57 protein-coding genes and 1 pseudogene (2 of these 58 running past the window's edge) are annotated in these 55,128 nt (G+C 65.3%); 42 read left to right on the forward strand and 16 right to left on the reverse strand.

Features of this window, described 5'->3' with window-relative positions; translation table 11 throughout:
* The 4 genes from speA to FFS60_RS03540 form a co-directional block, all read right to left on the reverse strand.
* On the reverse strand, positions 1 to 896 hold the beginning of the coding sequence (gene speA / locus FFS60_RS03525; protein ID WP_028630739.1) for an arginine decarboxylase. 1,018 nt of this gene lie to the left of the window's left edge; the window shows 896 of its 1,914 coding nt (coding positions 1–896); its start codon is at positions 894 to 896; its stop codon lies off the left edge, out of view.
* Positions 897 to 1,028: 132 nt separating this feature from the next.
* Positions 1,029 to 1,400, reverse strand: coding sequence for a translation initiation factor Sui1 (locus FFS60_RS03530; protein WP_137821163.1), 372 nt, complete (start codon positions 1,398 to 1,400; stop codon positions 1,029 to 1,031).
* A gap of 375 nt (positions 1,401 to 1,775) precedes the next feature.
* Positions 1,776 to 2,300, reverse strand: a complete 525-nt coding sequence (locus tag FFS60_RS03535) for an NUDIX hydrolase (RefSeq protein WP_137821164.1) — start codon at positions 2,298 to 2,300, stop codon at positions 1,776 to 1,778.
* A complete protein-coding gene (locus tag FFS60_RS03540; protein ID WP_137821165.1) occupies positions 2,300 to 3,370 on the reverse strand; it encodes a DUF2333 family protein in 1,071 nt (356 codons plus the stop codon). The genes FFS60_RS03535 and FFS60_RS03540 overlap by 1 nt, the downstream gene beginning before the upstream one ends.
* Positions 3,371 to 3,652: 282 nt before the next feature.
* Here FFS60_RS03540 and FFS60_RS03545 point away from each other — a divergent pair, with 282 nt between their 5' ends.
* The 13 genes from FFS60_RS03545 to FFS60_RS03605 all read left to right on the forward strand — a co-directional run bounded on the left by FFS60_RS03545 (position 3,653) and on the right by FFS60_RS03605 (position 21,668).
* Positions 3,653 to 5,269: a PleD family two-component system response regulator gene (locus FFS60_RS03545; RefSeq protein WP_137821166.1), complete on the forward strand. Its 1,617-nt coding sequence runs from the start codon at positions 3,653 to 3,655 to the stop codon at positions 5,267 to 5,269.
* A 996-nt stretch (positions 5,270 to 6,265) separates the two neighbouring features.
* Positions 6,266 to 7,309: a methyl-accepting chemotaxis protein gene (locus FFS60_RS29365; protein WP_371926361.1), complete on the forward strand. Its 1,044-nt coding sequence runs from the start codon at positions 6,266 to 6,268 to the stop codon at positions 7,307 to 7,309.
* A gap of 153 nt (positions 7,310 to 7,462) precedes the next feature.
* Positions 7,463 to 9,241 (forward strand): protein-disulfide reductase DsbD, encoded by a 1,779-nt coding sequence (locus FFS60_RS03555; protein ID WP_256658033.1) that lies wholly within the window; start codon positions 7,463 to 7,465, stop codon positions 9,239 to 9,241.
* Positions 9,242 to 9,364: 123 nt separating this feature from the next.
* Positions 9,365 to 9,808 carry a type II 3-dehydroquinate dehydratase gene (gene aroQ, locus FFS60_RS03560; RefSeq protein ID WP_028630732.1) on the forward strand — a complete coding sequence of 148 codons (444 nt, stop codon included), beginning with the start codon at positions 9,365 to 9,367 and terminating at the stop codon, positions 9,806 to 9,808.
* A 25-nt stretch (positions 9,809 to 9,833) separates the two neighbouring features.
* Complete coding sequence (gene accB, locus FFS60_RS03565; protein WP_028630731.1) at positions 9,834 to 10,295, forward strand: acetyl-CoA carboxylase biotin carboxyl carrier protein; 462 nt, start codon at positions 9,834 to 9,836, stop codon at positions 10,293 to 10,295.
* Positions 10,296 to 10,312: 17 nt separating this feature from the next.
* Positions 10,313 to 11,662, forward strand: a complete 1,350-nt coding sequence (accC, locus tag FFS60_RS03570; RefSeq protein WP_028630730.1) for an acetyl-CoA carboxylase biotin carboxylase subunit — start codon at positions 10,313 to 10,315, stop codon at positions 11,660 to 11,662.
* 127 nt (positions 11,663 to 11,789) lie between these two features.
* Positions 11,790 to 12,668: a 50S ribosomal protein L11 methyltransferase gene (prmA, locus tag FFS60_RS03575; protein ID WP_137821169.1), complete on the forward strand. Its 879-nt coding sequence runs from the start codon at positions 11,790 to 11,792 to the stop codon at positions 12,666 to 12,668.
* Between the two features lie 58 nt (positions 12,669 to 12,726).
* Positions 12,727 to 14,076, forward strand: coding sequence for a DUF3426 domain-containing protein (locus FFS60_RS03580; RefSeq protein WP_137821170.1), 1,350 nt, complete (start codon positions 12,727 to 12,729; stop codon positions 14,074 to 14,076).
* Between the two features lie 178 nt (positions 14,077 to 14,254).
* Positions 14,255 to 15,250: a tRNA dihydrouridine synthase DusB gene (dusB, locus tag FFS60_RS03585; RefSeq protein ID WP_028630727.1), complete on the forward strand. Its 996-nt coding sequence runs from the start codon at positions 14,255 to 14,257 to the stop codon at positions 15,248 to 15,250.
* Positions 15,247 to 15,567 carry a DNA-binding transcriptional regulator Fis gene (gene fis / locus FFS60_RS03590; RefSeq protein WP_028630726.1) on the forward strand — a complete coding sequence of 107 codons (321 nt, stop codon included), beginning with the start codon at positions 15,247 to 15,249 and terminating at the stop codon, positions 15,565 to 15,567. Before dusB ends, fis begins: the two co-directional genes overlap by 4 nt.
* A gap of 120 nt (positions 15,568 to 15,687) precedes the next feature.
* Positions 15,688 to 17,295 carry a bifunctional phosphoribosylaminoimidazolecarboxamide formyltransferase/IMP cyclohydrolase gene (purH, locus tag FFS60_RS03595; RefSeq protein ID WP_028630725.1) on the forward strand — a complete coding sequence of 536 codons (1,608 nt, stop codon included), beginning with the start codon at positions 15,688 to 15,690 and terminating at the stop codon, positions 17,293 to 17,295.
* A 196-nt stretch (positions 17,296 to 17,491) separates the two neighbouring features.
* On the forward strand, positions 17,492 to 18,781 hold the full coding sequence (gene purD / locus FFS60_RS03600) for a phosphoribosylamine--glycine ligase (RefSeq protein WP_137821171.1): 1,290 nt from the start codon (positions 17,492 to 17,494) through the stop codon (positions 18,779 to 18,781).
* A 136-nt stretch (positions 18,782 to 18,917) separates the two neighbouring features.
* Positions 18,918 to 21,668 carry a response regulator gene (locus tag FFS60_RS03605; protein WP_371926362.1) on the forward strand — a complete coding sequence of 917 codons (2,751 nt, stop codon included), beginning with the start codon at positions 18,918 to 18,920 and terminating at the stop codon, positions 21,666 to 21,668.
* A 64-nt stretch (positions 21,669 to 21,732) separates the two neighbouring features.
* Here the strand turns inward: FFS60_RS03605 and FFS60_RS03610 are convergent, their stop codons facing one another.
* Complete coding sequence (locus FFS60_RS03610; protein ID WP_137821173.1) at positions 21,733 to 22,812, reverse strand: exo-alpha-sialidase; 1,080 nt, start codon at positions 22,810 to 22,812, stop codon at positions 21,733 to 21,735.
* Positions 22,813 to 22,833: 21 nt separating this feature from the next.
* Positions 22,834 to 23,103, reverse strand: a complete 270-nt coding sequence (locus FFS60_RS03615) for a MoaD/ThiS family protein (protein ID WP_028630721.1) — start codon at positions 23,101 to 23,103, stop codon at positions 22,834 to 22,836.
* 139 nt (positions 23,104 to 23,242) lie between these two features.
* Between FFS60_RS03615 and FFS60_RS03620 the strand changes: the two genes are divergently transcribed.
* From FFS60_RS03620 to FFS60_RS03690, 15 genes are all read left to right on the forward strand, one after another.
* A complete protein-coding gene (locus FFS60_RS03620; RefSeq protein ID WP_028630720.1) occupies positions 23,243 to 23,839 on the forward strand; it encodes a MarC family protein in 597 nt (198 codons plus the stop codon).
* A gap of 216 nt (positions 23,840 to 24,055) precedes the next feature.
* Positions 24,056 to 25,849, forward strand: a complete 1,794-nt coding sequence (gene atzF, locus FFS60_RS03625) for an allophanate hydrolase (RefSeq protein WP_256658034.1) — start codon at positions 24,056 to 24,058, stop codon at positions 25,847 to 25,849.
* A gap of 2 nt (positions 25,850 to 25,851) precedes the next feature.
* Positions 25,852 to 26,568, forward strand: coding sequence for a GntR family transcriptional regulator (locus tag FFS60_RS03630; protein WP_028630718.1), 717 nt, complete (start codon positions 25,852 to 25,854; stop codon positions 26,566 to 26,568).
* A gap of 85 nt (positions 26,569 to 26,653) precedes the next feature.
* On the forward strand, positions 26,654 to 27,919 hold the full coding sequence (gene urtA / locus FFS60_RS03635) for an urea ABC transporter substrate-binding protein (protein WP_137821175.1): 1,266 nt from the start codon (positions 26,654 to 26,656) through the stop codon (positions 27,917 to 27,919).
* Positions 27,920 to 28,059: 140 nt separating this feature from the next.
* Positions 28,060 to 29,628 (forward strand): urea ABC transporter permease subunit UrtB, encoded by a 1,569-nt coding sequence (gene urtB, locus FFS60_RS03640; RefSeq protein WP_137821176.1) that lies wholly within the window; start codon positions 28,060 to 28,062, stop codon positions 29,626 to 29,628.
* Positions 29,628 to 30,716: an urea ABC transporter permease subunit UrtC gene (urtC, locus tag FFS60_RS03645; protein WP_137821177.1), complete on the forward strand. Its 1,089-nt coding sequence runs from the start codon at positions 29,628 to 29,630 to the stop codon at positions 30,714 to 30,716. Before urtB ends, urtC begins: the two co-directional genes overlap by 1 nt.
* A complete protein-coding gene (urtD, locus tag FFS60_RS03650; RefSeq protein ID WP_028630714.1) occupies positions 30,717 to 31,577 on the forward strand; it encodes an urea ABC transporter ATP-binding protein UrtD in 861 nt (286 codons plus the stop codon). It begins immediately after the preceding gene.
* A 180-nt stretch (positions 31,578 to 31,757) separates the two neighbouring features.
* Positions 31,758 to 32,456 (forward strand): urea ABC transporter ATP-binding subunit UrtE, encoded by a 699-nt coding sequence (gene urtE / locus FFS60_RS03655; protein WP_028630713.1) that lies wholly within the window; start codon positions 31,758 to 31,760, stop codon positions 32,454 to 32,456.
* A 68-nt stretch (positions 32,457 to 32,524) separates the two neighbouring features.
* Positions 32,525 to 33,364 carry an urease accessory protein UreD gene (locus FFS60_RS03660; RefSeq protein ID WP_028630712.1) on the forward strand — a complete coding sequence of 280 codons (840 nt, stop codon included), beginning with the start codon at positions 32,525 to 32,527 and terminating at the stop codon, positions 33,362 to 33,364.
* Positions 33,364 to 33,666, forward strand: a complete 303-nt coding sequence (ureA, locus tag FFS60_RS03665; RefSeq protein ID WP_028630711.1) for an urease subunit gamma — start codon at positions 33,364 to 33,366, stop codon at positions 33,664 to 33,666. Before FFS60_RS03660 ends, ureA begins: the two co-directional genes overlap by 1 nt.
* 8 nt (positions 33,667 to 33,674) lie before the next feature.
* On the forward strand, positions 33,675 to 34,175 hold the full coding sequence (locus FFS60_RS03670) for a GNAT family N-acetyltransferase (protein WP_137821178.1): 501 nt from the start codon (positions 33,675 to 33,677) through the stop codon (positions 34,173 to 34,175).
* A 4-nt stretch (positions 34,176 to 34,179) separates the two neighbouring features.
* The gene (locus FFS60_RS03675; protein WP_003452861.1) at positions 34,180 to 34,485 is read left to right on the forward strand and encodes an urease subunit beta; all 306 of its coding nucleotides are present in this window, start codon (positions 34,180 to 34,182) and stop codon (positions 34,483 to 34,485) included.
* A 124-nt stretch (positions 34,486 to 34,609) separates the two neighbouring features.
* Positions 34,610 to 36,310, forward strand: a complete 1,701-nt coding sequence (ureC, locus tag FFS60_RS03680; protein WP_137821179.1) for an urease subunit alpha — start codon at positions 34,610 to 34,612, stop codon at positions 36,308 to 36,310.
* A 100-nt stretch (positions 36,311 to 36,410) separates the two neighbouring features.
* The gene (locus FFS60_RS03685) at positions 36,411 to 36,656 is read left to right on the forward strand and encodes a type II toxin-antitoxin system Phd/YefM family antitoxin (RefSeq protein WP_028630708.1); all 246 of its coding nucleotides are present in this window, start codon (positions 36,411 to 36,413) and stop codon (positions 36,654 to 36,656) included.
* Positions 36,646 to 36,930, forward strand: a complete 285-nt coding sequence (locus FFS60_RS03690; RefSeq protein WP_028630707.1) for a type II toxin-antitoxin system RelE/ParE family toxin — start codon at positions 36,646 to 36,648, stop codon at positions 36,928 to 36,930. Before FFS60_RS03685 ends, FFS60_RS03690 begins: the two co-directional genes overlap by 11 nt.
* Positions 36,931 to 36,939: 9 nt before the next feature.
* On the opposite strand, the gene FFS60_RS03695 is transcribed toward FFS60_RS03690, so the two are convergent.
* Together FFS60_RS03695 and FFS60_RS03700 are read right to left on the reverse strand one after the other, a co-directional pair.
* Complete coding sequence (locus FFS60_RS03695) at positions 36,940 to 37,206, reverse strand: DksA/TraR family C4-type zinc finger protein (protein WP_028630706.1); 267 nt, start codon at positions 37,204 to 37,206, stop codon at positions 36,940 to 36,942.
* A 97-nt stretch (positions 37,207 to 37,303) separates the two neighbouring features.
* Complete coding sequence (locus FFS60_RS03700; RefSeq protein ID WP_137821180.1) at positions 37,304 to 38,170, reverse strand: oxaloacetate decarboxylase; 867 nt, start codon at positions 38,168 to 38,170, stop codon at positions 37,304 to 37,306.
* 192 nt (positions 38,171 to 38,362) lie between these two features.
* Between FFS60_RS03700 and FFS60_RS03705 the strand changes: the two genes are divergently transcribed.
* The 6 genes from FFS60_RS03705 to osmE (FFS60_RS03730) all read left to right on the forward strand — a co-directional run bounded on the left by FFS60_RS03705 (position 38,363) and on the right by osmE (FFS60_RS03730) (position 42,238).
* Entirely contained in the window at positions 38,363 to 38,800 is a 438-nt protein-coding gene (locus tag FFS60_RS03705; protein ID WP_137821181.1) for a YqaA family protein, read from the forward strand.
* 170 nt (positions 38,801 to 38,970) lie between these two features.
* Positions 38,971 to 39,324 carry a DUF6152 family protein gene (locus FFS60_RS03710; RefSeq protein ID WP_028630703.1) on the forward strand — a complete coding sequence of 118 codons (354 nt, stop codon included), beginning with the start codon at positions 38,971 to 38,973 and terminating at the stop codon, positions 39,322 to 39,324.
* Positions 39,325 to 39,331: 7 nt separating this feature from the next.
* Positions 39,332 to 39,814 carry a DUF6644 family protein gene (locus FFS60_RS03715; RefSeq protein WP_137821182.1) on the forward strand — a complete coding sequence of 161 codons (483 nt, stop codon included), beginning with the start codon at positions 39,332 to 39,334 and terminating at the stop codon, positions 39,812 to 39,814.
* Between the two features lie 98 nt (positions 39,815 to 39,912).
* Entirely contained in the window at positions 39,913 to 41,178 is a 1,266-nt protein-coding gene (locus tag FFS60_RS03720) for an Hsp70 family protein (RefSeq protein WP_028630701.1), read from the forward strand.
* 128 nt (positions 41,179 to 41,306) lie between these two features.
* Positions 41,307 to 41,675 (forward strand): osmotically-inducible lipoprotein OsmE, encoded by a 369-nt coding sequence (gene osmE / locus FFS60_RS03725; protein WP_028630700.1) that lies wholly within the window; start codon positions 41,307 to 41,309, stop codon positions 41,673 to 41,675.
* 224 nt (positions 41,676 to 41,899) lie between these two features.
* A complete protein-coding gene (osmE, locus tag FFS60_RS03730) occupies positions 41,900 to 42,238 on the forward strand; it encodes an osmotically-inducible lipoprotein OsmE (protein WP_028630699.1) in 339 nt (112 codons plus the stop codon).
* Positions 42,239 to 42,268: 30 nt separating this feature from the next.
* Here osmE (FFS60_RS03730) and FFS60_RS03735 read toward each other — a convergent pair.
* Positions 42,269 to 42,493, reverse strand: a pseudogene (locus FFS60_RS03735) (AsmA family protein); the annotation flags it as partial.
* A 138-nt stretch (positions 42,494 to 42,631) separates the two neighbouring features.
* Here FFS60_RS03735 and FFS60_RS03740 point away from each other — a divergent pair.
* Positions 42,632 to 42,964: a hypothetical protein gene (locus FFS60_RS03740; RefSeq protein WP_137821183.1), complete on the forward strand. Its 333-nt coding sequence runs from the start codon at positions 42,632 to 42,634 to the stop codon at positions 42,962 to 42,964.
* Between the two features lie 105 nt (positions 42,965 to 43,069).
* Here the strand turns inward: FFS60_RS03740 and FFS60_RS03745 are convergent, their stop codons facing one another.
* Together FFS60_RS03745 and FFS60_RS03750 are read right to left on the reverse strand one after the other, a co-directional pair.
* Positions 43,070 to 44,131 (reverse strand): fatty acid desaturase, encoded by a 1,062-nt coding sequence (locus FFS60_RS03745; RefSeq protein ID WP_137821184.1) that lies wholly within the window; start codon positions 44,129 to 44,131, stop codon positions 43,070 to 43,072.
* Between the two features lie 8 nt (positions 44,132 to 44,139).
* Positions 44,140 to 45,243: a ferredoxin reductase gene (locus FFS60_RS03750; protein ID WP_137821185.1), complete on the reverse strand. Its 1,104-nt coding sequence runs from the start codon at positions 45,241 to 45,243 to the stop codon at positions 44,140 to 44,142.
* Between the two features lie 139 nt (positions 45,244 to 45,382).
* On the opposite strand from FFS60_RS03750, the gene FFS60_RS03755 reads away from it, so the two are divergent.
* From FFS60_RS03755 to FFS60_RS03780, 6 genes are all read left to right on the forward strand, one after another.
* Positions 45,383 to 46,018 (forward strand): TetR family transcriptional regulator, encoded by a 636-nt coding sequence (locus FFS60_RS03755; protein WP_028630695.1) that lies wholly within the window; start codon positions 45,383 to 45,385, stop codon positions 46,016 to 46,018.
* 170 nt (positions 46,019 to 46,188) lie between these two features.
* Positions 46,189 to 46,689 carry an urease accessory protein UreE gene (gene ureE, locus FFS60_RS03760; protein WP_028630694.1) on the forward strand — a complete coding sequence of 167 codons (501 nt, stop codon included), beginning with the start codon at positions 46,189 to 46,191 and terminating at the stop codon, positions 46,687 to 46,689.
* Positions 46,686 to 47,360 (forward strand): urease accessory protein UreF, encoded by a 675-nt coding sequence (locus FFS60_RS03765; RefSeq protein ID WP_028630693.1) that lies wholly within the window; start codon positions 46,686 to 46,688, stop codon positions 47,358 to 47,360. Before ureE ends, FFS60_RS03765 begins: the two co-directional genes overlap by 4 nt.
* A gap of 14 nt (positions 47,361 to 47,374) precedes the next feature.
* Positions 47,375 to 47,986 (forward strand): urease accessory protein UreG, encoded by a 612-nt coding sequence (gene ureG, locus FFS60_RS03770; protein WP_028630692.1) that lies wholly within the window; start codon positions 47,375 to 47,377, stop codon positions 47,984 to 47,986.
* Positions 47,987 to 48,067: 81 nt separating this feature from the next.
* Positions 48,068 to 48,640, forward strand: coding sequence for a HupE/UreJ family protein (locus tag FFS60_RS03775; RefSeq protein ID WP_028630691.1), 573 nt, complete (start codon positions 48,068 to 48,070; stop codon positions 48,638 to 48,640).
* 163 nt (positions 48,641 to 48,803) lie between these two features.
* A complete protein-coding gene (locus FFS60_RS03780; protein ID WP_137821186.1) occupies positions 48,804 to 49,718 on the forward strand; it encodes a glycerophosphodiester phosphodiesterase in 915 nt (304 codons plus the stop codon).
* Here the strand turns inward: FFS60_RS03780 and FFS60_RS03785 are convergent.
* Positions 49,696 to 50,460 carry an SDR family oxidoreductase gene (locus tag FFS60_RS03785; protein WP_137821187.1) on the reverse strand — a complete coding sequence of 255 codons (765 nt, stop codon included), beginning with the start codon at positions 50,458 to 50,460 and terminating at the stop codon, positions 49,696 to 49,698. The two genes, FFS60_RS03780 and FFS60_RS03785, sit on opposite strands and share 23 nt — an antisense overlap.
* Positions 50,461 to 50,920: 460 nt before the next feature.
* Here FFS60_RS03785 and FFS60_RS03790 point away from each other — a divergent pair, with 460 nt between their 5' ends.
* Positions 50,921 to 51,238, forward strand: a complete 318-nt coding sequence (locus FFS60_RS03790) for a putative quinol monooxygenase (RefSeq protein ID WP_028630688.1) — start codon at positions 50,921 to 50,923, stop codon at positions 51,236 to 51,238.
* A gap of 32 nt (positions 51,239 to 51,270) precedes the next feature.
* Here FFS60_RS03790 and FFS60_RS03795 read toward each other — a convergent pair whose 3' ends face one another.
* The 4 genes from FFS60_RS03795 to livM form a co-directional block, all read right to left on the reverse strand.
* On the reverse strand, positions 51,271 to 52,203 hold the full coding sequence (locus tag FFS60_RS03795; RefSeq protein ID WP_028630687.1) for an ornithine cyclodeaminase family protein: 933 nt from the start codon (positions 52,201 to 52,203) through the stop codon (positions 51,271 to 51,273).
* An 84-nt stretch (positions 52,204 to 52,287) separates the two neighbouring features.
* On the reverse strand, positions 52,288 to 53,004 hold the full coding sequence (locus FFS60_RS03800) for an ABC transporter ATP-binding protein (RefSeq protein WP_028630686.1): 717 nt from the start codon (positions 53,002 to 53,004) through the stop codon (positions 52,288 to 52,290).
* Positions 53,001 to 53,840 (reverse strand): ABC transporter ATP-binding protein, encoded by an 840-nt coding sequence (locus FFS60_RS03805; RefSeq protein WP_171016484.1) that lies wholly within the window; start codon positions 53,838 to 53,840, stop codon positions 53,001 to 53,003. The genes FFS60_RS03800 and FFS60_RS03805 overlap by 4 nt, the downstream gene beginning before the upstream one ends.
* A gap of 32 nt (positions 53,841 to 53,872) precedes the next feature.
* Positions 53,873 to 55,128, reverse strand: the 3' portion of a protein-coding gene (livM, locus tag FFS60_RS03810; protein WP_137821188.1) for a high-affinity branched-chain amino acid ABC transporter permease LivM. Its footprint extends 31 nt past the window's final position; 1,256 of the gene's 1,287 nt are visible here — the last part of the coding sequence; its start codon lies off the right edge, out of view — the gene reads right to left on this strand; it ends in the stop codon at positions 53,873 to 53,875.

Here is a 55,128-nt window from a genome sequence, read left to right on the forward strand (position 1 = left end):
TCGACGCCGAGGCCGCCGCCGACGTCGATGTGGTCGACCGGCAGTCCGAGGTTGCGCAGCTCCGCGTAGTAGCGGATGGCTTCCTTGAAACCGTGCTGGTAGTCGGCCAGGTTGGCGATCTGCGAGCCCATGTGGAAGTGCAGCAGGCGCACGCCCTGGTCCAGGCCAGCCTTGCGGAAGCGCTCGACCACGGAAAGAATCTGCGCGGCGGAAAGGCCGAATTTGGACTTCTCGCCACCGGTGTCGGCCCACTTGGAGGACGCCAGGGACGACAGGCGCACGCGCAGGCCCACCTGGGGTGCGACCTTGAGCTCGGCGGCGATATCGATGACGAACTCCACCTCGGCTTCCTTCTCGATCACGATGAAGACGTTGTGGCCGAGCTTCTGGCCCATCAGTGCCAGGCGGATGAACTCACGGTCCTTGTAGCCGTTGCAGACGATGGTGCCGCCCTTCGGCGCCAGTGCCAGCACAGCCAGCAGCTCGGGCTTGGAACCGGCTTCCAGGCCGATGGAGACGTTCTGGGTGGCGATGATGTTTTCCACCACCGCTTCCTGCTGGTTGACCTTGATCGGGTACAGGGCGGTGTAGCGGCTCTGGTACTCCAGACGCTCGATATTGGCGTCGAAGGCGCCGGTCAGCTGGCGCACGCGCTCTTGCAGGATATCCGGGAAGCGCACCAGCAGCGGCAGGCTGAGGCCTGCCTCGCGCAGGGTGTCGACCTGCTCGAAGAGATCGATCGGCGCACTGCCGGGACCGCGCGGGCGTACTTCGACTCGACCCGATTCGTTAATCGCGAAAAAGCCGGCCCCCCAGTGGCGAATGCCATAGACACTGCGGCTGTCGGCCACGGTCCAGCTGGTGCCATCGTCCTTGCGCGTGCGTCGTGCAGACATCGGTTTCCCCCTATGGGATAGAAAAGGGCCATGCCCGCCGGATCGTGCCGGGCGGGCGCTGACAGGTTAATTCGGTCGTGTGACGTTGGAGTGTTGACCGCTGCTATGACGGTCAGTTTAGAAAGCCGTGGCTCAGCCGCCGGATTTCTTGGCCTTGAAGCCGCGCTTGGCGAGTTCTTCAAGCAACAGGTCCACGTGGTCGCCCTGGATCTCGATCACGCCGTCCTTCAGGGCTCCACCGGTTCCACAACGACGCTTGAGCGCACTGGCCAGATCCTTCAGGGCATCTTCGGCCAGCGGTACGCCGCTGACGGTGGTGACGGTCTTGCCGCCACGGCCCTTGGTTTCACGGCGCACGCGCGCAATGCCATCACCAGCAGGCACGGCGGCTTGCTTGCAGACACAGGCGTCGAGAGGCTGGCGGCATTCCGGGCAGTGCCGGCCGCTGTCGGTGGAGTACACCAGGCCGCCCAGGGCGGCAAAGGACGAAGCTTTCTTGACCACCGGCTTTCCTCGTAGGGGTCAGGATAGCGACTGGTCGGCGGGGAGCCGACCGCGAAGCCCCACTCTGGCAGGGGCAGCGCTGCCTGGCTGGGAGGCCAGGGTTGAAAGGCGGCGAAATTTAGCAGTTATCGCGGCGAATGCTAAGTACGAAAATGCGCCATTGATCGACAGATTGGCGACCTCGTGCAGCATCCCGCACGAAAGGGTCCGGGATTCTGCACAAACCCGCGCCTGGCGCGGGTTTGGCAGAAGTGTGAGCGGCGTTTCATTGTGGGGGCGATTTCAATCGCTGAGGGTTGCGCAGCAACCCCAATGGCCCGCGAGGGCAGCTCTGCGGGCTGCTTAGCGAATGAATTCGCCCCCACGCCACTCCACCTACAGCGTGGCGAGGTAGAGCTTCAGTGCCTTGAGGGAGTCCGGACAGCAAGGCTGCTGGACCAAAGCGTCCTGCACGTCCATGAACCGCGCGTCCATTACCTCCTCCGGCTGCAGCTTGAGCGGCGCGTCGGAAACAGCGGAGAACACGGCACCCCAGAGGCGGTTGCCCGGCTCGTCGAAATAGAAGCGGCCATGTTCGTGCAGCGGCACGCCACCGATGCCGAGTTCCTCTTCCAACTCGCGGGCAGCGGATTCTGCGTACTCCTCGCCTTCCTGCACCATGCCCCCGGCGGCCACATCCCAGTAGCCCGGATAAAGCGCCTTGCTCAGGGTGCGGCGATGCACGCAGAGCTGGCCGGCGGAGTTGAACAGCAGGATGAAGGTACCGCGCGAGATCAGTCCGCGCTCGCGCAACTCGGCGCGAGGCAGACCGCCGAGCGGGCGGTCATCCTCATCGACCCAGGCCACCCGCTCGGCGTCGGAGGCGGCACGATGGGCCGCCTCGCGTTCGTCGATCACCATCAGCCCTGCTCCAGCAACTGGCGCAGGTCGATGACGGCGGCATTGGCGCGGGAGATGTAGTTGGCCATTACCAGCGAGTGGTTCGCCAGGATGCCGTAGCCGCTGCCGTTCAGCACCATGGGGCTCCACAGCGGCTCCTGGGCAGCCTCCAGCTCGCGGATGATCTGCCGCACGCTGATGGTGGCGTTCTTCTTCGCCAGGACGTCGGCGAAGTCGACTTCGATGGCGCGCAGGATGTGCGACAGCGCCCAGGCCTGGCCACGGGCTTCATAGAAGACGTTGTCGATCTGCAGCCAGGGCGTCTCGACGACTTCTTCGCTCACGGCTGGTACCTGGCCACTGACCGCGGCAGCTTCCGGGCTGATATCGGTATTCAGGCGCACTCGGCCGACGCTGGCGGACAGGCGTTGGGACAGCGAACCGAGACGGGTGGCGACGTCGCCCAGCCAGTTGTTCAGGTTGTCGGCACGGGAATAGAACTGCGCGTTGGGCTGCTTGGGGTCGGAGAGGCGGGCCAGGAAGCGATCCAGGGAACGGATACCTTCCTTGTATTCGGCCTCTGCAGCGGGCAACGCCCAGCTCTTGTTATCGAAGTTGAAGCGCGGCTCGGCCTTGGCCAGGTCCGGGTCCTCGGTGGACTGGGACTGGGAGCGGGCGAAGTCCTTGCGCAGGGCGCGGGACAAGTCGCGCACCTGGACCAGCACGCCGTATTCCCAGCTGGGCATGTTGTCCAGCCAGAGGCCAGGCGGGGCCAGGTCGTTGGAGAGGTAGCCGCCGCTCTTGTCGAGCAGGGTCTGAGCCACGGTCTTGAGGGCTTCCACCGTGGTGTAGCCGTTGACCATCTGGCGACCGGCGCGCTCGGCAGCCGCCTGGGCGTCCTGCTGCACGGGGAAGAGGTCGGGCTCGCGGCTCCAGTACCAACCCACCACCACACAGGCGAGCAGGTAGATCACCAGCAGGCTGCCGAGGGCGCGGCTCAGCCAGATCCCGCCGAAATAGCTGCGCACATCCTCAACCGAATCATCGACGCGCTCGCGTGCGTCGCCCATACGCTTCTTCCAGTCCAGCATGGCAGTGTCCTTCGAATTTCGATCAGCACGGAAAAGTTCGACCACGCCCCGCCAAGGGTGTCGTGGGCGAGTCCTGCACTATAAGGGATGCGCGGGCGCGGCGCAGTGGCCGCGAGCCAAACCATCATCCGGTGCGCGCGCCTGTTTCGGCCCTGTGGCCGCCGGTTGACGAAATTTACCCCGCATTTCGTGCAAAACCGGGACAGATAGCACTGGCGTACCGACAACAAAGTGATAGCATGGGGCCATCATCTAGATCGTCTCCAGGCGACACCCCCGGCCATGACCGAGCACGAAGATCCCAGTCGCGACAGACTCAAGAACCACTTCGCCCAGCGGGTGATCAACCAGGCGCGACATGTCCTGGAGATCTGGCAGCGCCTGCAACGCAGCGAGTGGAGCACGGTCTGCATGACCGAGCTGGCCGAGGCCAGCCTCTACCTGCAGCGCTATGCCGAACGCTTCGAGCAGCCCGAGCACACCCGCCTTGCGATGGCCATCGGTAATTGCCTGCGCGGCGTCGAGGAGAATCGCGGCCGCCTGTCGAGTGACCTGATCACTGAACTCAGCCTGCTGATGCAGCGCCTGTCGCGCACCGGCCTGCGTCATGGCGACCAGTTCGAGCAGACCTTCCTGCCGCCCTTGCGCAAACCGGTTTACCTGGCGCTGCAAAGTAAGGAGCGCGCCGAGCGCCTGACCCAGCAACTGGAGTTCTTCGGCCTCAACGCGCAGCTCTGCGAGAGCGCCAACGCCTTCCGTTCGGCCATGGCCGAACGGCATCCGGCAGCCATCGTGCTGGAAGTGGACTTCTCCGGACCGGGCCAGGGCCTGGAGCTGGCACGCGAGGCCCAGCAAGGGCTGGAACAGAAGCTGCCGATCATCTTCTTCAGCCATGACGAGGCCGACGCCCCGACCCGCCTGACTGCCGTGCGCGCCGGCGGCCAGGAGTTCTTCACCGGCGCCCTGGACGCGTCCAGCCTGCTGGAGAAGCTGGAAACCCTGACCCGCACCGCTCACTACGACCCGTTCAAGGTGCTGGTGGTTGACGACTCCCGAGCCCAGGCCACCCATACCGAACTGGTCCTCAACTCGGCCGGCATCGTGACCCGCGTCATCACCGAGCCGGTACAGGCCCTGTTGGCCCTGGCCGATTTCCAGCCAGACCTGATCATCCTCGACATGTACATGCCCGAATGCCTGGGCACCGAACTGGCCAAGGTCATTCGCCAGCACGAGCGTTACGTCAGCGTGCCGATCATTTATCTGTCGGCCGAGGACGACCTGAATAAACAGCTGGACGCCATGAGCGAGGGCGGCGACGACTTCCTCACCAAACCGATCAAGCCGCGCCACCTGATCGCCACGGTGCGCACCCGCGCCAAGCGGGCGCGCAGCCTGAAGGCGCGCATGGTGCGCGACAGCCTCACCGGGCTGTTCAACCACACCCACACCCTGCAGTTACTGGAAGACGCCAGCTCCCGGGCACGCCGGGACGGCAAGCCGCTGTGCTTCGCCATGCTCGATATCGACCACTTCAAGAAGGTCAACGACACCTACGGCCACCCCATGGGCGACCGGGTGATCAAAAGCCTCGCCCTGTTCCTCAAGCAACGCCTGCGCAAGACCGACCACATTGGCCGCTACGGGGGCGAGGAATTCGCCGTGGTACTCCCCGATACCGACCTGGCGGCTGCGCACCGCGTGCTGGAAGAAATCCGCCGCCGCTTCGCCGAGATCCGCTACCCGGCGCAACCCCACGACCTGTCCTGCACCTTCAGTTGCGGTATCGCCCAACTGCAGGACGGCCTCGACATCAACCAGCTCTCCAAGCAGGCCGACGAAGCGCTCTACCGCGCCAAACACGGCGGGCGCAACCGGGTGGAGTTGCACCAGGACTGACCTCCCTGCAGTCACGGGACTGTCACTAAACCGCAATATCATCTGGCCATCCCTCAGAAGCCTGTCGAGGACAAGATGCGCCTGAAACTGCTCACCAACCTCATTACCCTGCTGCTGGTCACTGTGTGCCTCGCATTGGGGGCCACCCTCTGGTGGTCGCAGCAGGCCCTGCAGCGGCCCTACCAGTTGATGGAGCAGTACCTGGAACTGGCCCAACGCTTTCGCGGTGAAGTGGCGGACAACGTCCAGGCCTATCTCAATAGCGGCGACGCCCTGCGTCACAGCGCGGCCAGCCAGGGCATCGACAACCTGGAACAGCGCCTCGGCCAGCTTCCCGAGGAGTTCACCCGCGACCTGCTGCCCAGCTTCGTCGAGTTGCGCGAATTCACTCGCGGCGAACTGCTCGCCGCCGGCAAGTTGGCAGGCGACCCCCAGGGTCTGCTGATCCAGGCCGAGCGGGAAATCGCCGGTTCCCTTGATCAGCTCGCCCGGTACGCCGACTCCGCCAGCACCCCGACCGCCGGCGACTACCGCGCGCCGCTGTTTGCCGCCGCCCAGCACCTCAATCGCCTCAGCCAGGCCCGGGCCAAGCTGGTTGCCAGTGGCCGCGACGAGTTGGCCGCCGATGTCGAGCGCGAGCTGGAAGCCCTGGGCCGCGACAGCGCCCAGCTGGAACAACTGCCCCTGCTCGGCGTAGCCGACAGCAGCGACTCGGCCGCCAACGACTTCGCCGCCATGATGGGCCTGGAAAGCAGTAGCGAAACCAGTCAGGCCGAGGACCGGGGCATCGCCCTCAAACGCGAGCTGGCCGGCCTGCTCAAGCGCTACCCGGGTGAACTGACACGCACTCGCGAACTGATCCAGCGTCGCGCCGAACTGGCCGCCGCCACCGTCCAGCGAGTGGATGCCCTGCAGGCCGCACTGGCTGCGCTGGAGCCGCAAGTGCGCGCCGAGCACGGCCGCATCCAGGGTGAGGTCCGCCTGATGCAGGGTCTGATGATCGGCCTGATCCTGCTCATCGCCCTGTGCATCGACCGCATCCAGCGCCGTCTGACGCAGGTCCTCGGCCGCCTGGTGACCGCCCTGGGTGCCTGGGCCGCCGGCGACTTCAGCCGCCCCATCGCCCTGGGCTCCAACACCCTCGACCTGCGCCGCATCGAAGACTCGCTCAACCGCTTGCGCGATTACCTTGGCGAACTGGTCGGCACCATCCGCCAGCACGCCGAACGGGTGGCCGGCAGCAGCAGTGCCCTGGCCGACCTGAACAACGGCTTGCACGCCGGCGCCGAAGACCAGGCCGGCGGCACCGCACAGATACGCGACGCGCTGGGCGAGCTGGAAAGCACCATCCAGCAGGTGGCCGGTGACGCCAGCCTGGCCGCGGATGCCAGTCGCGACGCCGGGCTTGCCGTGGAGCAAGGCCAGAGCGTGATCGACCAGAGCCTGGCCGGCCTGCACCAACTGGTGGGCGAAGTGCAGAACAACGCGCAGGCCGTGGAGCGCCTGGCCGAAGAGACCGAAACCATTGACAAGGTGCTGACGGTGATCCGCGGCATTGCCGAGCAGACCAACCTGCTGGCCCTCAACGCCGCCATCGAAGCCGCCCGCGCCGGAGAAATGGGCCGTGGCTTCGCTGTCGTTGCCGAGGAAGTACGCTCCCTGTCCCAGCGCACCACCGGCGCCACCACGGAAATCCAGCAACTGATCGCCCGCCTGCAACAGGCGGCGCGGCAGTCGGTGGAAGCCATGCGCATCCAGGTGGAGCACGCAGAAGCCAGCGCCGAGCAGGCCGCGGCCGCCGACGGCGCGCTGGTGGAAGTGGTCAGCGCCATCCGCACCATCGCCAGCATGGCCGAGCGCATCGCCGACGCCACCGCCCAGCAGAGCGGTGCGGTGAGCGACATCCGCGACCACAGCGAGCAGATCCATCAACTGGGCGGCGACAACCTGGCACGCATCAGCGAAAGCCGCAGCCAGGGCGAGCGCCTGCTGCAGCTGGGTGGCGAACTGCATACGGCGGTGCAGGCCTTCCGCGTCTGACGCTATGGCGCGACGGATTGTCGCGCCGGAGCTTTCTCCTACCCTCCACCCCCAGACCTTTCAGCCCGAGGACAAAACCGCTTACAGCCTGGAGCCTGCAGGAAGGCGCCGAGGTTCGCTATGATGCGAGCACTTTCTGCCCAAGAGACTTCCATGCGCCGCCTGCTGAGCCTGATCCTGCTGCTGGTGGCCCTGCCCGCTAGCGCAGGGTTGCTGGACAACCGCCCGAACCCGAACCTGGGTGCCTCCCTCAATAACAGTGGCGATTTCCTGCCGGTGCGCGAGGCCTTCCGCCTCAGCCTGGTGGAAAGCACGCCTACCTCGGTGAAGCTGCGCTTCACCAATGCCGAGGGCTACTACCTCTATCGCCATCGTTTCCAGTTCCGCGCCGAACCCGCCGACAGCGGCCTGGGACAGCCGGTGCTGCCCGCCGGCGAGCACAAGACCGACGAGTACTTCGGTGATGTGGAGGTCTATTACGGCGTGCTGGACGTGGACCTGCCGGTAGACCCGGCCCGCAAGGCACCGACCGAGTTACGCGTGACCTACCAGGGCTGCGCCGACAAGGGCCTGTGCTATCCGCCGGAAACCGAGGTGCTGAAGCTGGCCGCTGGCGCGGCGGGCGGCGACGCGTCTGGAATTGGCGGTACCGCCACGGGCAAAGGCTGGAGCTGGCACGAACTGGCGCTGTTCTTCCTCGCTGGCCTGGGCCTGACCTTCACCCCCTGCGTGCTGCCGATGCTGCCGATCCTCTCCGGCGTAGTACTGCGCGGCCAGGCGGGTGGCAGCCGCGGCCTGGTGCTGTCATTGGCCTACGTGCTGCCGATGGCTGCCTGCTTCGCCCTGCTGGGCGCGCTGATGGGCGTGTTCGGTGCCGAACTCAACCTCCAGGCGCGACTGCAATCCCCCTGGGTACTGGTGCCTTTCGCCGCCTTCTTCACCGCCTTTGCCCTGGCCATGTTCGGCCTCTATGAACTGCGCCTGCCGCGCTTCATCAGCGGCCCGCTGGACACCCTGGCCGGCAGCACCAAGGGCGGTTCGATCTGGAGCGCCGCACTGCTCGGCGTAGTCTCCAGCCTGCTGGTTTCCCCTTGTGTTTCCGCACCGCTGGCCGGAGCGCTGCTTTATATCAGTGCAAGCGGCGATGCCCTGGGTGGCGGCCTGAAACTCTTCGCACTCGGCCTGGGCATGGGCGCTCCCCTGGTGCTGTTCGCCACTGGCGGTGGCGCGCTTCTACCCAAGGCCGGCCAGTGGATGGTCGCCGTACGCAACGCCTTCGGCGTGCTACTGCTGGCGGTGGCGGTGTGGATGCTCGAACGCGTCCTGCCCGGCCCCCTGGCCCTAGGCCTCTGGGGCCTGCTGGCCGGCGGCGTGGCGCTGTTCCTCGGGGCCCTGGAGTTCACTCCCAAGGCGCCCCGCGAGCGCCTGGCGCAGCTCGGCGGCCTGGTCCTGCTGGTGTACGCCGTGGCCGCCTGGGCCGGCGCCCTTCAGGGTGAAACCGACCCGTTGCGCCCACTGGGCCGCACGCACCTGGTTGGTGCGCCGTCTGTCGCGCCAGCCACCGGGCAATGGCAGACCATCAAGACCCCGGCGGAACTCACCGGTGCCCTGGCCGAAGCCAAGGGCTCTGGCCAGCCGCTGCTGCTGGACTGGTATGCCGACTGGTGCATTAGTTGCAAGGTGATCGAGCGTGAAGTCCTTACTGCCACGGAGGTTACCTCGCAGCTGGGCGGCTACCGCCTGATCCGCTTCGACATGACCGAGAGCAACGCGGAACAACGCGCGTTACTCGACCGCTACAAGCTGTTCGGACCGCCGGCCATCCTGTTTTTCAACGGGCAGGGTGACGAACTGGCCGATCTGCGAGTCGTAGGTGAAGTCGATGCCAAGGCCTTTGCCGCTCGTCTGCAACAGGCGAATGCATCGCGCTGATGCATGCAACGTCATATATTTGCCGTAAACACCGGGCATCTTGTCGACTATTGTTGACAACTGGACAGCCTTTCCGGCTATCCGGCATAGTGCCGCCTGGCCTCCAATAAGGAACAAAACAGCATGGCCACCCTGCTTGTCCTGCATGGCCCCAACCTCAACCTGCTGGGGACCCGCGAACCCGACAAATACGGGGCTACCACCCTGGCCGAGATCAACCAGGACCTGGAGCGCCGCGCCCGCGAAGCCGGACACCATCTGATGTACCTGCAGAGCAATGCCGAGTACGAACTGATCGACCGGATTCATGCCGCCCGTGGTGAAGGAGTGGACTTCATCATCATCAATCCTGCGGCTTTCACGCATACAAGTGTCGCCCTACGTGACGCATTGCTCGCAGTGAGCATCCCATTCATCGAAGTGCACCTGTCCAACGTGCACAAGCGAGAACCTTTTCGCCATCACTCCTACTTTTCCGACGTTGCCGTGGGAGTGATCTGCGGTCTGGGTGCCACCGGCTACCGCCTGGCCCTGGACGCGGCGCTAGAACACCTTGAACGCCCCTGACCTCACCCTTGGGAGTTGATGATTAATGGATATCCGTAAAGTCAAGAAACTGATCGAACTGCTGGAAGAGTCCGGTATCGACGAACTGGAGATCCGCGAGGGCGAAGAGTCCGTGCGCATCAGCCGTCACAGCAACAAGGCCTTCGCGGGTCAACCCATTTACGCTGCCGCCCCCGCGCCAGTAGCTGCTCCGGTCGCTGCTGCCCCGGCCGCCGCTGCTGAAGCCGCGGCCCCGGCTGCACCGAAGCTGAATGGCAGTGTCGTGCGCTCGCCGATGGTCGGCACCTTCTACCGCTCGCCGTCCCCGACGACTGCTTCCTTCGTCGAAGTCGGCCAGAGCGTGAAGAAAGGCGACATCCTCTGCATCGTCGAAGCCATGAAGATGATGAACCACATCGAGGCCGAGACCAGCGGCGTGATCGAATCCGTCCTGGTGGAAAACGGTCAGCCGGTTGAGTACGACCAGCCGCTGTTCACCATCGTTTGAACCGCGGAGAGCCTGCGATGTTGGAAAAAGTCCTGATCGCCAACCGTGGCGAGATTGCCCTGCGCATCCTGCGCGCCTGCAAGGAGCTGGGCATCAAGACGGTGGCAGTGCACTCCACGGCCGACCGTGAGCTGATGCACCTGTCCCTGGCCGATGAGACCGTCTGCATCGGCCCGGCTTCGGCAGCCCAGTCCTACCTGAGCATCCCAGCGATCATCAGCGCCGCCGAACTCACCGGCGCTACCGCGATCCACCCGGGCTACGGCTTCCTCGCCGAGAACGCCGATTTCGCCGAACAAGTGGAGAAATCCGGTTTTGCCTTCATCGGCCCGAAAGCCGACACCATTCGCCTGATGGGCGACAAGGTTTCGGCCAAGGACGCCATGAAGCGCTCCGGCGTACCGACCGTACCGGGCTCCGACGGCCCGCTGCCGGAAGACGAGGAAACCGCACTCGCCATCGCGCGCGAAGTGGGTTACCCCGTAATCATCAAGGCAGCCGGTGGCGGCGGTGGTCGCGGCATGCGCGTGGTGCATGACGAAGAAGAACTGATCAAGTCGGCCAAGCTGACCCGTACCGAAGCCGGTGCGGCGTTCGGCAACCCCATGGTCTACCTGGAGAAGTTCCTCACCAACCCGCGCCACGTCGAAGTCCAGGTCCTGTCCGACGGCCAGGGCAACGCCATCCACCTCGGCGACCGCGACTGCTCCTTGCAGCGCCGTCACCAGAAGGTGCTGGAAGAAGCCCCTGCCCCGGGCATCGACGAGAAGGCCCGCGCCGAAGTACTGGACCGTTGTGTCCAGGCCTGTATCGAAATCGGCTACCGCGGCGCCGGCACCTTCGAGTTCCTCTACGAGAACGGTCGCTTCTACTTCATCGAGATGAACACTCGCGTGCAGGTAGAGCACCCGGTTACCGAAATGGTCACCGGCATCGACATCGTCAAGGAAATGCTCAGCATCGCCGCCGGCAACAAGCTGTCGATCAAGCAGGAAGACGTGGTCATCCGTGGCCATGCGCTGGAATGCCGGATCAACGCCGAAGACCCGGACAACTTCATGCCCAGTCCCGGCAAGGTGACCTACTTCCATGCCCCGGGCGGAAACGGCGTTCGCGTCGACTCGCACCTGTACAGTGGCTACGCGGTTCCGCCGAACTACGATTCGCTGATCGGCAAGCTGATCACCTATGGCAAAGATCGCGACGAAGCCATGGCGCGCATGCGCAATGCGCTGGACGAGATCGTCGTCGACGGGATCAAGACCAACATCCCGTTGCACCGCAACCTCACGCGCGACAAGGGTTTCTGCAAGGGTGGTATCAACATCCACTACCTGGAAAAGAAACTCGGTATGGACAAGCACTGATCACCGTCGGTGCCTGATCCACGACACAAGGGCTGCCAACTGGCGGCCCTTGTGTTTTTCCGGCCTGTGCTCAAGTAAGCTTGCGCGCCTGCCGCGTGTGCACGCTGAATATTCAAGAGGTCCCGCCATGCCCTGGTTACAAGTTCGTCTCGCCATCACCCCGGAACAGGCGGAAACCTACGAAGACGCCCTGCTGGAAGTGGGAGCGGTCTCAGTGACCTTCATGGATGCCGAGGACCAGCCGATTTTCGAGCCGGACCTGGGCACCACCCCGCTCTGGACCCACACCCACCTGCTGGCCCTGTTCGAGGCCGACACCGACGAAGCCAGCCTGGTGGCGCACCTTGAGCTGCTGACCGGCGGCACGCTGCCGGAGCACCTGATAGAGCGCATCGAGGACCAGGATTGGGAACGCAGCTGGATGGACAACTTCCAGCCCATGCGCTTCGGCCGCCGCCTGTGGATCGTACCGAGCTGGCATGAAGCGCCCGAACCGGGCGCGGTGAACCTGCTACTGGACCCTGGCCTGGCCTTCGGCACCGGCACCCACCCGACCACCGCCCTGTGCCTGGAATGGCTGGACGACCAGAAGCTCGACGGTTGCGAAGTACTGGATTTCGGCTGCGGTTCGGGCATCCTCGCCATCGCTGCTTTGCTGCTGGGCGCGCGCCAGGCCGTGGGCACCGACATCGACCCCCAGGCCCTGGAAGCCTCTCGCGACAACGCCTCGCGCAACGGCATCGACCCGGCGCACTTTCCGGTCTACCTGCCTGCCGACCTGCCGGCCAAGCCCGCCGAAGTAGTGGTGGCCAACATCCTCGCCGGCCCGCTGGTGTCCCTGGCGCCGCAGATCACCAGCCTGGTGGCACCGCGCGGACGCCTGGCCCTGTCCGGCATCCTCGCCGAGCAGGCCGAGGAAGTACGCGCCGCCTACGCCGACGCATTCGATCTCGACCCCACGGCAGAGAAGGACGGTTGGGTACGCATCAGTGGCGTGCGCCGCTGAAGCGCTGGAAACCCAATGGATCGAGTAAAATAGCCTTTAGTTTCGACCGGATCGCCGCATGACCGACAGTTTCGTCACCCAATGCCCACAATGCCAGACCAGTTTCCGCGTCAGCCGCGCCCAACTGGCCGTGGCCCATGGCGCCGTGCGCTGCGGAGCCTGTCTGCATGTGTTCAATGCGGCGCAACAGCTGTTGGCGGCGAAGGGCCAGGCGGCTCCGACGGCCAGTAAGCCCAAGGCACCAACCCCGGCCCCTGCGCCCAGGACAGAGGCGCCCCAGGTCGCAGTCCCCAGTGTCGCCACCGTGCTCAATCAGCCGGTTGCACCGCAAGCGCCGGCGCCAGCCAAACCGGCCGGCAGCGAAACCCTGTGGATCCACGACGACCTGGACCTCGACAGCCTCGACCTGGATGAGGAGCTGGCCAAGCTGGAACAGGAAGAACAACGCCTGTCCCGTGACTTGCTCGACCCTAACGCACCGGCACGAGCCGAAGCGCAACCAGCACCCCGTCATGATGAAGGCTGGGCCGAAGCCCTGCTGGAAGCCGAAGAGCACAAGGCCCCTTCGGCACCCGCCTCCGAACCGGAGCCGGAGCCGGAGCCCGACTTCGAACGACGTGCCGAGCCCAGTGCCGAACCGGTCGGTCGCAGCCCGGAGGAGCCACCCAAACCGGCCCCGCGCACCGAGCCCAGCCTGTCCATGGACCTGGTGGAAGACGAGCCCGGCCCGGACTTCAGCCTCGGCTCCGCCCGCGACGACGAGCCCGACGACCTGGACAACGACGTCGACGATGACCTCGACGAGCCGCAAACCGCAGCCCCCTCACGCCAGCAGCCCCAGCGCAGCGAGCCCGGCCTGCGCGAAGAAGGCCTGCTTGACCTCAGCGACGAGCCCCTGCAACTCGACTGGCAGGAATCCAGGCGCCCCTGGGGCCGCTGGATCGGCTGGACCCTGCTGAACCTGTTCGGCGCCTTCGCCCTGGCCACTCAGTACGTCTGGTATCACTTCGACGAATTGGCGCGACAGGACCAGTACCGCCCCTGGTTCCAGCAAATCTGCCCGGAGATCGGCTGCCAGTTGCCTTCCAAGGTGGACATCGCGCTGATCAAGAGCAGCAACCTGGTGGTCCGCAGCCACCCCGAGTTCTCAGGCGCCCTGGTGGTCGACGCGATCCTCTACAACCGCGCCGCCTTCGCCCAGCCGTTCCCGCTGCTGGAACTGCGTTTCGCCGACATCAATGGCCAGTTGCTGGCCAGCCGCCGCTTCAAGCCCGGCGAATACCTCTCCGGCGAACTGGCCGGGCAGGCAGAGATGCCGCCGCAGACCCCCATCCACATCAGCCTGGACATCCTCGACCCGGGCACCAAGGCCGTGAACTACAGCCTCAGCTTCCACTCCCCCGAATAAGCCGCAAGCGCCGGATTCCGGCGCCTCCAGGGCATTTCTAACTCCCGGCAATAAGCGCAGGGCTGTTCAGAATTTGTTCAAAACAGCCTTTATCCAGTCATCGAGAGCGGGTATCATGCCCACCCTTTTTCGAACTCCCCCAGCACTCATCTGAGCAGGCCCCAAACAGGGAAGACCTATGTCGGCGGTTAGCATTGGCCCTTATGCCTTGCCCAATCAGGTGATACTCGCCCCCATGGCGGGTGTGACCGACCGGCCGTTCCGTCTGCTTTGCCGCCGCCTCGGCGCCGGCATGGTGGTATCGGAAATGGTCACCAGCGACGTGCGCCTGTGGAACAGCCGCAAGTCGCGACTGCGCCTGCTCCACGAAGGGGACCCGGAGCCCCGCTCCGTCCAGATAGCCGGTGGAGATCCGGACATGCTGGCAGAAGCGGCAAGGGCCAATGTTGAACTCGGTGCGCAGATCATCGACATCAACATGGGCTGCCCGGCGAAGAAGGTCTGCAACAAGGCCGCCGGCTCGGCGCTGATGAAGGACGAAGCCCTGGTGGCCGACATCCTCAACGCCGTGGTCAAGGCCGTCGACGTGCCCGTCACCCTGAAGATCCGGACCGGCTGGGACCGATCGAACAGGAACGGCATCACAGTGGCGAAAATCGCCGAACAGGCTGGTATTCAGGCCCTGGCCGTCCACGGCCGGACCCGCGCCGACCTGTACACCGGTGAAGCGGAGTACGACACCATCGCAGCGATCAAGCAGGCGGTGTCGATTCCGGTCTTTGCCAACGGCGATATCGATTCGCCACAGAAAGCCAGACAGGTCCTCGACGCCACCGGCGCCGATGCCCTGCTGATCGGTCGAGCGGCCCAGGGGCGACCCTGGATCTTCCGCGAGATCGCGCATTACCTGGCGACCGGTGAACTACTGCCGGCGCCGGGCTTGATCGAGGTGGAACGGATACTGCTGGAACACCTGGCCGCACTGCACGCCTTCTATGGCGACGAGATGGGCGTTCGCATCGCCCGCAAGCATGTCGGCTGGTATCTGGCAACCCTGCCGGGCGCCAGGGAGTTTCGCGCCAAGTTCAATCGTTTGGAGTCCACGGACGCGCAGTGCGCCAACGTTCGGGAGTTCTTCGCCGAGCGTCACAACGAAGGGGAAAAGGCCGCATGACGACGATGACCGAGAATTTTTTTGATGGGGCAACACCCGTGAGCGACAACGCTAACCTTAAACAGCACCTGACGGCGCCCACCGCAGAGGGCCAGACCCTGCGTGGCAGTGTCGAAAAGGCACTGCACAACTATTTTGCCCATCTTGAGGGCGCCGCCGTCACGGACGTGTACAACCTGGTGCTTTCCGAAGTGGAAGCGCCGTTGCTGGAATCCGTGATGAACTACGTCAAGGGTAACCAGACCAAGGCTTCCGAGATGCTCGGCCTCAATCGGGGCACGCTGCGAAAGAAGCTCAAGCAATACGACCTGCTCTGAATCTGAAGGTCGGGCGCTGGAAGCCGGAAGCTTGAAGCGGGACGCTCCCCGACGGTCAAGCTTCCGGCTTCCAGTTTCAGGCCTAGCCGCTAAATCCTCTCCCACTCGAATGGTTCCGAAATGACCGACCAGACCACCCGCCTTCCCGTTCGCCGCGCCCTGATCAGCGTCTCCGACAAGACCGGCATCGTCGAATTCGCCCGTGAACTGGCTGCCCTTGGCGTGGAAATCCTCTCCACCGGCGGCACCTACAAGCTGCTCAAGGACAACGCCATCGCCGCCGTGGAAGTCGCTGACTACACCGGCTTCCCGGAAATGATGGACGGTCGCGTGAAGACCCTGCACCCGAAGATCCATGGCGGCATCCTCGGCCGTCGCGACCTCGATGGCGCGGTGATGGAACAGCACGGCATCAAGCCGATCGACCTGGTCGCGGTCAACCTCTACCCCTTCGAGGCCACCGTCGCCAAGCCTGACTGCGACCTGCCCACCGCCATCGAGAACATCGATATCGGCGGCCCGACCATGGTCCGCAGCGCCGCGAAGAACCACAAGGACGTCGCCATCGTGGTCAACGCCAGCGACTACGCCAGCGTCCTCGAAGGCCTGAAAGCCGGCGGCCTGACCTACGCCCAGCGCTTCGACCTGGCCCTCAAGGCGTTCGAGCACACCTCCGCCTACGACGGCATGATCGCCAACTACCTGGGCACCATCGACCAGGCACGTGACACCCTGTCCACCGAAGGCCGTGGCGCCTTCCCGCGCACCTTCAACAGCCAGTTCGTCAAGGCCCAGGAAATGCGCTACGGCGAGAACCCGCACCAGAGCGCGGCGTTCTACGTGGAAGCGAAAAAGGGCGAAGCCAGCGTCTCCACCGCCATTCAGCTGCAGGGCAAGGAACTCTCCTTCAACAACGTGGCCGATACCGACGCCGCGCTGGAGTGCGTGAAGAGCTTCGTCAAGCCGGCCTGCGTCATCGTCAAGCACGCCAACCCGTGCGGCGTGGCCGTGGTACCGGAAAACGAAGGCGGCATTCGCAAGGCCTACGACCTGGCCTACGCCACCGATACCGAATCCGCCTTCGGCGGCATCATCGCCTTCAACCGCGAGCTGGATGGCGAAACCGCCAAGGCCATCGTCGAGCGCCAGTTCGTCGAAGTCATCATCGCGCCGAAAATCTCCGCCGCCGCTCGTGAAGTGGTCGCTGCCAAGGCCAACGTACGCCTGCTGGAATGCGGTGAATGGCCGGCTGAGCGTGCCGCAGGCTGGGACTTCAAGCGCGTCAACGGCGGCCTGCTGGTACAGAGCCGCGACATCGGCATGATCAAGGCGGAAGACCTGAAGATCGTCACCCAGCGCGCCCCGAGCGAGCAGGAAATCCACGACCTGATCTTCGCCTGGAAAGTGGCCAAGTTCGTCAAATCCAACGCCATCGTCTACGCCAAGAACCGCCAGACCGTCGGCGTCGGCGCCGGACAGATGAGCCGCGTCAACTCCGCCCGCATCGCCGCCATCAAGGCCGAGCATGCCGGTCTCGAAGTGAAAGGTGCGGTCATGGCGTCCGACGCCTTCTTCCCGTTCCGCGACGGCATCGACAACGCAGCCAAGGCCGGCATCACCGCGGTGATCCAGCCGGGTGGCTCCATGCGTGACAACGAAGTCATCGCCGCCGCCGACGAAGCAGGCATCGCGATGGTGTTCACCGGCATGCGCCACTTTAGACACTAACGGTCGCCCTCGAGCAGGCATCTGCTGTGTTGCACGCCCCGTCCCCAATGCTCATTGCCAGAAGGCAACTCCGCTTGGTGACGGGGCAGGCGCCTTGCATCTACCAGCTCGATCGCAACCTCGACATTCGTAGGTTGGGTGGCGCGAAGCGATACCCAACGATCCGGCTCCAATCGGAGCAGATCAGGAGAACGCAATGAACGTACTCATCATCGGCAGCGGCGGTCGTGAACACGCCCTGGCCTGGAAAGTGGCCCAGGACCCGCGCGTGGCGAAGGTCTTCGTGGCCCCGGGCAACGCCGGCACCGCGACCGAAGCCAAGTGCGAGAACGTCGCCATCGACGTGCTGGCCCTGGAACAACTGGCCGATTTCGCCGCCAAGAACGTCCAGCTGACCATCGTCGGCCCGGAAGCGCCGCTGGTGAAAGGCGTGGTCGATCTGTTCCGCAGCCGTGGCCTGGACATCTTCGGCCCGACTGCCGGCGCCGCCCAACTGGAAGGTTCCAAGGCTTTCACCAAGGACTTCCTGGCCCGCCACAAGATCCCCACCGCCGACTACCAGAACTTCACCGAAGTGGAGCCGGCCCTGGCCTACCTGCGCGAAAAAGGCGCTCCCATCGTGATCAAGGCCGACGGCCTGGCCGCGGGCAAGGGCGTGATCGTCGCCATGACCCTGGCCGAAGCTGAAGACGCCGTGCGCGACATGCTCGCCGGCAACGCCTTCGGTGACGCCGGTTCGCGCGTAGTGATCGAAGAGTTCCTCGACGGCGAAGAAGCCAGCTTCATCGTCATGGTCGACGGCCAGAACGTGCTGCCCATGGCCACCAGCCAGGACCACAAGCGCGTTGGCGACGGCGACACCGGCCCCAACACCGGCGGCATGGGCGCGTACTCCCCCGCTCCGGTGGTCACCGCCGACGTGCACCAGCGCGTGATGGACGAAGTCATCTACCCGACCGTGCGCGGCATGGCCGAGGAAGGCAACATCTACACCGGCTTCCTCTACGCCGGCCTGATGATCGACAAGAGCGGTGCGCCCAAGGTCATCGAATTCAACTGCCGCTTCGGCGACCCGGAAACCCAGCCCATCATGGTGCGCCTGGAGTCTTCCCTGGTCCTCCTGGTGGAAGCCGCCCTGGCCAAGGCCCTGGACAAGGTCGAAGCCACCTGGGACCCGCGCCCCACCGTGGGCGTGGTTCTGGCCGCCGGCGGCTACCCGGGCGACTATGCCAAGGGTGACGTGATCGAAGGCCTGGACGATGCCGCCGCCCTGGACGGCAAGGTGTTCCACGCCGGTACCGCGCTGAAGGACGGCCAGATCGTCACTGCCGGTGGTCGCGTACTCTGTGCCACCGCCATCGGCGCCAGCGTGTCCGACGCCCAGCAGCAGGCCTATCGCCTGGCGGAGAAAATCCGCTGGAACGGGTGTTTCTACCGCAAGGACATCGGCTACCGCGCCATCGCCCGGGAACGCAACGACGGGTAAAAGGTCGGAAATAGTGCTCACCAAGGCGGCCAGTGGCCGCCTTGGTCATATTCCGCACAAGAGGGGCTTGGCTATAATCCGGCCACTCACCCACGAAGGGACCTCGACCGTGCTTCGGCTCAGGATTGCCACAGGATTGATCGCCAGCCTGCTACTGGCCCTGCTCCATCTGTTGCCTGCCCAGGCGGCGGAAGAGCGGCAGTGGAGCATGCTGCTCGACCCCAGCGCCAACCTGCAGCTGCAGGAAGTCCGCACCCAGCAGGCCCTCTCCCAGTTCACTCCGGTCGACCTCGACGAGCTTTATACCCCCGGTGGCAGCAGCGCCCTCTGGCTTCACTACCGGCTTGCACCCAGCCAGCATGAACAGCTGCTGCGGGTCTTCGCTCCTTACCTGGCCTATCTCGACCTCTACGTCCTCAAAGGCGATGAGCTGGTCGCCCATACCCGCACCGGCAGTCGCCTACCCTTCAGCGAGCGTCCGCTGCCCAGCCGGGATTTCCTCCTGCCCCTGCCGGTTCAGCAGGAGCCCCTGGACCTCTACCTGCGCATGGCTTCGGAACACGCCCTGCGCCCCACGGTGACGCTGCAGTCTTCGGCGCTGATGGCCGCCGACGATACCCGTCCGCTGCTCTTCGGGCTGATGCTCGGGGGCCTTGGCATGCTGGTCTATTACAACCTGGTGCGTTACGCCTACTCCCGTGCCGCCGTCAGCCTTTGGCTGGCCGCCGCGCAGAGCTGCCTGATCGTCACCAGCGTCAGCCTGCTGGGCATCAGTTCGCCCTGGTTGGGTGACTGGCAGAGCGCGCAACCGCAAATTGCCAACCTCTCGATGCTGATGGCCATGGTCTGCGCCCTGGCCTTTACCGTCAGCTTCTTCCACAAGGTCTGCCCGAACACGCCACTGGCGCTCCTGTTGCTGGGCGAGATCGTGCTGATCTCCCTCACCGCCGCCCTGCTGCTGATCGTCACCGACCTGCAGTTCAACCAACTGGTGTATGGGCTGGCCGCCATCGCCAGCCTGAGCATGTTCGCGTACGCCCTGGTCCACTGGCACCAGGGCTACCATCCGGCGCGGCTGTTCAGCCTGGCCTTGGGCGTGTTCTGCGTGGCCATCCTCGGCGCCCTGCCGGCGCTGTTCGGCTACTGGCACCTGCAATCCGACTGGCTGGCCTACACCCTGCTGGCGATCTCCACCGTCAGCGGCGTGTTCCTCAGCATGGCCCTGAGCGAACGCCAGCGACGCCTCCAGAACGAAGCCTTCAGCGCCAGCCGGGCCCTGGCCGCCAGCTCCGCCGAACTCAAGGCCAAGGGTGAATTCCTCGCCAAGATCAGCCACGAAATCCGCACCCCGATGAACGGTGTGCTGGGCATGACCGAGCTACTCCTGGGGACGCCGCTGTCGGCCAAGCAGCGCGACTACGTGCAGACCATCCACAGTTCCGGCAACGAACTGCTCACCCTGATCAACGAAATCCTCGACATTTCCAAGCTGGAATCCGGCCAGATCGAACTGGACGACGTGCAGTTCGACCTCAACGCCCTGATCGACGACTGCCTCGACATCTTCCGTGCCAAGGCCGAACAGCAGCGCGTTGAGCTCATCAGCTTCATGCAGCCCCAGGTGCCCCGCGTGATCAGCGGCGACCCTACACGCCTGCGGCAGATCCTCCTCAGCCTGCTGGACAACGCCTTCAAGCAGACCGACGAGGGCGAAATCCTCCTGGTGGTGGCGCTGGACAACAGCTCGGCCCGCCCCCGCCTGCGCATCGCGGTGCAGGACAGCGGCCGGCCCCTGGAGGCCGGCGAGCGCGAAGCCCTGCTCAACGCCGAATTGCAAAGCAGCGACTTCCTCGCGGCGTCCAAGCTCGGCGGCCGCCTCGGCCTGGTCATCGCCCGACAACTGGCGCGCCTGATGGAGGGCGAATTCGGTATCCAGAGCGGTGCCGGCCAGGGCAGCACCCTCTGGCTGACACTGCCCCTGGACAGCCAGCACCTGGAGCGCCCCGTTGCCGACCTCGACAGCCCGCTGGAAGGCGCACGCCTGCTGGTCGTGGACGACAACGACACCTGCCGCAAGGTGCTGGTCCAGCAATGCAGCGCCTGGGGCCTGCAGGTCAGTGCCGTACCGTCCGGAAAAGAGGCCCTGGCCCTGCTGCGCACCAAGGCGCACCTGCGCGAGTACTTCGACGTGGTCCTGCTGGACCAGGACATGCCCGGCATGACCGGCATGCAGCTGGCGGCCAAGATCAAGGAAGACCCGAGCCTCAACCACGACATCCTGATCATCATGCTCACCGGCATCAGCAATGCGCCGAGCAAGATCATCGCGCGCAACGCCGGCATCAAGCGCATCCTCGCCAAGCCGGTGGCCGGCTACACGCTGAAGACCACGCTGGCGGACGAGTTGAACCAACGCAAGGCCGGCGGTTCCATCTCGCTGCCGGGCTCCCAGGTCAGCGAACCGATCCACGTCCCCAATGACTTCCGCATCCTGGTGGCCGAGGACAACAGCATCTCCACCAAGGTCATCCGCGGCATGCTGAGCAAGCTCAACCTCGAGCCAGATACCGCCAGCAACGGCGAGGAAGCCCTGAGCGCCATGAAGAACCAGCACTACGACCTGGTGCTGATGGACTGCGAGATGCCGGTACTGGATGGCTTCACCGCCACCGAGATGCTGCGGAACTGGGAAAACCTGGAGCAGCGCCCGCGCACACCGGTAGTCGCCCTCACCGCCCACATCCTCAGCGAACACAAGGAACGCGCCCGTCAGGCCGGCATGGACGGCCACATGGCCAAGCCGGTGGAACTCTCGCAACTGCGCGAACTGATCAAATACTGGGTCGCCGAGAAGGAAATGCGCGAACGGCATGCGATGCATAGCTGACACTTGGCGCTAGCACACCTCAATGGTGGGCTGAAGCCCACCCTACAATTCCACGCGTCCGGGCCTACCCAAACCTCACCGCGAAGATCGGCGGCAGGTGCCCCGCCACCAGGTTCCAGCTATCGCCCTGATCCTCCGATACCCACAGATGCCCCGTGGTGGAACCCATCACCAGGCGCTGGCCGCTCTCGTCCACATCCAGCCCGTGGCGATACACCAGGTCGTAGCAGAGTTGCTGCGGCAGGCCCTGCTCCAGTACGTCGAAGCGCTTGCCACCATCACGGGTGCGCGTAACGCGTAAACGCTGGTCGGCGGGGACGCGGCATTCGTCCTTCACCGCCGGCACGAACCAGGCACAGTCCGGCTCGGAGGGATGCACCGCAACGGCGAAACCGAAGGTAGACGGGCCGGCCTGCGGGATCTCCCGCCAGTTCAGCCCTCGGTCGTCGCTGACGAAGATGCCGTTGTGGTGTTGCACCCAGAGTCGCTCCGGATCAACCGGGCAGGCCACCATGCGGTGCGGGTCCTGGATGTCCGGCTCCTCGGCGCGCTCCGGCGGCATGTACGCGGCGCGCATGCCACGGGTGCGGTAGCTCCAGCTCGCCCCCTCATCCTCGCTGTGCCAGACGCCACCGCAGGACACGGCCAACGTGAGGTGCCGGCTGTTGCGCGGGTCCACGCAAATGGAGTGGATACCCGGCTGGTCATAGCCACCCCCGAACCAGTTGGCCCGTTCCGGGCGCTGCCACAGGCTGTCCACCAGGGCCCAGGAACTGCCATGGTCGCGAGACCTGAACAAGCCACCGGGAATGGTCCCTGCCCACAGGGTGCCAGGCTGGTCGGGGCCGCCGGGCTCCAGGCACCAGATCATCTCCACCGACGGCCCGTCCTCGCCCTCCGCCGCCTGCGCAAAGGCCGGGGCGGCGATCTCTTCCCAGTTGAGTCCCGCATCAACCGAGCGCCACAGCTTGGGGCCGAAGTGGCCCAGATGCAGGGCAGCGTAAAGATGCCCGTCGCGCGGATCGGCCAGCAGCATGCTCACCGGTTCGCCCAGGAAATCCTGACGCGCCAGGCGCCAGCCACCACCCTCAGGCTCGAAACGCAGCAGGCCCTTGCGGGTCGCAACATGGATGCATCGGCTCATGGTCCTTCTCCTTGCTCCGGCTCAACCACCGGACAGCGCCTGGACGACGAAGATGTCGCTGGCCGCCCCGACCGGGTCGCTGAGCCGGCGGCGGTCGCTGACTTGCTGGGCGTCGACGAACACCGCCACATGCCGGCGCAGGTGACCCTGGTCATCCAGCAGGTAGCTGCGCAGCCGTGGATTGGCGGCGAAAGCGGCCTCCAACGCCTCGGCCACAGAAACGGCCATGACATCCAGCTCGGGGACATCGAGGTGACGCTGCAGGTTGGGGGTGAAGCTGATGTGCGCCATCAACGGCTCCCTGCGCGACGAAACGACCCAGTGGGAGAAGGTATAGCCGACCGCGGCGGGGCGGTTATAGTTGTGCGCCCAATGGCAGGGCAGCCTCTACACTGAGGAACGGCCCTCGCAGTCACGAACGGATGCCCCCATGCTCGAAAGCCTTTCCAGCCTGTACCTGAAGATGCTGGTGCTCTATAGCCCCTTCTTCGTGCTCTCCTGCTTCATCAGCCTGACCCGTGGCTACACGGTGAAGGAGCGCAAGAGGCTCGCCTGGAAAGTCGCCCTCGGGACCCTGGTCGCCAGCGCCCTGCTCTACCTGTTTGGCCAGGCCATCTTCAATGTCTTCGGCATCACCATCGACGCCTTCCGCATCGGCGCCGGTACCGTTTTGTTCATCTCCGCCCTCGGCATGGCCCAGGGCAAGCCGGCGGTGCAGGCGGACAACGTGCAGCAGGATGTCACCATCGTGCCGCTGACCATCCCCCTCACCGTCGGCCCCGGCACCATCGGCGCCATGCTGGTGATGGGCGCGGGCCATGTGCACTGGGACGACAAGCTCACCGCGCTGTTCGCCATTGCCATCGCCAGCGTAACGGTGGGCGCCATTCTCTATCTCTCCGACCATATCGAACGCCTCCTTGGCGACCAGGGCCTGCAGATCGTCAGTCGCCTGATGGGCCTGTTCGTCTGCGCCCTGGCCGCGCAGATCATCTTCACCGGGGTGAAGAATTACCTGGTGCTGTAGCTTCGTGCGTGATGCCCAACGCGGCGTTGGGCTTCGCTTCGCTCTGCACCAACCTACGTCCTGATTCCCTACCCATGCCCTGGCGCGGTGCGAAACTAATCGCATCGAGAACACCAAAATTCCGACTTAAGCCCAGCAATGACAGGGCTTTCCCGGTTCTGGCACCACCTTTGCTCAAGGGAATTCCAACTTGGATACAAGATGGAACTCCAGAGCATGTCCGACGCCCCCAACGCCTTTACCCTGGCCGACTGGCAACAGGCCTATCGCGATCAACTGCAACCTGCCGACCTGCTGCACGCTCTGCGCCAGCGTCTGAGCACGGATGACAATGCCTGGATCAGCCTGGTCAGCGCCGAACAGCTGGACGGCCAGCTCGCCGAACTGGCTACCCTGCTCGCTGCCGCCGAAGGCCGTCAGGAGCGCCTGCCGCTGTACGGCGTGCCCTTCTCCATCAAGGACAACATCGACGCCGCCGGCTGGACCACCACGGCTGCCTGCCCCGAATTCGCCTACCCGGCCAGCGAGGACGCCACGGTGGTCGCCCGCCTGCGCGCAGCCGGCGCCATCCTCATTGGCAAGACCAACCTCGACCAGTTCGCCACCGGCCTGGCGGGCACCCGCTCGCCCTACGGCGCGGTAAGCAACGCCTTCAACCCCGAGTACGTCAGTGGCGGCTCCAGCTCCGGCTCGGCCTCGGTGGTCGCTCGCGGCCTGGTGCCCTTCTCCCTCGGCACCGACACCGCCGGCTCCGGCCGCGTGCCCGCCGGCTTCAACAACATCGTCGGGCTGAAACCCACCAAGGGCTGGCTGCCCAACACCGGGCTGGTTCCGGCCTGCCGCACGATCGACTGCATTTCGGTGTTTGCCCTGACCGTGGCCGACGCCGAGACCGTAGCGCGCATTGCCGGCGGCTACGACGCCCTTGATCCCTACTCGCGGAATAACCCCAACAGCGCGCCGGTGGGCATGGGCGTCAAGCCGAAGTTCGCCATACCGGATGCGCTGGAGTTCTTCGGTGACGAGCAGACCCGCGCCGTCTTCGAGACCGCGCTGGACAAGCTCCGCGCCCTCGGTGCCGAAATCACGCCGATCGACTTCAGCCCCTTCCGCCAATTGGCCGAGCAGCTCTACCAGGGCTCCTGGGTGGCCGAGCGCACCGTGGCGGTCGAGGGCGTCGACCCTGCGCACATCGACCCGGTGGTGCGCGGCATCGTCGAGAACGGCCAGAACTACAGCGCTTGCGACGCCTACAAGGCCGAGTACCTGCGGGCCGAACTGGCGCGCCGGATCAACCTGGCTCTGGAACCCTTCGATGCCCTGGTAGTGCCCACCTCGCCCACCATCCGCCGCATCGCCGAAATGGCCGAAGAACCGGTGCTCTTCAACGCCCAGTTCGGCACCTACACCAACTTCACCAACTTCTCCGACCTCAGCGCCCTGGCCCTGCCCGCCGGGTTTCGTGCCGACGGCCTGCCGGCCGGCATCACCCTGCTCGCCCCGGCCTGGCACGACGCCGCCCTGGCCGCCTTCGGCAAGCGCTGGCAAGCCAGCCTCGACCTGCCGCTGGGCGCCACCAATCGCGCCCTGCCTGCACAGGCGCCGGCCAAGCAGGCCCCTGGCTGCGTGCGGGTGGCGGTAGTGGGGGCGCACCTCACCGGCATGCCGCTGAACTTCCAACTCACCCGCCGCGACGCCGTACTGGTGGAAGAAACCCGCACCGCCGCCGATTACCGCCTGTTCGCCCTGCCCGGCACCGTGCCGCCCAAACCGGGCCTGGCCCGCAGCCAGGACGGTGCGCCGCTGATCGTCGAGCTTTGGGACATCCCCCTGGCGCGCTTCGGCGAATTCGTCGCCGAGATTCCTCCGCCACTGGGCATCGGCAACCTGCAGCTGGAAGACGGCCGCTGGGTGAAAGGCTTCATCTGCGAGCCCTACGCCCTGGAAGGCGCTCGCGACATCACCGGCTTCGGCGGCTGGCGCGCCTTCATCGCCAGCCAGCAGCGCTGACCATGCAGCTCGCCAGCACCACTAACGGGCGCCGCGAGCGCCCCGAAAGTCTCGCCGGGCGCATCTACGCCCGGCTCAAGAGCGAGATCAGCGAGTTCCGCCTGCTGCCCGGCGACCGCTTCAGCGAGGGCGATGTGGCCGAGCGCATGCAAGCCAGTCGCACGCCTGTACGACAGGCCCTGCACCGCCTGGAGCGCGAGGGTTACCTGGAAGTTCGCTTTCGCAGCGGCTGGCAGGTGAAGGCTTTCGACTTCGACCATTTCGAGGAGCTGTACGAGCTGCGCATCGTCCTCGAACTGGAAGCGGTACGTCGCCACTGTGCGCGCCCCACACAGGAGCAACCCGAAGCACTGCAACGGCTCAGTCGCACCTGGTTGGTGCAACCGCAACCACAAGACGGCTTCGAAGTGTCGCGCCTGGACGAGGACTTCCACTGCCATCTGGTGGAAGCCGCAGGCAATCGCGAGATGGCCCGTATCCACCGCGAAGTCAGCGAAAAGATCCGCATCATCCGCCGCCTGGACTTCACACAGGCGCCGCGCATCGACGCCACCTACCGGGAGCACGCAGCGATTCTCCAGGCCATTGGCGAGCGAAAGTGCGAAGAGGCACAGCAATTGCTGAGGACCCACATCGAAACGAGCAAGGCCGAAGTACGCAAGATCACCCTGCACATGTTGCACAGCGCTCGGCAAAGACCGCAGCCGGCCCAAGGGTGACGAGGAAGACCCTTTGAAAACTGCCCGGATAACAAGCCAATAAACGCAGTAATTTCAAATACTTGTGAGAATGGAGACCGACCCCATGCAACGTCGCAGCCTGATCAAGGCGTTCACCCTTTCCGCATCCATTGCCGCCATGGGCATGTCCTGGTCCATCCAGGCGGCCGAGACCATCAAGGTCGGCATCCTGCACTCGCTGTCCGGCACCATGGCGATCTCCGAGACCTCGCTGAAAGACATGGCGCTGATGACCATCGACGAGATCAACGCCAAGGGCGGCGTGAACGGCAAGCAGCTTGAACCGGTGGTGGTCGACCCGGCTTCCAACTGGCCGCTGTTCGCCGAGAAGGCCCGTCAACTGCTGACCAAGGACAAGGTGGACGTAGTCTTTGGCTGCTGGACCTCGGTATCGCGCAAGTCCGTGCTGCCGGTGTTCGAGGAGCTCAACGGCCTGCTCTTCTACCCGGTGCAGTACGAAGGTGAAGAACTCTCCCCCAACGTCTTCTATACCGGCGCCGCGCCGAACCAGCAGGCCATCCCGGCTGTGGAATACCTGATGAGCGAAGACGGCGGCAGCGCCAAGCGCTTCTTCCTGCTGGGCACCGACTACGTCTACCCGCGCACCACCAACAAGATCCTGCGCAGCTTCCTGCACAGCAAGGGCATCGCCGACAAGGACATCGAAGAGGTCTACACCCCCTTCGGCCACAGCGACTATCAAACCATCGTCGCCAACATCAAGAAGTTCTCCGCTGGCGGCAAGACTGCAGTGATCTCCACCGTCAACGGCGACTCCAACGTGCCCTTCTACAAGGAACTGGCCAACCAGGGCCTGGAAGCCACCGATGTGCCGGTAGTGGCCTTCTCGGTGGGCGAAGAGGAACTGCGCGGCATCGACACCAAGCCGCTGGTGGGCCACCTGGCCGCCTGGAACTACTTCGAGTCCGTGGATAACCCGGTCAACGACACGTTCGTCGAGCAGTGGAAGGCCTATGCGAAAGCCAAGAACCTGCCCAACTACCAGACCGCAGTGACCAACGACCCGATGGAAGCCACCTACGTCGGCATCCACATGTGGGCCCAGGCCGTCGAGAAGGCCGGTACCACCGAGGTGGACAAGGTGCGCGAGGCCCTGGCCGGCCAGTCCTTCGCCGCGCCGTCCGGCTACACCCTGACCATGGACAAGACCAACCACCACCTGCACAAGCCGGTGATGATCGGTGAAATCCAGGAAGACGGTCAGTTCTCGGTGGTCTGGCAGACCGAAGGCCCGCTGCGCGCCCAGCCCTGGAGCCCCTTCATCCCCGGCAACGACAAGAAGCCGGACTACGCGGTGAAGACCAACTGAGTTGAACGAGGACGTCCGGAGACTGCGCTGACCCTGACTCCCCTCACCCCTAGCCCCTCTCCCGTAGGGAGAGGGGCCGGGGGTGAGGGAGGTGCCTGCTGGCACAACCCTCTCTCCGCGCCATGAACCAGGACCACCCAATGCCGACAGTCCTCTACCGAATCCTCCTCGCCCTGGCCCTGCTGCTTCCTGTCGAAGCACTGGCCGGCGACGCCAACGACTTCGCCGCGGCCAATCCGGCGCAGCAGGCGAAACTGCTGGAGCGCTGGGCCGCCGAGCCCGACGCCGCGCGCCAGCCGCTGCTCGATGCCCTGCAGCAGGGCCGCTTCGCCGTTGACGCCAAGCAGGCCTTCCTCGAACAGGATGGCGCCTTCAGCGCCGCCGAAGGTGACGCCGCCCCCAGCGGTACGCCGAAGAAACTGCGCCTGAACAACCGCCTGCGCGGCCTTCTGATTACCGCCCAGGCCAGCCACCAACTGCTTGCCGCCGAACCCACCATTCGCCTGGACGCCGCGCGCCAACTGCAGAAGAGCGCCAAGCCCGCCCAATTGCCCCTGCTCAACCAGCGCATGGTGGCCGAAGAGGATGCCGGCGTGCGTGACGCCCTCTCCCTCGCCCTGGCCAACCTGCAGCTGGTCGACCCGGACCCGGCCATCCGTCTCAACGCCGTGCGCCTGCTCGGCGAAACCGGCGACCCGCTGGCTCGCACCCGCCTCGAAGCCCTGCTCGATCCGGCCGTGGAAACCGATTCGGGCGTACGCACCGCTGCCGAAACCAGCCTGAGCCAGGTCAAGCGCCGGTTGCTGGTGGGCGAGTTGCTCGGCCAGGCCTTCAGTGGCCTGTCGCTGGGCTCCATCCTGCTGCTCGCCGCACTGGGCCTGGCCATCACCTTCGGCCTGCTCGGGGTGATCAACATGGCCCACGGCGAGATGCTGATGCTCGGTGCCTACGCCACCTACATGGTGCAGCTGGGCTTCCAGCGCCTGGCGCCGGAGATGCTGGCCCTGTATCCGCTGGTGGCGCTGCCCGTGGCCTTCTTCGTCACCGCCCTGGTGGGCATGGCGCTCGAACGCACGGTAATCCGCCACCTCTATGGCCGTCCGCTGGAAACCCTGCTCGCCACCTGGGGCATCAGCCTGATCCTGATCCAGCTGGTGCGGGTGATCTTCGGCGCGCAGAACGTCGAAGTGGCCAACCCCGCCTGGCTCTCCGGTGGCGTGCAGGTCCTGCCCAACCTGGTGCTGCCTTACAACCGCATCGTCATCATCGGCTTCGCCCTCTTCGTGGTGGCGCTGACCTGGCTGCTGCTGAACAAGACCCGTCTCGGCCTCAACGTCCGCGCGGTCACCCAGAACCGCAACATGGCCGCCTGCTGCGGCGTACCCACCGGCCGTGTGGACATGCTGGCCTTCGGGCTCGGCTCGGGCATCGCCGGTCTTGGCGGCGTGGCGCTGTCGCAGGTCGGCAACGTCGGCCCCGACCTCGGCCAGGGCTACATCATCGATTCGTTCCTGGTGGTGGTGCTGGGCGGCGTCGGACAACTCGCCGGCAGCGTCATGGCCGCCTTCGGTCTCGGCGTGGCGAACAAGATCCTCGAACCGCAGATTGGCGCCGTGCTGGGCAAGATCCTGATCCTGGCGCTGATCATCCTCTTCATCCAGAAGCGCCCGCAGGGACTCTTCGCACTCAAAGGAAGGGTGATCGACTGATGACTCAACCCCTCAACCAGACCCTGCTCGCCCGCGCCACGACCACCCTCGGCCCGCGCGTGTCGCTGGCCATCGGCGCCGCGGTACTCGCTGTCCTGCTGGCCCTGCCGCTGCTGCACCTGCTGCCCGCGGACAACCCGCTGCAGGTCTCGGCCTACACCCTGACCCTGGTGGGCAAGATCCTCTGCTACGCCATCGTCGCCCTCGCCCTGGACCTGGTCTGGGGCTACGCGGGGCTGCTGTCCCTCGGTCATGGCTTGTTCTTCGCGCTCGGCGGCTACGCCATGGGCATGTACCTGATGCGCGAAGCGGCCGGTGACGGCCTGCCGGCCTTCATGAGCTTCCTCGCCTGGACCGAACTGCCCTGGTACTGGGCCGGCACCCAGCACTTCCTCTGGGCCCTGTGCCTGGTGGTGCTGGCACCCGGTCTGCTGGCGCTGGTGTTCGGCTTCTTCGCCTTCCGCTCGCGGATCAAGGGCGTGTACTTCTCGATCATGACCCAGGCATTGACCTTCGCCGGCATGCTGCTGTTCTTCCGCAACGAAACCGGTTTCGGCGGCAACAACGGCTTCACCGACTTCCGCCGCATCCTCGGTTTCGACATCACGGCGCCGGGTACCCGCGCCGTGCTGTTCCTCGCCACCGTGGCCCTGCTGGTGGGCAGCCTGCTGCTCGGCTGGCGCCTGGCGCGGAGCAAGTTCGGCCGGGTGCTCACCGCCCTGCGCGACGCCGAGAACCGCCTGATGTTCTGCGGCTACGACCCGCGCGGCTACAAGCTGTTCATCTGGGTGCTGTCGGCCGTGCTCTGCGGCCTGGCCGGCGCGCTCTACGTGCCCCAGGTGGGCATCATCAACCCCAGCGAGATGTCGCCCACCAACTCCATCGAGGCGGCGGTGTGGGTCGCGCTCGGCGGACGCGGCTCGCTCATTGGCCCGCTGCTCGGCGCAGGCCTGGTCAACGGCATGAAGAGCTGGTTCACCGTGGCCTTCCCGGAGTACTGGCTGTTCTTCCTCGGCGCCCTGTTCATCCTGGTCACCCTCTATCTGCCCAAGGGCGTGATTGGCCTGGTCAAACGGGGAGACAAGTAAATGCGTGCAGCCCCGGTACCCGAACTCATGCTCGAGCCCGCCTTCGACCCCAACCGCGATGCCGGCAGCGGCCGCGACTCGCTAGGCCTCGGCCGCACCGCCGGCCAGGGCCTGGACGTGCGCCACGGCACCATCCTCACCCTGGAAGACATCAGCGTCAGCTTCGATGGCTTCAAGGCGCTGCGTGACCTCAACCTCTACATCGGGGTCGGTGAGCTGCGCTGCATCATCGGTCCCAACGGCGCCGGCAAGACCACGCTGATGGACGTGATCACCGGCAAGACCCGCCCCGACACCGGCAAGGCCTGGTTCGGCGAAACCCTCGACCTCACCCGCATGAGCGAAGTGGAAATCGCCCAGGCCGGCATCGGCCGCAAGTTCCAGAAGCCCACGGTGTTCGAGGCACTCTCGGTGTTCGAGAACCTGGAGCTGGCACAGAAGACCGACAAATCCGTCTGGGCGAGCCTGCGGGCGAAGCTCACCGGCGAACAGAAGGACCGCATCGACGAAGTGCTCGCGGTGATCCGCCTGGAAGCCTCGCGCAATCGCCCGGCCGGCCTGCTTTCCCACGGCCAGAAGCAGTTCCTCGAGATCGGCATGCTGCTGATGCAGGACCCGCAATTGCTGCTACTCGACGAGCCGGTGGCGGGCATGACCGACGCCGAAACCGAGTTCACCGCCGAGCTGTTCAAGAGCCTCGCCGGCCAGCATTCGCTGATGGTGGTGGAGCACGACATGGGCTTCGTCGGCTCAATCGCCGACCACGTCACCGTGCTGCACCAGGGCCACGTCCTGGCCGAAGGCTCGCTGGCCGAGGTGCAGGCCAACGAACAGGTGATCGAGGTCTACCTCGGCCGCTGACCCGTTGCAGGACGATTTCCCCGTAGGTTGGTGCAGAGCGAAGCGAAGCCCAACAACCGGTCCGCAGGACCGGCACCGGGGACCTGATGAACACACAGGAGCGCGATGCGCTCCCCGTTGGGCTTCGCAGGCTCAGCGCCAACCTACGGAAAGGCAGCGCCATCCAAGGGGAACCAACACATGCTCCAAGTCGACAAGCTCCACCAGTACTACGGCGGCAGCCACATCCTCCGCGGCCTGTCGTTCGACGTGAAGATCGGCGAGGTTACCTGCCTGCTCGGGCGCAACGGGGTGGGCAAGACCACCCTGCTGAAATGCCTGATGGGCCTGATTCCGGCCAAGGAAGGTGCGGTGAACTGGGAAGGCCGCGCCATCACCGGTTTCAAGCCGCACCAGCGGGTGCACGCCGGCATCGCCTACGTGCCCCAGGGCCGCGAAATCTTCCCGCGTCTGACGGTGGAAGAGAACCTGCTGATGGGCCTTTCCCGCTTTCCCGCCGGCCAGGCCAAGGCGGTGCCGGAGTCCATCTACGAGCTCTTTCCCGTGCTGCGGGAGATGAAGCACCGCCGCGGCGGCGACCTCTCCGGCGGCCAGCAACAGCAACTCGCCATCGGCCGCGCCCTGGCCAGCCAGCCGCGTCTGTTGATCCTCGATGAACCCACCGAAGGCATCCAGCCCTCGGTGATCAAGGAAATCGGCGCGGTGATCCGCAAGCTCGCCGAGCGCGGCGACATGGCCATCCTGCTGGTGGAGCAGTTCTACGACTTCGCCGCCGAACTGGCCGACCAGTACCTGGTGATGAGCCGGGGCGAAATCATCCAGCAGGGACGCGGAGAAAACATGGAAGCCGAGGGCGTGCGCGGCCTGGTGACCATATGATGTACCCGAACCTTTGCACCGCGTGGGTTACGCCGCTTCGCGGCTAACCCACCCTACAAGAACGATCCATGAACGCACCTGCCGATACTGCCCTCTTCACCCCCAGCTGGCACGCCGAGCTGGAGCTGGCCTATGCGCTCGACGGCGCCACCACGCGCCCGGTACAGCGTCGCCACATCGGCCCGCTGCGGGTGCAGAAACACCTGCACGCCGAAGGCCCGCAGGTGTGCCAGCACATCATCGTCCACCCGCCCGGCGGCATTGCCGGCGGCGATCGCCTGGACATCTCCGCCCGCGTCGGTGAAGGCGCCTGGGCGCAGCTCACCAGCCCCGGCGCAGCCAAGTGGTACCGCGCTGCCGGCCCGGCCTTCCAGAGCGTCGAGCTGAGCGTTGAAGCGGGCGCGACCCTGGAGTGGCTGCCCCAGGAAACCATCGTCTTCTCCGGCGCCCAGGCCGAACTCGAGACCCGCATCGAACTGGCCGACGACGCCCGCCTGTTCTATTGGGACATGGTCGCCCTCGGCCGCCCCGCTGCCCGCGAACGTTTCGCCGAAGGCCACTTCCAGGCGCATCTGGATATCCGTCGCAACGGCACCCTGATCTGGCATGAACGCCAGCGCATCGAGGGCAACGACGGCCTGCTCGATTCCCCCATCGGTCTCGCCGGCCAACCGGTGTTCGCCACCCTGATCGCCGCTGGCGAGATCGACTCCGACCTGCTCGAACGTTGCCGCGAACTGCCCTGTGCCGGGCGCGGCGACCTGACCCAATTGCCCGGCCTTCTGGTGGCCCGCTGCCTCGCTGCCGAGGCGCTGCACGCCCGCGCCTGGCTGATCGACCTCTGGCGCCTGTTGCGCCCTGCCTTGCTCGGCCGCGAGGCCGTGCCTCCTCGCATCTGGAGTACCTGATGGACCTCACCCCAAGAGAGAAAGACAAGCTGCTGATCTTCACCGCCGGCCTGGTGGCTGAACGGCGCCTGGCCCGTGGCCTGAAACTCAACTACCCGGAAGCCATGGCGTTCATCTCCGCCGCTCTGCTGGAAGGTGCCCGCGACGGCCGGACCGTGGCCGAGCTGATGCACTTCGGCACCACCCTGCTCGCCCGTGACCAGGTGATGGAAGGCGTGCCGGAGATGATCCCGGAGATCCAGATCGAGGCCACCTTCCCCGACGGCACCAAACTGGTGACCGTGCACCAGCCGATTGCCTGAGGCCCGTTATGTCTTACGTGATTCGCGATGCCGTCGAGGCTGACCTGCCCGGCATCCTCGCCATCTACAACGACGCCGTGGAGTACACCACGGCGATCTGGAACGAAACCCTGGTGGACCTGGCCAATCGCCGCGCCTGGCTGGCCGAGCGCACAGCCGCCGGCTTTCCGGTGCTGGTGGCGGTGAACCAGGCAGACGATGTGCTGGGCTACGCCAGCTACGGCACCTGGCGCACCATCGAGGGCTTCCGCCACACCGTGGAACATTCGGTCTACGTGCGCGGTGACCAGCGCGGCCAGGGCCTCGGGCCTGCGCTGATGCAGGCGCTGATCGAACGCGCCCGCAAGGCTGGCCTGCACGTGATGGTGGCCGCCATCGAGAGCGAGAACGCCGCCTCCATCCGCCTGCACGAACGCCTCGGCTTCGTCACCACCGGGCAGATGCCCCAGGTGGGCCGCAAGTTCGAGCGCTGGCTCGACCTCACTTTCATGCAACTCATCCTGGAGTGACCTGATGATCCCCGGCGAATACCAGATCCAGGACGGCGAGATCGAACTCAACGCCGGCCGCCGCACCCTGACCCTCTCCGTGGCCAACACCGGCGACCGGCCGATCCAGGTCGGCTCCCACTACCACTTCTTCGAAACCAACGACGCGCTCGCCTTCGACCGTGCGGCCGCGCGCGGCATGCGCCTGAATATTCCGGCCGGCACCGCCGTGCGCTTCGAGCCCGGCCAGAGCCGCGAGGTGGAGCTGGTCGACCTGGCCGGCGCCCGCCGCGTGTTCGGCTTCGCCGGCCGGGTGATGGGCGACCTCTGATCGCCCCTCGACATTTGTAGGATGGGTCGGGCGGCGCTCCGCGAGCGTAGCGAAACCCATCACTTCTCAGTGCCGATGGGTTACGCCACTTCGTGGCTAACCCATCCTACGGACAGGACCCACGATGAAGATTTCCCGCCAAGCCTATGCCGATATGTTCGGCCCCACCGTCGGCGACAAAGTGCGCCTGGCCGACACCGACCTGTGGATCGAAGTCGAGAAGGACTTCACCACCTACGGCGAAGAAGTGAAGTTCGGCGGCGGCAAGGTGATCCGCGACGGCATGGGCCAGGGCCAATTGCTGGCCGCCGAGGTGGTCGACACCCTGATCACCAACGCCCTGATCATCGACCACTGGGGCATCGTCAAGGCCGACGTCGGCCTCAAGGACGGCCGCATCGCCGCCATCGGCAAGGCCGGCAACCCGGACATCCAGCCCGACGTCACCATTGCCGTCGGCGCCAGCACCGAAGTGATCGCCGGCGAAGGCATGATCCTCACCGCCGGCGGCATCGACACCCACATCCACTTCATCTGCCCGCAGCAGATCGAAGAAGCGCTCATGAGCGGCGTCACCACCATGATCGGCGGCGGCACCGGCCCGGCCACCGGCACCAATGCCACCACCTGCACCTCCGGCCCGTGGCACATGGCACGCATGCTCCAGGCCGCCGACGCCTTCCCGATGAACATCGGCTTCACCGGCAAGGGCAACGCCAGCCTCCCCGAGCCGCTGATCGAGCAGGTCAAGGCCGGCGCCATCGGCCTCAAGCTGCACGAAGACTGGGGCACCACGCCGGCAGCCATCGACAACTGCCTGTCGGTCGCCGACCAGTACGACGTACAGGTGGCCATCCATACCGACACGCTGAACGAATCCGGCTTCGTCGAAACCACCCTGGGTGCCTTCAAGGGCCGCACCATCCACACCTATCACACCGAAGGCGCCGGCGGCGGCCACGCCCCGGACATCATCAAGGCCTGCGGCTTCTCCAACGTGCTGCCCAGCTCGACCAACCCAACCCGACCCTTCACCCGCAACACCATCGACGAGCACCTGGACATGCTCATGGTCTGCCACCACCTGGACCCGAGCATCGCCGAGGACGTGGCCTTCGCCGAGAGCCGCATCCGCCGCGAGACCATCGCCGCCGAAGACATCCTCCATGACCTCGGCGCGTTCTCGATGATCAGCTCCGACAGCCAGGCCATGGGCCGCGTGGGCGAAGTCATCACCCGCACCTGGCAGACTGCCGACAAGATGAAGCAGCAGCGCGGCGCCCTGCCCGAAGACGCTCCCGGCAACGACAACTTCCGCGCCAAGCGCTACATCGCCAAGTACACCATCAACCCGGCCATCACCCACGGCATCAGCCATGAAGTGGGCTCGATCGAGGTGGGCAAATGGGCCGACCTGGTGCTCTGGCGCCCGGCCTTCTTCGGTGTGAAACCGACGCTGATCCTCAAGGGTGGTGCCATCGCCGCCAGCCTGATGGGCGACGCCAACGCCTCCATCCCCACCCCACAGCCGGTCCACTACCGCCCGATGTTCGCGAGCTACGCCGGCAGCCGCCACGCCACCAGCATCACCTTCATCAGCCAGGCGGCGTTCGAGGCGGGCGTGCCCGCGCAGCTGGGTCTGCAGAAGAAGATCGGCGTGGTGAAGGGCTGCCGCACGGTGAAGAAACAGGACCTGATCCACAACGACTACACCCCGACCATCGAGGTCGACCCGCAGAACTACCAGGTGAAAGCCGACGGCCAGTTGCTCTGGTGCGAACCGGCGGACGTGTTGCCGATGGCGCAGCGGTATTTCCTGTTCTGAAATCGGCCAGTGGGTTTCGTTGCGCTCAACCCAACCCGCAGCACTTGAGTCAAGCCAATAAAAAGACCAGAATTTGGCTCCATATATAGGAGCCAAACTCATGCAAAACGTTCTTGCCGACGTTGCCGTCAGCGTTTCCGAGTTGAAGAAGAATCCGTCTGCCGTGGTGTCCCAAGCCAAAGGTTCCCCCGTCGCGGTTCTCAACCACAACAAGGTCATGGCCTACATGGTTCCGGCTGAAACCTTCGAAGCCTTGATGGAGTATTTGGACGACCAGGCGCTGGCGGAAATCGTCCGCAGCCGCGCCCACGAGAAGGGAGTGAAAGTCAGCCTCGATGACCTATGAACTGGAGTTCCTGCCCTCGGCGCTCAAGGAATGGCGCAAGCTCGGCGACACCGTCCGGGATCAATTCAAGAGAAAGCTGAAAGAGCGTCTGCAACGGCCGCGAGTTCAGGGCGACGCCCTTCATGGGATGCCTGACTGCTTCAAGATCAAACTTCGATCAGCCGGATATCGCCTGGTGTATCGCGTCGAAGAGGGGCGAATCACTGTGGTGGTGATCAGCGTCGGCAAACGCGAACGTGGTTCGGTCTATGAGAGCGCCCGGAACCGACGCTGAGACCGCCGCTCAACGCAACTGACTATCCTTGCTCCCCCGCCGGTTGTACCCGGCATAGGCAGCGCTTTCCCGGTCGTGCTCGGCCTGGCAGTTGACGCACAGGCGCACGCCGGGGACGGCCTTGCGCCGGGCTTCGGGGATAGCGGCATCGCACTCTTCGCAGTGCGTCAGGCTTTCACCCTTCGGCAACTGGCTGCGCGCGCGCTGGATGGCATCTTCGATAGTGCTGTCGATCTGTTCCTGGACGGCGCCGTCGCCGGCCCAACCACTGGCCATACTGACCTCCCGCTTGCTCAAGGCCCAGTGGAAGATGTGGGCTTTCTTCCGGCCTTTTGCAAGGGGGGCGGTCGCAAGGCGACAAGTGGAGGTCGCGCTATTCCTTCACGTCCATGAACTCCTCGGCCCAGATGATGTAGTCCTCGGGCAGGGTGTACTTGTGGGTCAGTTCGGTGGCGGTGAGCTCAGTGCCGGTAGCGATCTGGCGCTGCTCGCGCAGGCAGTCGTAGGTGGCCTTGATGGCGGCGAAGTAGGCGGCATGGCCGTTGACCACGATGCGCACGCCAAGACGGGCGAGGCGTTCGTTGTCGCGCAGCTTCGGGTTGCCGTAGGTGACCAGCATCAGCGGGATGCTCAGGTGCTCGGCGATCTTTTCCAAGTGTTCGAAGTCGGTCACGCCGACCATGCAGATGCCGTCGGCACCGGCAGCCTGGTAGGCCTTGGTGCGCTTGATCACTTCTTCCACGTCCAACACCCCGGCGTGGGTGCGGGCGATGATGGCGAGGTCGGTATCGACGCGCGCCTCCAGGGCTGCGCGGATCTTGCCGACGCCCTCTTCCACCGGGATCAGGTCGGTGGACTTGCGGCCGAACTGGGCCGGCAGCAGGGTGTCTTCGATGGTCAGTGCGGCGATGCCGGCACGTTCCAGCTCGACCACCGTGCGCATCACATTGAGCGCGTTGCCGTAGCCGTGGTCGGCATCGGCGATCACCGGCAGGCGCGAGACGCGGCCGATACGGGTGGCCTGCTCGACGAATTCGCTCAAGGTGATCAGCGCGAAGTCAGGAGCGGCAAGCACCTGCAGGGAAGCGACCGAACCGCCAAGGATGCCGACTTCGAAACCGAGGTCAGCGGCGATGCGGGCGGACATGGGGTCGAACACCGAAGCGGTGTGATAACAGGAATCCGAGTCCAGCAGCGCACGAAAAGCCGTGCGCAACTCGTGATGAGAAGCTCTACGCATAAAGGGCACCAAAGATCAGAGGGGGTCAGGATGAAGCCGGCTCCGTAACTCTGGAGTCGACGCCCCCGTTTTTCCATTGTCAGACTGCGCCCATTCTAACGGATCAGTCTTTCAGTTCGCTTAAAGGCCTTTCGGCTTGTCCGGCCAATCGTCGGCCGCCACACTGACGCCCCCTTTCTCCGAGACACCTACGTGCTGGCACTCACCGCCTACTTGGGCCTGTTCCTCTCTGCCTTCGGCGCCGCCACCCTGCTGCCCCTGCAATCGGAAGCCGTGCTGGTCGCCCTGCTGCTGGGCAAGTCCCATCCGGCCTGGGCGCTGGTGGCGGTGGCGACCTTCGGCAATGTGCTGGGCTCGCTGGTGAACTGGTGGCTGGGGCGCTACCTGGAGCACTTCCATGACCGCCGCTGGTTTCCGGTGAAGCCGGCGCAGCTGGCGAAGGCACAAGCCTTCTACCACCGCTATGGACGCTGGTCGCTGTTGCTGGCCTGGGTGCCGCTGATCGGCGATCCGCTGACCCTGGTGGCGGGCGTGATGCGCGAGTCCTTCTGGGTATTCCTGGCGTTGGTGACCCTGGCCAAGGCGGGGCGCTATCTGATGCTTGCGGCGCTGACGCTTGGCTGGAACTGATGGGTTTCGCGGGCTCTACCCCTCATACGTGGATGCGCCGATGGTGGATATGAATAGCGATTTCCCCCTACGCCCGCGAGGCCCGCCATTGTGTTTCGGGATACTGCCCAGGCGGCGGCAAGTGGGTAGAGCGCCTACGCTTTCCGGGTCGCTGACTGGAGGCCAACGCCATGAGAAAACTTGCCCTGCTGCTCGCCTTCTTCGCCCTGGTGCTTGGCGCCACGGCCGCCTTCGCCCATCACGGCTGGAGTTCCTACGACGCCGACAAGCCGCTGACCATCGAGGCCCCCGTCAAGGAACTCTCCTACCGCAACCCCCACGCCCATCTCACCATCGACTACGACGGACGCGAGTGGCACGTGGTGCTGGCACCCATCAGCCGCATGTCGGCGCGTGGGCTGCCCGAGGCGGACCTCCTGCCCGGCAAGCGAGTGACCATAGTCGGCTACCCGCGCAAGGACGGCGAGGCGGAAATCCGCGCCGAGCGGGTCATCGTCAACGGACGCACGGTAGAGCTGCGCTGAGGCGCCGATGGAGTTCATCCTGCCTTGGGCGGAACGTCTGGAGGCATCCACCTTCGGTGCGCTGATGCGCGAGTCGACGCTGCTCTACCCGACGGCCAACCTGCTGCACCTGGCAGGGCTGGTGATGTTGCTGGGGTCGATGATTCTGCTCGACCTGCGTCTGCTCGGTATCGCTCGTGAAGTTCCGCTACCGGAAGTCTCCCGCCGCCTCACCCCGATCGCCATCGCCGGACTGCTGCTCCTGCTGCTCACCGGTTTTTGTCTGTTCGCCGCCGACGCCGGGCCGCTCACTGGCAATTGGCTGCTGCAGCTCAAGCTGCTGCTGGTGGGGCTGGGGATCGTCAACGCCTTGCTGTTTCGCGCCAGTTGGGCCCAACGCCTGGACGACTGGGACCTGCGGCCGCCCCCCGCGGGACGACTGCAGGCAGCGCTGTCGATCCTGATCTGGTGCGGTGCAATGTCGGCGGGGCGGCTGCTGGCCTATATCTAGTCCGCCTTCAGGTAACAGCTCACGGACGAACTGCGCCGGACAACCCCGCCTTGCTCGCGTAAACTGCGCGGCCGTTTTTTTGCCGGAACACCCGCGACATGAGCAACGTCCTCCCCGCCCAGGCCCTGGGCATCGACTTCGGAACCTCCAACTCCACCGTTGGCTGGTGGCGCCCGGATGCGGAACCGCTGATCGCCCTGGAGGACGACAAGATCACCCTGCCCTCGGTGGTGTTCTTCAACACCGAGGAACGCCGCCCGGCCTATGGCCGCCAGGCCCTGCACGAGTACCTGGAGGGCTACGAAGGCCGCCTGATGCGCTCGCTGAAGAGCCTGTTGGGCTCGCCCCTGCTGAAGAGCGAGACCACCGTGCTGGGCAGCGCCCTGCCCTTCAAGGACCTGCTGGGCCTGTTCATCGGCCAACTCAAGCAAAGAGCCGAAGCCGCTGCTGGCCGCGAGTTCGAGCGCGTGGTGCTGGGCCGTCCGGTGTTCTTCGTGGATGAAGACCCCGAAGCCGACCAGGAGGCCCAGAACACCCTGGTGGCAGTCGCGCAGAAACTCGGCTTCAAGGACGTGTCCTTCCAGTACGAACCGATAGCCGCGGCCTTCGACTACGAGCGCGGTATCGAGCGCGAGGAGCTGGTGCTGATCGTCGACATCGGCGGTGGTACCTCGGACTTCTCCCTGGTACGTCTGTCGCCCCAGCGCCGTGAAGTGGCCGAGCGCCAGGACGACATCCTCGCCACTGGCGGCGTGCACATCGGCGGTACCGACTTCGACAAGCAGCTGTCGCTGGCCGGCGTGATGCCGCTGTTCGGCTACGGCAGCCGGATGAAGAGCGACGCGCTGATGCCCACCAGTTACCACCTGAACCTGGCGACCTGGCACACCATCAACGCCGTGTATGCGCAGAAGTCGCAGCTGGCGCTGAAGAACATGCGCTACGACATCGTCGACGCCACGGGCATCGACCGCCTGTTCAGCCTGATCGAGCAGCGCGCCGGCCATTGGCTGGCCATGCAGGTGGAAGACAGCAAGATCGAACTGACCGAAGCGGAGAGCCGCCGCATCGACCTGGCGCGCATCGAGCCGGGCCTGGACGTGGAGCTGACCCGCGCGCTGTTCGAAAGCGCCATCGACGACCTGCTGGTGCGCATTCGCGCCAGCGTCGATGGGCTGCTGGCCCAGGCCGGCGTCAGCGCCGACCAGGTCGACACCCTGTTCTTCACCGGCGGCTCCAGCGGCATCCCAGCGCTGCGCCAGAGCGTTGCCGCCATGCTGCCCAATGCCCGCCAGGTGGAGGGCAACCTGTTCGGCAGCATCGGCAGTGGCCTGGCCATCGAGGCAAAAAAGCGCTACGGCTGACTGATCATCGACACGCCGTCCCGACGCCAGCCGCCGGGACGCAGCGGCCACTCAGGTCGTTTTTCCAGGTGCCTGCTAGGCTCAATCCCATCGCGGGGCAAGCCCGCGCCAGATAGGGAAGATCCGCCATGAGCAAGCAAGCGATCCTGCTGGCCTGCGCCCTGGCCTCCACGGTCGGCTGCGCCAGCAAGATGGAAAACCCCACCGATTACTACACCTACCGCAACCAGCCGCTGGTCAAGCAGGTGGACGAAGGCATGACCGAAACGCAGGTGCGCAACGTCGGCGGTCCGCCGTCTTCCTCGATCCGCCGCAAGGTCAACCCGGGCGTCTGCAACAACTACATCCTCAATCAGGACGGTCACCAGCAGGCCTACCACGTCAGCTTCGACGGCAGTGGCCGGGTCGAGGAGCAAGGCTTCATGACCTGCGAGCAGCGGGAGCAGCTCGAACTCGAGAAGGCGCAGAAGAAGGTCGAGCACGGCGGCGGTTATTGATCCGCCTTGTCGAGGTCGCCCAGGCGAAACCCATCAGTTTGCCATCACCGTATCTGGAAGCCTCGCCAGCCGGGGCTTCCAGGCTTCTCCTCGGGCATTTAGCCAGCTACTGGCGCAATGCCGTCCATCGCCTGATCGTCCTCCCGGCGTTCTCGGGCGAACTCTCCCCACTTTCCGATGTTCCAAGCGCAGTGTTTCAACTGCGTTAACCTTGAGGACCCATGATGTACAAGCAAGCGCTTGTCATGGCTTGTGCCCTGGCATCGATGGCGGGCTGCGCCAGCAAGATCGAAAACCCCACGGACTACATCACGTTCCGCAACCAGCCTCTGGTGAAGGAAGTCGAACCCGGCATGAGCCGACAGCAGGTGCTGATCATCGGCGGGCGCCCCTCCTCCATCGTCCAGCGCAGCGTGCATCCGGGCTCCTGCAACAACTACATCCTCAACAAGCAGGGTCACCAGCAGCCCTACCACATCAGCTTCGACAGCACCGGCCGGGTGCGCCATAAGGGCTTCATGACCTGCAGCCAGCGCGAACAGGCCGAACGCGACCAGCTCTGACGCGCCCTAGCGCTTACCCATCTGCTTGAGCAGCCTGCCCACCAGGTAGTTGCCGACGTTGATACCGGCGATCTCCATCAGGTTGCGGCTGATGGTGCCGTCATTGACCAGCATCTGCAGATTGCCGTTGGCCGTGCCCAGCAATGCCCTCACTGAGTTGCCGGTGCCTGAGACATCCACATCGACCCGCAAATGCGCAGAGATGCTCCGCGCCATGGCCGGAAGCCCATTGCCCGAATCGAAAAATTGCCGCAAGGCATTGATTATAAAGCGATCACCTGGCCATCAACGACGTTGATGGTCTCTATCTGGAGTGATCACTTCTTAATCAACACCCCATCCGTAAGATTGGCTCCGTACCCAGTTTCCAGCCCCCTTGAGGAGCCCACGATCATGAAAAACCAAGCCTTCGCCGCCCTGTTCATCACCGCCCTGAGCACCTCCGCCTTCGCCCTGCCGTCCGACGATCAGCCGGTGCTGGGTGAATCCCGGGAAGCCACCACTATCCAGGTCATCGAGCCGGTGGCTGCTGAAGGCAGCTTCATGGTGCTGGACCGCGTTGCTGAAGGTGGCGCAGATCGCACCGGTGCCAACCGCATTGCCGAAGGTGGTTCCGACCGCACTCAGGGCTTCCGCGTAGCCGAAGATGGCTCCGACCGTACCCATGCCTTCCGCGTAGCCGAAGGCGGTTCGGATCGTCTGCTGCAGGCCCAGCGCGTCAGCTGATCCCAGCTCGCACCCCCCCTTCAAGCCCGGCGCGTGTCGGGCTTTATTGTTTGATATCCGAAGCTGGATGAACCTTCCCCTGTAGGGGCCAATTCATTCGCGACATCACGCCAGCCGGTACGTCCAGATCCGCCGCACGACACTGCCGAACTGCACCGACAGACGCCCGCTGTTGTAGACCTGCCCATAACGCCCCGCGATTTCACGCACTGCCTTGGCCATCTCGGCGTAGCGCCGCGCCGGCAGGTCGGGAAACAGGTGGTGTTCGATCTGGTGGCTGAGGTTACCGGTCAGGATATGGAACAGCGGCCCACCCTCCAGGTTGCTGGAGCCACGCAGCTGACGCAGATACCAGTGACCGCGGCTTTCCCCTTCCAGCACGCTGGGCGGGAACACCGCCGCACGCTCGGTGAAGTGGCCGCAGAAGATCACGGTGAAGGTCCAGAGGTTGCGGAGCAGGTTGGCCAGCAGATTCCCCGCCAGTACCGCCGTCACGCTGCTGCCCACCAGCAGGGCCAGGAGGGGAAAGGCCAGATAGTCCTTGACCGACTGGCGCAGCACCTTGGCCTTGAACTGGCGCAGTCGCGGGCGCAGTTCATCAGCGCTCATGCGGCCCTTGAAGTACTGGTCCAGGCGCAGGTGCTGTACCGCCACCGAATACTGGAAGAGCAGCGCCTGCAGCGTTACCCACAATGGCTGCCAGCGGTAGAAGGGTTTCCAGCGTTGCTCGGGGAAGAGCCGCACCACGCCGTAGCCGACGTCGTCGTCCATGCCCAGCACGTTGGTGTAGCTGTGGTGGATATGGTTGTGGGTATGCCGCCAGAAGTCCGAGGGGCCGGCAATGTCCCACTCGTACGTGGTGCCGCGCAGTTCCGGGTCGTTCATCCAGTCGTACTGGCCGTGCATGACGTTGTGGCCCAGTTCCATGTTTTCGAGGACCTTGCCCAGCCCGAGCAGGGCCACGCCCAGCAGCCAGGTGGGCGGGAACCAGCCGAGCAGCAGCAAGGCGCGGCCGCTCCAGCAGCAGAAGCGCACCGTTGCACGAATGCGGCGGATATAGCGGGCATCACACTCGCCCAGGTCATCCAGGGTGCGCTGGCGCAGGGCGTCCAGTTCTGCGCCGAAGGCATCGAGTTCGGTTGGGGAAAGTTCGCGGTCGCTTCGCATCTCGAGTCCTAGAGGTCCAGTTCCACATCGCCCACTGGCGCGCTGACGCACAGGCGGATCGGCAGCCCCGGCCCGTGGGTCAGGGCATCGGTGCGCAGGTCGCGAACGCTGCCGGCAAGCAGTTGGCTGGTACAGCCGACGCAGATGCCCTGGCGGCAGCCATGGGCCGGACGCAAGCCATGGGCTTCGGCCTGCTCCAGCAGATTCGCAGCGCTGTTGCCCGGCACCTCTTGATGGGAACGGGCGAAGCGCAAGCGGACCGCCTCGCCGGTCTCGATGGAGGGAGCCGGTGGCGTGAACGCCTCCACCTGCAAGCGGCCTACGCGGGGCGCTGCCTGCCACCAGTCATGCACGTCAGCTACGAAACCGTGGGGCCCGCAGGCCAACGCGCTATGAGCCGGCACCCCGTCCAGGTGATCCGCCCGAAAGCGCCCAGCCAATTCATCGGCTTTCGGTGCCTCACCGCTGATGGCCCAGCGCACCTGGACGTTGGGATGGCGCGCCATCAGCGCTTGCAGCTCCTCACTGAAGGCACGCTGAGCACGCTGGCGCACGTAATGCAGCAGCGTCACCGGTGCCGAAAATCCACAGGCCAAGGCCTGGCGCAACAAGCCGAGCAAGGGCGTGATGCCGCTACCGGCCGCCAGCAGCAGCACGGATGACGCGTCTTGCGGCCAGTCCAGTTCGCCCTGGGCCGAGTCCAGCTCCAGCACCGCCCCCACTTCCAGCCTGTCCAGCAGCCAGTTGGACAAGCGTCCTCCGACCTGGCGCTTCACCGCCAGTTCGATGCGCCCATCGGGCTGTACCGCCACCAGGCTGTAGCTGCGGCCCTGTCGCACCCCATCCAGCTCCAGATACAGGCGAACATGCTGGCCCGGCCGCCAGCCGAGCGCATTGCCGTTGGTGCGCAGGCTGAGGGCGAGCATGTCGTCGGCCACCCAGCGGCGGGCATCAACCCACGCGAACACCCGGTTCAGGCGCAGCACCGGGTGCACATGGCGCAGCAGGCAGTCCAGTTCGGCTTCCTGCAGCCAGCCGCGGGCAGCCAGCGCACGCAGGGGCCTCAGCGCAGGGCCGGCACGGCGCGCCAGGGAAAGGGGAATGAGGGGCATGGAATGGCTCTAGTGAACAGTTGTGCACTAGGCTGCACGAATTTCCGAATTACAGTCAACACTTGTTCACTGAAGCAGGTTCGACGCCCGCAAAGTGCTTTGCTAGAGTGCGCCGCACATTCGCCAACGGCCGCGCCCCATGACCCAACGCTCGGAACAGAAGCAGCAGACCCGCCACGCCCTGATGGACGCCGCGCGCATCCTGATGGACAGCGGCCGCGGCTTCGGCAGCCTGAGCCTGCGGGAGGTGGCACGCAACGCCGGTATCGTCCCCACCGGCTTTTATCGCCACTTCAACGATATGGACGAGCTGGGCCTGGCCCTGGTCGAGGAAGTCGGCGAGACCTTCCGCGCCACCATCCGCGTGGTGCGCCACAACGAATTCGAGCTGGGCGGCATCATCGAAGCCTCCGTGCGCATCTTTCTCGATGCGGTGCTCGCCAACCGCGGCCAGTTCCTCTTCCTCGCCCGCGAGCAGTACGGCGGCTCCCAGCCCGTGCGCCAGGCCATCGGCGCATTGCGCCAGCGCATCACCGACGACCTGGCCGCCGACCTCAAGCTGATCAACCGCATGCCGCATCTGGATGACGATTGCCTCGACCTGGTGGCCGACCTGGTCGTGAAGACGGTGTTCGCCACCCTCCCCGAGCTGATCGACCCGCCTGCGGACAACCTGCCGCCGCATCTACTGCCTGCCGCCAAGATCACCCAACAGCTGCGCTTCATCATGATCGGCGGCAAGCACTGGCTGGGACCGGGCAAACCCAAAAACTGACCGCCCCGACAATACCCGCGCACCGCATCGGTGCGAGACGCACCATATCGGACCACCCTCGCGCCCCACAGACAGGCACACCCCCGCGAAAGCCCCCATGAACAGGCGCTAAGCCATCTTGGCAAGGGCCTTGCTCAGCACCCGGCACTGCACACTGCCGGATTCACCCGATGCTGGTCATCCACGAACGAATTGAAGCCCAGCCCAGCTGGGACGAAGAGCTGCTGCTGACCTACGAGGCGCGCAGCAAGAGTCGCCTGCGCTGCTTCACCGCCCAGGGCGAGGACGTCGGCCTGTTCCTCGAACGTGGCCAGCCGCCGCTGCGCGACGGCGATTGCCTGCGCAGCCAGGATGGCCGCGTGGTGCGGGTCAGCGCCCGCCCGGAAGCGCTGCTCCATGTCACCTGCGCCAGTGCCTTCGAGCTGACCCGCGCGGCCTACCACCTCGGCAATCGCCATGTCGCGCTGCAGATCGGCGACGGCTGGCTGCGACTGCTGGACGACTACGTGCTCAAAGCCATGCTCGAACAACTGGGTGCCTCGGTAGAAAACATCGAGGCCGGCTTCCAGCCCGAGCACGGCGCCTATGGCGGCGGCCATCACCACTCTCACCAGCTGGAGGCGGACTTCAGCTACGCGCCACGCCTGCATCAATTCGGTGTGCGCAAGTGAACAAGGCGTGGCAGCTGCTTCGGCTCGCCAGCCCTCAACTGCCCATTGGCGGCTACAGCTACTCGCAAGGACTGGAGCTGGCCGTGGACAGCGGACACGTGCATGACGCGGACAGCGCCGCATGCTGGATCACCGACCAACTGCTGCTCAACCTGGCGCGCTTCGAGGCGCCCCTGCTGCTGGCCCATTGTGAGGCGGCCGCGCAGGGGGACTGGGCGGAGTTGAAGGCCCTGGCCGAACGCCACCGCGCCAGCCGCGAAACCCGCGAGCTGCAGCTGGAAAGCCGGCAGATGGGCTACTCCCTGCGCCAGTTGCTGAATGACCTGCCCGAGCAGGACGACGCCGCACGCGCCCTCTTTGCCGAACTGGACGAACCCGGCCTGGCCGTGGCCTGGGCCCTGGCCGCACGCGCCTGGTCCATCGACCCGCAGGACGCACTCGCCGCCTGGCTCTGGGGCTGGCTGGAGAACCAGTTGGCGGTGCTGATGAAAACCCTGCCGCTGGGCCAGCAAGCCGCCCAGCGCCTGACCTCCGCCCTGCTGCCCTGCCTGGAGCAAGCCCAGCGCGCGGCCCGTGAAATCCCCCCGGCACGCTGGGGCAGCGCCGCCTTCGGCCTGGCCCTGGCGAGCATGGCGCACGAGCGCCAATACAGCCGTCTGTTCCGTTCCTAGGAGATGCACAGCATATGAACAGCCAACCCCTGCGCGTCGGCATCGGCGGCCCGGTCGGTTCCGGCAAGACCGCCCTGACCCTGGCCCTTTGCCGCGCCCTGCGCGACCGCTACAACCTGGCGGTGGTGACCAACGATATCTACACCCAGGAAGATGCCCAGTTCCTGGTGCGCAACGAGGCCCTGGACCCTGAGCGCATCATCGGCGTCGAGACCGGCGGCTGCCCGCACACGGCCATCCGCGAGGACGCCTCGATCAACCTGGAAGCCGTGGAGCAGCTCAACCGCCGCTTCCCCGGCCTGGACCTGATCCTGGTGGAATCCGGCGGCGACAACCTGTCCGCCACCTTCAGCCCGGAACTCTCCGACCTGACCATTTACGTGATCGACGTCTCCGCCGGCGACAAGCTGCCGCGCAAGGGCGGCCCCGGCATCTGCAAGTCGGACCTGCTGGTGATCAACAAGGTGGACCTCGCGCCCATGGTCGGCGCCTCGCTGGAGGTCATGGACCGTGACGCCCGCAAGATGCGCGGCGAGCGCCCCTTCGTGTTCAGCAACCAGAAGGTCGGCCAGGGTCTCGACGAGATCATCGCCTTTATCGAGAAACAGGGCCTGCTGACCCATTAACTCCCCTCTCCCACTGGGAGAGGGGCCGGGGGTGAGGGAGGTAATCCCCCACTCCCGTTCTCATGTGAAAGGAGCTTCACCATGAACCTGCGCAAGTCGCTTTTCGCCATCGCCCTGTTCCTCACCCCGGCCATGGCGTTCGCCCATGCCGGTCACGATCATTCCGGCCTGATGGCGGGTGTTGCCCACCCGGTCACCGGCCTCGATCACCTCTTGGCCATGCTCGCGGTCGGCCTCTGGGCAGCGCAGCAGCAGGGCAAGGCGCGCTGGGCGCTGCCCCTGACCTTCGTCGGCACCATGCTGCTGGGCGGCCTTGCCGGCTTTGCCGGTGTGGAGATGCCGCTGATGGAAACCGGCATTGCCGGCTCGGTGCTCGCCCTCGGCCTGCTGGTGGCCGTGGCGGTGCGTCCGCCGCTGTGGCTGGCCATGGGCCTGACCGCCCTGTTCGCCCTGGCCCATGGCGTTGCCCACGGCCTGGAACTGCCGGACCTGGCCAGCCCTTGGGGCTACGCTGCCGGCTTCGTCGCCGCCACCGCCGCCCTGCATGCCGCCGGCTACGGCCTGGTGCGAGCCCTGCCGCAAGCCGCCGCACCGCTGGTGCGCATCGCCGGCGGTGCTTCGGCCGGTGCCGGGGTGTGGTTGTTGGCGGGCTGAGCAAGGCCTGCCACCCACCTCTGTGGGGGCGATTTCAATCGCCCCCACAGGAAATACCCAGATCCCAACTCTTCGCCTTCCCCCTCGCCTCCCCGTCACGTCTTTGTCATAGTCCCCGCGTTTGATTCGGCACGCCCGTCCACGTCTTACGGATAAGAACAACATGAAGCGCTTCGCCCGATTCTTTCTCGCTCCGCTGTTTCTCATCGTCGTCGTCCTGCTGGCACTGGCCCTGACCAGCCGCCCGGCGGAACGTCCCGCGGTGCTCGCCGGCTTTGGCGACCAACCCCTGGTGATCGCCCATCGCGGCGGTCGCGGCCTCTGGCCGGAAAATACCCTGTTCGCCTTCGAGCGTGCCGCCGCCCTCAAGGTGGACATGCTGGAAATGGATATTCGCCGCACCCGCGATGGCGAGCTGGTGGTGTTGCACGACGCGCACGTGGATCGCACCACCAATGGCGACGGCAACGTGGCGGAGCTTTCGCTCGCCGAGGTGCAGGCCCTGGACGCCGGCTACCACTGGAGCGCCGATGGCGGCGAAAGCCATCCCTATCGCGGTCAGGGTATCCGTATCCCGACTTTCGCCGAGGTGCTGGAGCGCTTTCCAGAGCACCCCAAGGTCGTGGAGATCAAGGTGCCGGATGCCGGCATGGAGGAGCAGGTCTGCGCCCTGCTGGACAAGCACGAACAGCGTGAGCGGGTGCTGGTGGGGAGTTTCTACGAGCGCAGCCTGAGCCGCTTCCGCGAAGTCTGCCCCGGCGTCGCCACCTCGGCCGGACCGACCTCGGTGCGCCTGCTGGTGGCGCTGAACTGGATCGGCCTGGGCAGCCTGGTCAGCCCGTCCTACCAGGCCCTGCAGATTCCTGAACACAGCGGCGGCCTGCAGGTGGCCAGTGATCGCCTGATGCGAACCGCGCTGCAACGCGGGCTGGCAGTCCAGATGTGGACCATCAACGAGCAACCGGCCATGCGCCACCTGCTGGACATGGGGGCGAATGGCCTGATCACCGATTACCCGGATCGCGCCCTGCAGCTGCTAGGGCGCTCCACCCGCATCACTTCGCTGAGCGATCAATAGCGAAGCCGGCCCAGGTCTGGCTCACCGGCATCAGCTCGAGGGTGTTGATGTTGATGTGAGCCGGCTGGTTCATGATCCAGAAAATGGTTTCGGCGATGTCGTCCGGCTGGATGGCTTCGGCACCGGCGTAGGTCGCGTCGTACTTGGCCTGGTCGCCGCCGAAGCGCACCAGGGAGAACTCGCTCTCGCACAGGCCCGGTTCGATGTTGGAAACGCGCACGCCAGTGCCCACCAGGTCGTTGCGCAGACTCAGCGAGAACTGGGCGACGAAGGCCTTGGTGGCGCCATACACGTGGCTGCCCGGATAGGGCCAGTTGCCCGCTACCGAACCCAGGTTGACGATGCTCGCGCCACGGCCGTGGGCGATCAGGCGCGGCAGCAGCAGGCGGGTGCTGTACATCAGGCCCTTGATGTTGGTGTCGACCATGGTGTCCCAGTCATCCAGGTCGCACTTGGGCGCCGGGTCGGCCCCCAGGGCCAGGCCGGCGTTATTGATCAGGCCACGAATCTTTTCATACTTCGCCGGCAGGCCGGCGATGGCCGCTTCCATGGCCTTGCGATCACGCACGTCGAGTTCCAGGGTGTGCACGTCGGTCAGGGCCGACAGTTCATCCTTCAGCGCCTGCAGGCGCGCGGCGCGGCGGCCGGTCAGCACCAGCGACCAGCCGGCCTGGGCGAAGCGCCGGGCGCAGGCCTCGCCGAATCCCGAGGTGGCGCCAGTGATGAAAACGGTGGAAGTCATGCTGTTCTCCTTGCTCTGGGGCACGGGCCCGTTGCGAATAAACCGGCATAGGTTACGCGATCCACAGGGACGCGCTCCTGGCGAAAAATTCATCATGACCATGAACAGCGCGTCAGCAGTGGCTTGCCGCATGTATTCCCAAGCTTATCCACAGTTTTTCACACAGCAGACGGGGACAACTTGGCAGGCGTCGTGCGGCGGTGGATGAATGCTGCAAGCCACGGTTTTCATGGGAAAAACAATCACTGATCAGAATCTGAGCAACTGCTTGCCCAGTACGTAAACCGCTGCCTGGAGAGAAGTGCCACCAAGTTATCCACAGAACGCTGCACAGAGATTGTGATCAATTCCGCCGCCGCGCCATCGACTCGCTGTGGATATCGCCACTTCGGACAGACGGGGCCGGCACTTTTCCCCATGGACCTAGACTTCCCTGCCTAACCACAGAGGAGATCGAGCCATGGTCAAAGTCGCCTTGCTGGTACGCCTGGAAGCCAAGCCCGGCAAAGTCGCCGATGTGGAGGACTTTCTCCGCGACGGCCTGCCTCTGGTGCAGGAGGAGCCCGATACCACGGTCTGGTTCGCCCTGCGCATGGGGCCGCATAGCTTTGGCATCTTCGACGCCTTCGACAGTGACCGGGGCCTGCAGGCGCATATGACCGGCAAGGTCGCGGCAGCCCTGATGGAACGCGCCGGGGAACTGTTCAGCGAGCCACCAAAGATCGAGCGGGTTGAGGTGCTGGCCTCGAAGTTGCCCTTTGCCGACGCAGGGCTGTAGGGGCGAATTATTCGCCCCTACAGAGAAACCCTCTACGCAGCGATGGACAGCAGCAACTGCGCGGCAATCAGGTCTTCCAGGGCATAGCCCACGGATTTGAACAGGGTGATCTCGCTGTTGGTCTGGCGGTGGCCACGGCCGTGCAGCAGGTCGGCCAGCTCGAAGTGGAGGCTCTGCTCGGTGATGACGCCGTCGGCGATGGCGAAGAGCAGGTCACCGGCTTCTTCCAAGGCTCCCGCACGGGTATCGACGACAATGCGCGAACGAGCGACGGCGGCGCTGTCGGTTTCACGCATGCTCGGCAGGAACGCCCCCACCAGGTCGAGGTGGGTGCCCGGCCGCAGCCAATCCCCGAGGATCAGGGGTGAGGTGGAGGTGGTGACGCAGCTGATGCAGCCGGCTTGTTGGGCGCAGGTCTGCAGGTCGGGGGCGACATGCACCGGGTAGCCTTCTTCTGCCAGTTGGCGCACCAGCTCAGCAGCCTTGTCAGGATGGCGGCCCCAGATATCCACACGCTCGTACGGCCGCACCACGCTGTGGGCACGGACCATGTGCGCGGCGAGTGTACCGGTGCCCACCACCAGCAGGCGACTGGCGTCGTGGCGCACCAGCGCGCTGGCGGCCAGCGCCGAGGTGCAGGCGGTGCGCCGGGCAGTGAGTTCGGAGGCCTCCAGTACCGCCAGGGGGCGGCCGGTGGCGTCGTCGAACAGGGTGAAAAGTGCAGCGACCGAGGGCAGGCCCTTCTCGCCGTTGTGGGGATACACGGTCACCAGCTTCACGCCAACGCCCTGCCCTTTCTGCCAGACCGGCATGCACAGCAGCGAGGCGTCGTCGGGCAGCGCGTGACAGGCGCGAACAGGGGCCTCGGCCGGGTTGGCCAGACCGTGGCGCAGAGCGTCGATGAGTTGTGGATAAGTCAGCGCCGCGGCGACGTCGGCGTTGGTGAAGAAGCGCAGGGTTTGCATGGGAGTCTCCTTGGCAGGCTCGGAGCGCGAGAGGCTTCCCTCACCCCCGGCCCCTCTCCCAGAGGGAGAGGGGAGCAACGGCGGTCAGTGACCGCCCAGGTAGGCGTTGCGGACGTCCTGGTTGCCCAGCAGTTCCTCGCCCGTACCGCTCATGCGGATTTCCCCGGTGACCATCACGTAGGCGCGGTCGGAGAGCCGGAGCGCGTGGTTGGCGTTCTGCTCGACGAGGAAGATGGTCATGCCGGTCTGGGCCAGTTCCCGCAGGGTCTGGAAGATCTGCTTGACCACGATGGGCGCCAGGCCCAGCGAGGGCTCATCGAGCAACAGCAGCTTGGGTCGGCTCATCAGCGCACGGGCGATGGCGAGCATCTGCTGCTCGCCGCCGGACATGGTCATGGCGCGCTGATTGCGGCGCTCCTTCAAGCGCGGGAAGAGATCGAACATGCGCTGCATGTCCTCGTCCGCATGGTCCGTGCCGATGGGGATGGTGCCCATCAGCAGGTTCTCCTCCACGCTCATGTCGGGGAACACCCGGCGTCCTTCCGGGGACTGGGCGACGCCGTTGGACGCCACGTAGTGTGCCGATTTGTGGGTGATGTCGGTGCCCCGGTAGACGATGGCGCCATTTGCCGCACGTGGCTGGCCGAAGATGGACATCAGCAGGGTCGACTTGCCCGCGCCGTTGGCGCCGATCAGGCTCACCGTCTCGCCTTCGTTGATGTGCAGGCTGACGCCCCGCAGGGCCTGGATGGGGCCGTAGAAGACGTCGACTTCCTTGAACTCCAGGAGAGGCGCACTCATGCCACTTCCTCCTCTTCGGCACCGAGGTACGCGGCGATCACCTTGGGATCGTGGCGGATGTCGTGGGGGTTGCCTTCGGCAATCACTTCGCCGTGGTCCAGCACCACGATGTGGTCGGAAATGCTCATCACCATGCCCATGTCGTGTTCGATCAGCAGTACGGTCTGGTCGTGTTCGTCGCGCAGCTTGCGGATGATCCGGCTGAGCGCTTCGGTCTCCGCCGGGTTGAGGCCGGCGGCCGGTTCGTCGAGGCAGACCAGTTGCGGCCGGGTACACATGGCGCGGGCGATCTCCAGGCGGCGCTGCTGGCCGTAGGAGAGCTCGCCGGCCAGGCGGTTGGCGCAGTCCACCAGGTCCACCACTTCCAGCCAGTAGAAGGCGTGGTTCAGCGCGTCTTCCTCGGACTTGCGGAAGCCCGGGGTATTGAACACACCGGCCAGCAGGTTGCGGTTGACCCACATGTGCTGGGCCACCAGCAGGTTCTCCACCACCGACATTTCGCGGAACAGGCGGATGTTCTGGAAGGTCCGCGCAAGCCCCGCGCGGTTCACCAGGTGGGTGCCGCCGAACATCTTGTAGCGCAGGCGGCTGGCGAACTGCGCCGGGTTGACGAAGTCCGTGGGCTGGAAAGGCTCGCCGAGTACCTTGATCACGTCCGTGGTGGTTCCACGGGCATTGAGCTGGATGCGCCCGCCGGTGGCCTTGTAGAAGCCGGTCAGGCAGTTGAACACGGTGGTCTTGCCGGCACCGTTGGGGCCGATCAGCGCGGAAATGGAGCCGCGCTTGATCTTCAGGCTGACGTCATTGAGCGCCTTGATGCCACCGAAGTGCATCATCAGGTGCTCGACGCTGAGGATGTATTCGTTGCTCACGGGGCGACTCCTTTACGCGGGGTGAAACCGGCGCGGCTGATTCGGATCAGCCCGCGCGGCCGCCAGATCATCATCAACACCATGAGTACGCCGAACAGCAGCACGCGATAGTCGGCGAAGGTGCGCAGCAGCTCCGGGGCCACGGTCAGCACGAAAGCAGCGATCACCACGCCGACCGTGGAGCCCATGCCACCCAGCACGACGATGGCGAGGATCAGCGCCGACTCGAAGAAGGTGAAGGACGACGGGTTCACGAAGCCCTGGTAGCTGGCGAAGAACACCCCGGCCAGGCCGGCGGTGGAGGCGCCCAGCATGAACGCCGAGAGTTTCACCAGCACGTGGTTCAGGCCCATGGCGCGGCAGGCGATTTCATCCTCGCGCAGCGCTTCCCAGGCGCGCCCGACCGGCATGCGGGTCAGGCGGTGCTTGATGTAGAGCACCAGCATCACCACCAGGAACAGCACCACGTAGATGAACAGGAACTTCAGGTTGGGGTTGTAGGCAACGCCGAAGAATTCGTGGAAGGGCACTCCGCCATCCTTCGCTCGCCGGCCGAACTCCAGGCCGAGGAAGGTGGGCGCCGGTACCGACATACCGTTCGGGCCGCCAGTGAAGCTCAGCCAGTTGTTGAGGACCAGGCGAATGATCTCGCCGAAGCCCAGGGTCACGATGGCCAGGTAGTCGCCATGCATGCGCAGCACCGGGAAACCCAGCAACGCGCCGGCCAGGGCGGCCAGCAGGGCGGACAGCGGCAGCACGGTCCAGAAGCCCAGGCCCAGGTGCTCGTAGCCCAGCGCCAGGCCGTAGGCGCCGATGGCATAGAAGGCCACGTAACCGAGGTCGAGCAGGCCGGCGAGGCCGACCACGATGTTCAGGCCCAGGCCCAGCAGCACATAGATCAGCCCGAGGATGACCACGGTGAGCAGGTACTTGCTGGCGAAGAACGGAAAGACCACCGCGGCGACGATCAGCAGCGGGATGATCCAGCGCAGGCGGCTCTGGTAGTCAGGGGCGCGCACATGCACGCCGGAACCCGTGGTCTCGAAGCGCTGCATCAGTGTTTCGCCGCGTGGCGTCTGCAGGTAGAGGCTGAGGAAGAAACGGCCGAGCATGACCACGCTGATCATCACGCCGACGCGCTTGAAGTCCAGGTTGAAGCTGTAACCGTCCAGCACCACGCCCATGATGGGGCCGAAGACGATAAGGGCGAGCAGACCGGCGACGACGGCGTCGATCAGGCTCTTCTTGATAT

Source organism: Pseudomonas sp. D(2018), from assembly GCF_005502555.1.
GTDB lineage: Bacteria > Pseudomonadota > Gammaproteobacteria > Pseudomonadales > Pseudomonadaceae > Metapseudomonas > Metapseudomonas resinovorans.

Bases quoted from the DNA above. Each gene is read 5' to 3' on its own strand.
- FFS60_RS03535 (WP_137821164.1), bottom strand. From the start codon at position 2,300: ATGGTGATCGACGAACGCGAGGCGGCCCATCGTGCCGCCTCCGACGCC.
- FFS60_RS03540 (WP_137821165.1), bottom strand. From the start codon at position 3,370: ATGCTGGACTGGAAGAAGCGTATGGGCGACGCACGCGAGCGCGTCGAT.
- FFS60_RS03545 (WP_137821166.1), top strand. From the start codon at position 3,653: ATGACCGAGCACGAAGATCCCAGTCGCGACAGACTCAAGAACCACTTC.
- FFS60_RS29365 (WP_371926361.1), top strand. From the start codon at position 6,266: ATGATCGGCCTGATCCTGCTCATCGCCCTGTGCATCGACCGCATCCAG.
- FFS60_RS03555 (WP_256658033.1), top strand. From the start codon at position 7,463: ATGCGCCGCCTGCTGAGCCTGATCCTGCTGCTGGTGGCCCTGCCCGCT.
- aroQ (WP_028630732.1), top strand. From the start codon at position 9,365: ATGGCCACCCTGCTTGTCCTGCATGGCCCCAACCTCAACCTGCTGGGG.
- accB (WP_028630731.1), top strand. From the start codon at position 9,834: ATGGATATCCGTAAAGTCAAGAAACTGATCGAACTGCTGGAAGAGTCC.
- accC (WP_028630730.1), top strand. From the start codon at position 10,313: ATGTTGGAAAAAGTCCTGATCGCCAACCGTGGCGAGATTGCCCTGCGC.
- prmA (WP_137821169.1), top strand. From the start codon at position 11,790: ATGCCCTGGTTACAAGTTCGTCTCGCCATCACCCCGGAACAGGCGGAA.
- FFS60_RS03580 (WP_137821170.1), top strand. From the start codon at position 12,727: ATGACCGACAGTTTCGTCACCCAATGCCCACAATGCCAGACCAGTTTC.
- dusB (WP_028630727.1), top strand. From the start codon at position 14,255: ATGTCGGCGGTTAGCATTGGCCCTTATGCCTTGCCCAATCAGGTGATA.
- fis (WP_028630726.1), top strand. From the start codon at position 15,247: ATGACGACGATGACCGAGAATTTTTTTGATGGGGCAACACCCGTGAGC.
- purH (WP_028630725.1), top strand. From the start codon at position 15,688: ATGACCGACCAGACCACCCGCCTTCCCGTTCGCCGCGCCCTGATCAGC.
- purD (WP_137821171.1), top strand. From the start codon at position 17,492: ATGAACGTACTCATCATCGGCAGCGGCGGTCGTGAACACGCCCTGGCC.
- FFS60_RS03610 (WP_137821173.1), bottom strand. From the start codon at position 22,812: ATGAGCCGATGCATCCATGTTGCGACCCGCAAGGGCCTGCTGCGTTTC.
- FFS60_RS03615 (WP_028630721.1), bottom strand. From the start codon at position 23,103: ATGGCGCACATCAGCTTCACCCCCAACCTGCAGCGTCACCTCGATGTC.
- FFS60_RS03620 (WP_028630720.1), top strand. From the start codon at position 23,243: ATGCTCGAAAGCCTTTCCAGCCTGTACCTGAAGATGCTGGTGCTCTAT.
- atzF (WP_256658034.1), top strand. From the start codon at position 24,056: ATGTCCGACGCCCCCAACGCCTTTACCCTGGCCGACTGGCAACAGGCC.
- FFS60_RS03630 (WP_028630718.1), top strand. From the start codon at position 25,852: ATGCAGCTCGCCAGCACCACTAACGGGCGCCGCGAGCGCCCCGAAAGT.
- urtA (WP_137821175.1), top strand. From the start codon at position 26,654: ATGCAACGTCGCAGCCTGATCAAGGCGTTCACCCTTTCCGCATCCATT.
- urtB (WP_137821176.1), top strand. From the start codon at position 28,060: ATGCCGACAGTCCTCTACCGAATCCTCCTCGCCCTGGCCCTGCTGCTT.
- urtC (WP_137821177.1), top strand. From the start codon at position 29,628: ATGACTCAACCCCTCAACCAGACCCTGCTCGCCCGCGCCACGACCACC.
- urtD (WP_028630714.1), top strand. From the start codon at position 30,717: ATGCGTGCAGCCCCGGTACCCGAACTCATGCTCGAGCCCGCCTTCGAC.
- urtE (WP_028630713.1), top strand. From the start codon at position 31,758: ATGCTCCAAGTCGACAAGCTCCACCAGTACTACGGCGGCAGCCACATC.
- FFS60_RS03660 (WP_028630712.1), top strand. From the start codon at position 32,525: ATGAACGCACCTGCCGATACTGCCCTCTTCACCCCCAGCTGGCACGCC.
- ureA (WP_028630711.1), top strand. From the start codon at position 33,364: ATGGACCTCACCCCAAGAGAGAAAGACAAGCTGCTGATCTTCACCGCC.
- FFS60_RS03670 (WP_137821178.1), top strand. From the start codon at position 33,675: ATGTCTTACGTGATTCGCGATGCCGTCGAGGCTGACCTGCCCGGCATC.
- FFS60_RS03675 (WP_003452861.1), top strand. From the start codon at position 34,180: ATGATCCCCGGCGAATACCAGATCCAGGACGGCGAGATCGAACTCAAC.
- ureC (WP_137821179.1), top strand. From the start codon at position 34,610: ATGAAGATTTCCCGCCAAGCCTATGCCGATATGTTCGGCCCCACCGTC.
- FFS60_RS03685 (WP_028630708.1), top strand. From the start codon at position 36,411: ATGCAAAACGTTCTTGCCGACGTTGCCGTCAGCGTTTCCGAGTTGAAG.
- FFS60_RS03690 (WP_028630707.1), top strand. From the start codon at position 36,646: ATGACCTATGAACTGGAGTTCCTGCCCTCGGCGCTCAAGGAATGGCGC.
- FFS60_RS03695 (WP_028630706.1), bottom strand. From the start codon at position 37,206: ATGGCCAGTGGTTGGGCCGGCGACGGCGCCGTCCAGGAACAGATCGAC.
- FFS60_RS03700 (WP_137821180.1), bottom strand. From the start codon at position 38,170: ATGCGTAGAGCTTCTCATCACGAGTTGCGCACGGCTTTTCGTGCGCTG.
- FFS60_RS03710 (WP_028630703.1), top strand. From the start codon at position 38,971: ATGAGAAAACTTGCCCTGCTGCTCGCCTTCTTCGCCCTGGTGCTTGGC.
- FFS60_RS03715 (WP_137821182.1), top strand. From the start codon at position 39,332: ATGGAGTTCATCCTGCCTTGGGCGGAACGTCTGGAGGCATCCACCTTC.
- FFS60_RS03720 (WP_028630701.1), top strand. From the start codon at position 39,913: ATGAGCAACGTCCTCCCCGCCCAGGCCCTGGGCATCGACTTCGGAACC.
- osmE (WP_028630700.1), top strand. From the start codon at position 41,307: ATGAGCAAGCAAGCGATCCTGCTGGCCTGCGCCCTGGCCTCCACGGTC.
- osmE (WP_028630699.1), top strand. From the start codon at position 41,900: ATGTACAAGCAAGCGCTTGTCATGGCTTGTGCCCTGGCATCGATGGCG.
- FFS60_RS03740 (WP_137821183.1), top strand. From the start codon at position 42,632: ATGAAAAACCAAGCCTTCGCCGCCCTGTTCATCACCGCCCTGAGCACC.
- FFS60_RS03745 (WP_137821184.1), bottom strand. From the start codon at position 44,131: ATGCGAAGCGACCGCGAACTTTCCCCAACCGAACTCGATGCCTTCGGC.
- FFS60_RS03750 (WP_137821185.1), bottom strand. From the start codon at position 45,243: ATGCCCCTCATTCCCCTTTCCCTGGCGCGCCGTGCCGGCCCTGCGCTG.
- FFS60_RS03755 (WP_028630695.1), top strand. From the start codon at position 45,383: ATGACCCAACGCTCGGAACAGAAGCAGCAGACCCGCCACGCCCTGATG.
- ureE (WP_028630694.1), top strand. From the start codon at position 46,189: ATGCTGGTCATCCACGAACGAATTGAAGCCCAGCCCAGCTGGGACGAA.
- ureG (WP_028630692.1), top strand. From the start codon at position 47,375: ATGAACAGCCAACCCCTGCGCGTCGGCATCGGCGGCCCGGTCGGTTCC.
- FFS60_RS03775 (WP_028630691.1), top strand. From the start codon at position 48,068: ATGAACCTGCGCAAGTCGCTTTTCGCCATCGCCCTGTTCCTCACCCCG.
- FFS60_RS03780 (WP_137821186.1), top strand. From the start codon at position 48,804: ATGAAGCGCTTCGCCCGATTCTTTCTCGCTCCGCTGTTTCTCATCGTC.
- FFS60_RS03785 (WP_137821187.1), bottom strand. From the start codon at position 50,460: ATGACTTCCACCGTTTTCATCACTGGCGCCACCTCGGGATTCGGCGAG.
- FFS60_RS03790 (WP_028630688.1), top strand. From the start codon at position 50,921: ATGGTCAAAGTCGCCTTGCTGGTACGCCTGGAAGCCAAGCCCGGCAAA.
- FFS60_RS03795 (WP_028630687.1), bottom strand. From the start codon at position 52,203: ATGCAAACCCTGCGCTTCTTCACCAACGCCGACGTCGCCGCGGCGCTG.
- FFS60_RS03800 (WP_028630686.1), bottom strand. From the start codon at position 53,004: ATGAGTGCGCCTCTCCTGGAGTTCAAGGAAGTCGACGTCTTCTACGGC.
- FFS60_RS03805 (WP_171016484.1), bottom strand. From the start codon at position 53,840: ATGATGCACTTCGGTGGCATCAAGGCGCTCAATGACGTCAGCCTGAAG.